We start from the raw sequence: 57,545 nt of genomic DNA, 5'->3' as shown, positions 1-57,545 counted from the left end.
GCTGGGCCACGACTTCGAGATACTCGACCCCCCGGAACTGCGCGAACGCTGCCACGTCCTGGCACGGAGACTATTGTCGGCCGGCACCCCGGGGGAATGATCTAGGATCGGGACATGACCACCACTCCCTTGACATTCGGGGTCTTTCCGCTGGGGATGGCCGGGGGACCTGACGGGCTCGCCGTGGGTCCGCCGGACGACTTCGAGGCGATCGGGCGCGCGCTCGGCGAACTCCAGGGGGACGGCAAGGCCCTGCTACCCCGGATGTACGTGGTCTGGTCCGGACCCGGCTCGACCGATGAGGTGAACGCGCAGGTGGCGCAGTTCGCCGCGATCGGCGTGCCGTTGGACCTGGTGCTGTGCTACCGGGATCCCGGTGGTGACGTGGCGGCCTGGGCCTCGTTCGTGTCGCAGGTGGTGGCCCGGCACGGGCGGCGGTTCGCCGCGCTCCAGGTCACCGGCGAGCCCAACCTGACCTGGGCCGGAGCCGCCGGGGACGGGGCGTTCCCCGGCGCGCGGGACGCTCTGGTGCGCGGGGTGCTGGCGGGCGCGGCGGCGAAGCGGGAGGCGGGGGCGACGGCGGAGATCGGGTTCGCGGTGGTCCCGGACATCGATCCGGCGGCGAGCGGTTTCTGGGCCGAGATCCGCGACTCGGGCGGGGCGGAGTTCGCGGCGTCGCTCGACTACGCGGGGATCGACATCTACCCGGACGTGTTCGGCCCTCGGCTGAGCCTGGACGAGCTTCCGGTCGTTGTGGAAGGGCTGCTGCGCGACTTCCGGGAGCGTGACCTGGCGACGGCGGGCATCCCCGCCTCGGTGCCGATCCGGATCTGCGAGAACGGCTGGCCGACCGGCCCCGACCGTTCCGAGGAACGGCAGGCGGCCGTCCTGGAGAGCATCGTCCGCACCGTGCACGCGCTGCGCGCGGACCTGAACGTCACCCACTGGGAACTGTTCACCCTCCGCGACGCCGACAGCTCCAAGGACGACCTCTTCCACCGGTTCGGCGTTCTCCGCGATGACTACTCCCCCAAACCCGCCTTCCACACCCTGCGCCGCCTGATCGCCGAACTCGGCTGACGGCCATTCCGGCGGCACGGCGCGGGAACGTGAGGCGGCGGATTCCCGGGTTCGGCTAGGGGTTGGCCGGTGGGCGGTGGGGGAGGCGGGGGACGCTGCCGATGAGGCGGCGGGTGTAGGGGTGGCGGGGGGAGCCGAGGACGGCGGCGGTGTCGCCCTGCTCGACGATGCGGCCCTGTTCGAGTACGGCCGTGTGCTGGCACAGGGTGGCGACCACGGCCAGGTCGTGCGAGACCATGACGACGGTGAGACCGCGTGTTTCGCGCAGCTCCGCCAGCAGGTCGACGATGCGCACCCGGGTCGAGACGTCCAGGGCGCTGACGGGCTCGTCCGCGAGCAGGACGCGGGGCTCGCACACGATCGCCCGCGCGATGGCGATGCGCTGACGCTGCCCGCCGGAGAACTCGTGCGGGTAACGGCGAGCGGTCTCCGGCGCCAGCCCGACGGCCTCCAGCGCCGCGGCGACGTGCTCGTCCATGCTCGCCGGGCGGGTGGTGGGGAGGCCGAGGGAGCGCAGGGGTTCGGCGACGATCCTGCCCACGCGTTGCCTCGGGTCGAGTGAGGAGTACGGGTCCTGGAAGACGGTCTGCACGCCGCGCCGGAAGGCCCGCATCTGGGCGCGGTCCCGTGGGGAGAGTTCCGCGCCGTCGAAGACGATCCGGCCGCTGGTGGGCCGTGCCAGGCCGAGCAGCAGGCGCAGGAGGGTGGTCTTGCCGGCGCCCGACTCGCCGACCAGCGCCACGCCGCGCCCCGGGGTGACCTCGACGGAGACGTCGGCGAGCACGGGACCCGAGCCGCGGTACGCGAACCCGACGCCCTGGGCCGCGAGGACGGCGGCGGTCACGGGTGGGTCCGGTCAAGGTCGGGCTGGCGGGTGGTCAAGGCCGATTCCGATCGGGGGCGTGGCGGGGTCACGGGTGGGTCCAGTCGAGGGCGCTGTCGAGGCGGCGGGCGCTGGTGACCAGGTCGCGGGTGTAGGGGTGCCGCGGGCTGGTGACGATGTCGAGGACGTCGCCGGTCTCCACGGCGACGCCGTCCTTGAGGACGATCACGTGGTCGGTGACGCTCGACACGACCGCGAGATCGTGGCTGATGAACAGCAGCGCCATCCCGCGCGCGGTCACCAGGCCGTCCAGGAGCGCCAGCACCTCGGCCTGGACGGTCACGTCGAGCGCGGTGGTGGGCTCGTCGGCGATCAGCAGGGCCGGCTCGCAGGCGAGGGCCATGGCGATGGCCACCCGCTGACGCTGGCCACCGGAGATCTCGTGCGGATACGCCTTCGCGACGCGGCCCGGGGTGGGCAGCCTGACCTCTTCGAGCGCGGTGACGACGGCCCGGCGGAGGGCGGCGCCCCGCAGCCCGCGTACGCGCCGCAGCGGTTCGGCGAGCTGGCGGCCGATCTTCATGAGCGGGTCCAGCGCCGTCAGCGGTTCCTGGAAGACGACGGTCGCGCCCCGGCCGCGCAGGCCCTTCAGGTGACGTTCCGCCGCGCCGATGACGTCGGTCCGTGCGAGCCCGGGCGCGTCCAGCACGATGCTCCCCGAGACGGTCATCCCGGCCGGCAACAGGCCCATGATCGCCAGTGCGGTCAGCGACTTGCCCGAACCGGATTCGCCGATCAGCCCGAGGCGGGCACCGGGCTCGATCGCGAAGGACAGATCAGAGACGAGCGCACGGCCCTCCCCCGACCTCACCGTGAGCCCGATGACCTCCAGCACACCGGCCCCGCCCTTCTTCCCGCCACCGGACGCGCCGGGCGGGTTCATCGGCTTCTCCTGCGGGTGGGGTCGGCGACGTCTCTGAGGCCGTCGGCGACGAGGTTGACGCCGACGACCAGCATGATGAGGAGCAGGCCGGGGGCGACGGCGCCGAGTGGTGCGGTCAGCACGGTGGACTGCGCCTCCTGCAGCATCCGTCCCCAGGAGGCGTTCGGCGGCGGTGCGCCGAGCCCGAGGTACGACAGGCTCGCCTCGGCCAGTACGGCGAGGCCGAGCTGGAGGGCGAGGTTGACCAGCAACGTGGGCCAGATGTTGGGGAGGACGTGCTCGGCGACCACGCGCGGCCACGAGGTCCCTGAGGTGCGGGACGCGGTGATGAAGTCCTGGGCCAGCACCCTTTTGACGAGCACCCGTGTCAGCCGTGCCACGATCGCCGACATCGCCAGCCCGATCGCCAGGACGGCCGAGCCGAGGGACGCCTCCCGCGCCGCGACCAGCAGCATGGCGAGCAGCAGCGTGGGAAAGGCGATGAGGATGTCGAGCAGGGCGGCGATGGTGTCGTCCAGCCACCGGGTGGCGAACCCCGCCGGCAGCCCGGCGGCGACACCCAGCACCCCGCCCAGGGCGACCGATCCGATCCCGGCCGTCAGCGCGATCCTGGCGCCGATCATCAGTTGGGTGAGCAGGTCGCGGCCGAGTTTGTCGGTGCCGAGCAGGTGGGGCGGGCCGGGGGGCGCGAGCCGTCCGCCGGAGGTGTCGTCGGGGGGGAACGGCAGCCAGAACAGTGAGACGACGGCGACGGCGACGATCGCCCCGGCGAGCAGGCATCCGATCACCAGGGTCGGCGACCGGCGCCCGCCCGTCCTGCGCCGGCCGCCGAAGGGCTCGGGCAGGAGCGTGCTCGTCAGGCGCTCCGCAAGAGGTTCGGGCGGGGGCGTGCTCGTCAGGGGTTCCGCGAGAGGTTCGGGCGGGGGCGTGCTCGTCAGGGGCTGCACGGGAGGTTCGGGAGCGTTCATCGTGCGCTCCGCGTGAGGTTCGGGCGGTGTGTGGGCACGGCGAGAGGCAGGGGGATGTTCATCGGGCGCTCCGCGTGGTGGTGCCGCGTAGGCGGGGGTCGATGAGGCGTTGGGCGAGGTCGGCGAGGAAACCGATCACCAGCACGCCGAAGGTGCTGACGAACAGCACCCCTTGGACGATCGGGTAGTCGTGCTGCGCGATCCCCTTGGCGAGCATGCTGCCTAGCCCCGGCAGGGCGAACACGCTTTCCACCACGACCGCGCCGAGGAACGTGGTGGCCAGCTCGATGCCCAGGATGGAGATCACGGGGACGGCCGCGTTGCGCAGGCCGTGGCGCCACATCGCCCCGGTGAACGACGAGCCCAGCGCGCGGAACGTCCGCAGGTAGTCACTGTCGAGCACGTCCAGGGTGGCGGAGCGGACGTACCGGATGAGCGAGGCGGACATCACCAGGGCGATGGTGACGACGGGCAGGAGGAGCGAGGTGAGCGCGTCGGCCGGGTCGGCCCAGTCGTCCTGCGGGAAGCCTCCGGCGGGCAGCAGGTGGAAGTACAGGGCGAACGACGTGATCAGCAGCATGCCCAGCCAGAACACCGGGACCGCGATGCCGAACTGCGACACCCCGTTGAGCAGCGGCCCGTACCAGCGGTTCGCGCGGTGGGCCGCGAGGAACCCGACCGGCACGGCGACGACGACGGCCAGCAGGAAGGCCAGCAGCGTGAGCGGGACGGTCACCACGAGCCGTGCGGCGATCTCCGGGCCGACGGGAAGGGTGCTGATGAACGATTCGCCGAGGTCGAACGTCGCCATCTGCCCGAGCCAGGTGACGAACTGCTGAGGCAACGGGCGGTCCGACCCGATCTGGTGGCGCGCCGCGGCGATCTGGCCGGGGTCGGCGCCGATCGTCAGGAGCGAGTTGGCCGGGTCGCCCGGCAGCAGGCGCAGCAGCAGGAACAGCACCGCTGCGGCCAGCAGGAGCGAGACGACCAGGAAGGCCAGGCGTCGCAGCAGGTAGGTGGTCATCGCAAACCGATCATCGGGGTGGAACGACCCTCGTGCCAAGGCGAGGCCCTGGCACGGGGGGAGGGGAGGCGCCGGTCAGTTCTTCTTGATGGTGTAGGCGTAGAACTGGGAGTTGAGGCCGTTCAGCGGGTAGCCGGACAGTTTGGACGAGGCGACGACGATCTGCGGGTAGAGGTAGAGCCAGTCGCTGGCGGCGTCGGCGGCGATCTTCTCGTTGACCTTCTTCAGCAGGGCGGTCTGCCCCTCGGCCGTGTCGGACCGCTCGGCCTGCTTCACCCAGGCGGTGACCTGCGGCTCGTCGTACCCCCAGTAGAAGTCCGGGTCGCCGTACCAGACGACGTCGCGGTCGTTGACGTGCTCCTGGAGCGTGGCGGCGAAGTCACGGTTCTTGTAGACCTTGGTGTACCACTCGTCGGCCGTGATGACGTTGATCTTCACGGTGATGCCGACCTTGGCGAGCTCCGACTTCACGAACGTGGCCGCTGTGGGGTGGGGGTCGTAGTTCGGGGTGTCCAGCGTGAAGGCGAATCCGTTCGGGTACCCGGCGTCGGCGAGTTCCTTCTTGGCCAGGTTCAGGTCGTACGGGTTGACCTTGGTGAGGTCCTCGTACCAGGGGTCGGTGGGCGGCACCATCGAGCCGATCAGCGTGCCGTACTCGCCCCAGATGGAGTTGAGCAGCTTCTTGTTGTCGATCGCGGAGGTGACGGCCTTGCGGACCAGCGGCTTGTCGAAGGGCGCCTCGCGGTCGTTGAAGGCCAGGAGCAGCTTGGTCGTCGAGTGCCCGTCGTTGACCTTGTAGTCGCCGTTGTTCTTGAACTGCTCCAGGGCGTCAGGGCTCTGCTCGCTGGTCACGACGTCGACCGCGTTGGTCAGCAGCGCGTTGTTGAGCGCGCTGGCGTCGGTGTAGTAGTGGAACACCACCTGCTTGTTGGTGGCGGGTGTGCCCCAGTAGCCCGGGAAGCGGTCCAGGGTCAGCGAGGCGCCGCGCTTCCAGGTCCCGAGCTTGTACGGCCCGGTGCCGGCCTCCGTGGTCGTGAGCCCCGTCGCCTTGTGGTCGATGATCCAGATGTAGCTGAGGTTGTACACGAAGGAGATCGACTTGCTCGACAGCGTCACGGTGACCGTGCGCTCGTCGGGGGTCGCGATCTTCTTGATCACCTCGAAGCTGCTCTTGCGGGCGGACTGGGAGTCCTTCGCGGTGACCTTCTCGATGCTGTACTTCACGTCCGCCGAGGTGAGCGGCTCGCCCGAGTGGAACTTCACGCCGTCGCGCAGGGTGAAGGTGTAGGTCAGGCCGTCCGGCGCGACCTTGTAGTCCTCGGCCAGCAGGTTCTCGACCTTGCCGTCGTCGGTGAGCCGGAACAGGCCCTCGTAGACGTTGCCGTTGAACGCCTCGGTGATGCCCTGCCCGCCGCCGGCGGTGTTGTCGAGGTTCTGCGGCTCGTAGAGCGAACCGATCCCGATCGTCGCGTCCGGGTCGGACGAGGCCGCCGCCGGGGCGCCGCTGTTCGGCCCCGCGTCCGTTCCTGTGCCGCCGGTCCCGCCACCGCCGCAGGCGGTCAGTGCGAGGGCGAGCGCGGCCGCGGCGCCGAAGAGCGACGTCGTCTTCCTGTTCACTGGTTTCTCCTGGTCGACAGCCGTACGGCCGTTGGTACGAGACGGCCGCGGGCTCGCCGGGGGTGCGAGCGGTCGCGGCGCGCGTCGCCGGGCGCGGGGCCCGGTGGTTGCTGCTCTGTGGGGGAGGGATCGGTGCTGGTGGCGGCGTACCGCCCCCATTACCACCTCACTGCGGGAATCCTACATGAATAGTGGGAAATGCCTGATTCGGGGCTGCCTGGCGCGGCGCGGGCACCGGGCATTAGGATGATCGAATTCGGGTATCGGCAGGTCTTCCAGTGCCGGCCCGGTCCCGTTCGTGGCCCGAGGGCACGTCCGGCGCTGTGCTTCCCGAGGAGACCACCGGCACCGGGCAGCGGTCTCCCGGGCCGTGACCCCACGGTTGGGAGCCCGGCCATGACCGCTGCGGCCACGCCCGAGTCCGGCGCCTCACGCCTGATGTCGGTGCCCGCGCTCATCGGGCGCGAGCCCGAGCTCGCGGCCTTCGGGCAGGCGCTGGCCAGGGGACCGGCCATCGTCCTGGTCGAGGGGGAGGCCGGGGTCGGCAAGAGCCGCCTCCTGCGCGAGTTCCTCGGCTCCCCGGTCGCCGGCCGGCACCGCAGCCTGGTCGCCTGGTGTCCCCCCTTCCGCGAGCCGTACACGCTCGGGCCGATCGTGGACGCGCTGCGCCAGGGGACCGACCGGGTCGGCGGGCTGCGGCTGAGCGCGCTCGCCGGGGCGCTGCGGCCGCTGTTCCCCGAGTGGGCGGGCGACCTGCCGCCGGCGCCGGACCAGCTCGACGACGCCCGCGCGGTCCAGCACCGGCTCTTCCGCGCGCTCGCCGAGGTCCTCGACCGGCTCCGGGTGTCGGTCCTCGCGGTCGAGGACGTCCACTGGGCCGACGACGCGACGCTGGAGTTCCTGCTGTTCCTCGTCGCCCGGCACCCGCAGCCCATCAGCCTCGTGGTGACCTACCGCCCCGAGGACGTGCCCCCGGGCTCGCTGCTGCTGCGGCTGTCGTCCCGGCCGCCGGCGGGCACCGCGCGGCTGCGCCTGGCCGTCGGGCCGCTCGACGTGGCCGACACCGGCCGGCTGGTGTCCTCGATGCTGGACGACGAGCCGGTATCGCCGGAGTTCGCCGCGCTGCTGCACCAGCACACCGACGGCATCCCGCTGGCCGTCGAGGAGTCGGTGCGCCTGCTGCACGACCGCGCCGACCTGGCCCGCCGCGACGGCGAATGGGTGCGCCGCAGGCTCAGCGACATCGACGTCCCCCCGACGGTGCGCGACGCGGTGCTCGAACGGGTCGGCCGGCTGAGCGCCCCCGCCAGGGCCGTGCTGCGGGCCGCGGCCGTGCTGGCCGCCCCGGAGGACGCCGCCACGCTGGGCGCCGTGATCGCCGCGCCCGCGCCGGAGGCGGAGGCCGGTGTCGCGGAGGCCGCGGCCTGCGGGCTGCTGCGCGAGGACGGCGGCCTGCTGGAGTTCCGGCACGCGCTCGCCGCGAGGGCGGTGTACGAGGCGACCCCGGGCCCGGACCGCCGCGTGATGCACCTGCGGGCCGGTCACGCCCTGGCGGCCCGCGCGACGGCGCCGGTGTTCCGGCTCGCCCGCCACTTCCGCGAGGCGGGGGAGGTGGCCGCCTGGATGAGGTACGCCGAGCGGGCGGCCGACCTGGCCCTGGCCACCGCGGACGCCGCCGGTGGCGAGACCCTGCTGTACGAGCTCATCACCCACCCAGACGTGCCCGCCACCGGCGTCGCCCGGCTGGCGGCCAAGATGCCCTTCACCACGTTCATGGGCGACGAACGCTTCCGCGTGCTGGCCGCCTCGCTCAGGACCGCGCTGGAGTCCCTGGGGCCGTCGCCCGTCGAGGCGGCCGAGATCCGCTACGAGCTCGGCCGCGTCCTCACCCTCATGGAGGACTTCGAGTCCGGGTGGAGCGAGCTCGCCACGGCCGTGCGCCACCTGCCGGACGGCTCCTACCGGGCCGCCAAGGCCATGACCATCCTCGGCTGGCCGAGGGAGAGCACTGCGCCGGTGTCCCGGCACCTGCGCTGGCTGCGCCGCGCGGTCCCGGCGGCCGAGTCGCTGCCGGAGGCCGAGCGCCAGGACCTCCTGGTGGAACGCGTCGGCGCCCTGGTGCTCCTCGGTGAGGAGTCAGGATGGTCGGAGGGCGCGAGGATCCCCAGCGTCGCGGCCACCGCCGGCGAGGCCAGGCGGCACGGCAAGGGGCACCTGAACCTCGGCGACGCCGGGGTCCGCTGGGGCCGGTACGCCGACGCCGCCCGGCATCTCGCGACGGGCGCGGCGATGGCCGAGCAGTACCAGTTCCCGCGCTACGCGCAGACGATCGCCGTGACCCGGCTCCACCTGGACTGGTTCACCGGCGACTGGCAGGGGCTGGCGGAGCGCGCCGATGCCCTGGCGGGCGACCCGGAGATCCAGCCGGTGACGCGGCTGGAGGCGGTGCTGGTCCGCGCCCTGCTGGGGGAGGCGACCGGCGCGCCCGGCGCGGGCGAGCAGTTCACGCTCGTGTTCACCGACGCGCGCCGGCACCTCGGCTCGGAGGTGGTCGCCGAACCGGCCGCCGCGCTGGCCCGGTCGCTCCTCGCGCGGGGCGACGCCGAGGGGGCCCTGCGCGTCACCGGGGAGCCGATGCGGCTGATCGCGCGCAAGGGGGTCTGGCTCTGGGCCGCCGAGCTCGCGCCCGTCCACGTCCACGCGCTCGTCATGGCCGGGCGCGCGGACGAGGCCGCCGGGATGATCGACGCGTTCGCCGCGTGGACGCACGGCCGGGAGGCGCCGGCACCCGAGGCCGCGGTGGCCCTGAGCCGCGCCGTCCTGGCCGAGGGCCGCGCCGCCGCGGCGGCCACGACTCCGGAAGCGGCGGGCGCGGCCACGACTCCGGAGCAGCCGGTCGCGGGGACGGCGCCGGTCGCGGGGACGGCGCCGGATCGTACGGGCGTGCGCGGGGCGGCGGGCGCGTACGCCCGCGCGGCCGATGCGTACGCGGAGGCGGCGGAGGTCTGGCGGTGGCTGCCGCGCCCGTACGACATGCTGCTCGCGCGGGAGCGGCAGGCCGGCTGCCTGCTGCGCGCGGGGGAGACCGAGGCGGCCACGTCCCTGGCGCGGGCGGTGCTCGAGGCGCTGACCGCCCTGGGCGCGCGTGCGGCGGCCGACCGGGTGGCGCGCATGCTGCGTGACCAGGGCGTCGAGCCGCGCGGGCGCGGGCGGCGCGGCTACGGCGACCAGCTCTCGCCCCGGGAGCTGGAGGTCGTCAGGCTGGTCGCGACCGGCGCGACGAACCGGGAGGTCGCCACCATCCTGTCGCGCTCGCCGAAGACCGTCGCCGCGCAGGTGAACTCGGCGATGCGCAAGCTCGGCGTCACCTCGCGCACGGCGCTCGCGGTGAGCGCGATCGAGTCCGGCGTCGTGTCCTGACCCTGCCTGTCCGGCACCGGGGGACCGGGGGATCGACCCGGTCATTTCGATCGAGCCGCCGGGATCGGCCCTGTCATGACCGAGTCGCCGATTCGACCCTTCACGATCGAGCCGCCGAGTCGGCCCCCGCCAAGATCGAACCCGCCGGGATCGGCCCGGTCATCACCGCGCCCGCGTCAGCGCGGCCGTGTTCCATTCATTAGGTCATCTGCCGCATGACAAGCGATTCCGGGTGACCCGAAACTCTCCCCATGAACATGCCCCCGGAAGAGCTCTCGGACGAGTACTCCGACGAGCCTTCGGGTGAGGAGCAGGGGCGTCCGGGATCCGGGGCCGACGACTACGAACCCCTGTGACCCCGCCGCCGGGCACGGCCCGCTTGCGTCCCCCGCCCGCCCGTGCGACGAGCCCCCTCTGCCCGTGCGACGGCCGGCATGACCTTTCCCGCTCCCAGGAGACCCGATGAAGATCCCGAAAGGCCCGCTGAGGCGCGGGCCGGCCGCGGCCGCGATGGTGATCGCCATGGCGGTGGCGTCGCCCGCGCCGCCCGCCACGGCGAACGACGGCGACCGGTCCCCGGCGACCCCCCTCGCGCCGATATCGCTCGACGGCGTCAAGCCGGGCAGGCACGTCGTCACCCTGATCACCGGCGACCAGGTGACGCTCACCGACGCCGGCGGCGGCCACTACGGCTTCCAGGCCAAGGCCGCCCCGAGGCCCGGCCACCGCCTGCCGGTCTTCCGGGGCATGGCCGGCCCCGGCGGCTTCTACGTCTACCCCGACGACGCGCTGCCGCTCATCGCGGCGGGCCGGCTCGACCGGGAGCTGTTCGACGTGAAGTACCTGGCCGAGAACGGCTACGCCGACGACCAGGCGTCCGGGACACCGGTGATCGTGCAGTACCCCGGCACCGGCAGGGCGGCGATCCAAGGCGCGGCCGACGCGCTCCCCGCCAGCACGCCGACCCGGACGCTCGACAGCGTCCACGGCGCCGCCCTCTCGGTCCCGCACGCCGGCACCGCCGCCTTCTGGTCGGCCGTGCACGGCCAGGACGCGACGGCCCGCACGCTCGGCGCGGGGCTCGCGCACCTGTGGCTGGACAGGAAGGTCAAGGCCGACCTCGACCAGAGCGTGCCGCTGATCGGCGCCCCGCAGGCGTGGGCCGCCGGGTACGACGGCACCGGCGTCAAGGTCGCCATCCTGGACACCGGCATCGACGAGACCCACCCGGACCTGGCCGGCAAGGTCGTCGAGGAGAGGTCGTTCGTCCCGGGCGTGCCGGTGGCCGACGGCAACGGGCACGGCACGCACGTGGCCTCCATCATCACCGGCAGCGGCGCCGCCTCCGGCGGCAGGTACAAGGGCGTCGCCCCCGGCGTGAAACTCGTCATCGGGAAGGTCCTCGACGACTCCGGGTCCGGCGACTGGAGCTCGGTGATCGACGGCATGCAGTGGGCCGCCTCCAGCGGCGCGCGGGTCGTCAGCATCAGCATCGGCGGCCAGGCGACCGACGGCGGCGACCCCCTCACCCAGGCGGTCGACGACCTGACCGCCTCCACGGGCACGCTGTTCGTCATCGCCGCAGGCAACAGCGGCGCCGACGAGACGATCGAGACGCCGGGCGTCGCCGCGTCGGCGCTGACGGTCGCCTCCACCGACAAGAGCGACAAGCTCTCGTCGTACTCCAGTCGCGGCCCCCTGCTCGACGGGGCGCTCAAGCCGGACATCGCGGCGCCGGGTCAGAACATCGTCGCCGCCCGCGCGGCGGGCACCGGTCTCGGCACCCCGGTCGACGACTCCTACACCACGCTGTCGGGCACCTCGATGGCCACCCCGCACGTCTCCGGCGCCGCGGCGATCCTGGCGCAGCGGCACCCCGGCTGGACGGGGCCGCAACTCAAGGCCGCGCTGATGAGCACCGCCAAGGACGTCGGCCTGACCGTCTACGAGCGTGGCGCGGGACGCCTGGACGTCGGGACCGCGGTCGCCCAGCAGGTCCACGCCGCCACGCCGAGCGCCGACTACGGCCTGGTGCCCGAGGGCAGCGCCCCGATCGCCAAGCGCCTCACCTACGGCAACCTGGCCGACCAGCCGGTGACCCTCACCCTGACCCCCACGCTGGCGACCCTCGACGGGCGGGCCGCGCCCCCGGGCGCGCTCACCGCGGACGCGACCGTGACGATCCCGGCGGGCGGGACCGCGACGGCCACCCTCACTCTGGACGTGGCCGCGCTCGCGGCCGGCACCTACACGGGCGCCGTGACCGCGACCGACGGCCACGGGGTCCACCTGACCACGCCCGTCGGCCTGCTCCGCGAGCCGCCCAAGGTGGCGCTGACCATCCGCACCCTCGGCCGCGACGGCGCCCCCGCCGACGCGAGCCTGCTCGACGTGCTCGACGTGTCCGGCGGCCGAGGCTCGATGTCCTCGCGGGCCCAGCACGTGTCGACGGGCGTGAGCAAGGTGCTGGTGCCGAAGGGCACCTACAGCGTCACCGAGTCGTACATGTGGATCGACCCCTCGGCGTACACCCAGAACGACGCGTGGATGATCGCGCCGGAGGTCACGGTCGACGGGGACACCGAGGTCACCCTCGACGCGCGCGACCTCCGCCAGATCACCTTCGACACGCCCCGGCCGTCGGCCGTCACCCCGGCGCTGGGCGCGTACACCTTCTACCAGCGGACCACGACGGACGGCGACATCTGGGGCGGCTACGAGGTGGCGGCCACGTTCATCCGGCAGTGGGTGAACCCCACCAGGCCGGTGCGGAAGGGCGGGTTCCTCTACACCTCGAGCTGGGCGCTGACCGCCCCGGAGGTGACCATGGAGGTGGGCGGGCGCCACCCGCTGACGCTGCACCCGGAGATCTGGCCGCACGACGGGACCACCCCCAACGGGGGCCTCATGGACGGCCAGATCCCCTTCGACGGCACGCTGACGGCCCGGCTCGTCGACGCCGGGACCGGCACCCCGCAGGACCTCGCCGGGCTCGACCTCAAGGGCAGACTCGCGCTGCTCGACGACGGCCAGGAGTGCGCCGGCCGGATCGACCGGTTCCACGACCTCAAGGACGCGGGCGCGGCCGGCGTCCTGCTGTGGCCGTCCGGGGCGCTCGGCTCCTGCTTCGGCGGGCCGACCATCCCCGAGGGCGTGTACCCCACCGACGCCGACCCCTCGACGACCATCGGCATCCCGTACGTGACGCTTCCCCCCGCCGAGGCCCGGGCGCTGCTCAAGCGGCTGGCGGCCGAGCCGGTCACGGTCACCGTGAAGGGCACGCCGGACTCGTCCTACGCCTACGCGCTGCACCCCATCGAGGAGGGGCGCGTGCCCGCCTCGCTGCACTACAGGCTCACCGACCGGCGGCTGGCGACGGTGGACGCGTACTACCACTCCGGCACGCCCGCCGACGTCTACGCCAGCTCGGTGCCGATGAGGATGAAGCAGATGTTGTACTTCCCCTCCTTCCTGCCGGTGCTGAAGGGGCCGGGAACCCGCCGCGAGTACATCGGCCCGCTCGACGCCGAGGCGCTCGACATCGGCAACGCGAGCGCCGCCGGCACCGAGAACCCCCTGACGCTCGACGTGTGGGACCGTCCGGCGCACCTCACCCGGCACTGGAACGCCGGGCCGTTCATGCCGGGCACGGTGACCGTGCCGGACCGGGTCGCCAAGCTGCCCGACCCGAAGGCCCCGCCCGGCACGCAGAACATCATCTCGCTGTGCTCGGTCTGCCGGCAGGGCGACACCCTGTGGCCCAACTTCACCCACATCGGCGGGCACGACCAGTTCGGCGGGTCGTGGATCGGCGGCGTGCACCTGTACAAGGACGGCGTGGAGGTCCCCGCCGGCACGTCGGGGTTCCCCTCGTTCACGCTGCCGGAGGCGGCCGGTTCCTACCGGCTGGCGCTCGACGACACCTCCTTGCGGACGCACACCGAGTGGAGTTTCGGTTCCGCGGCGGTGGCCAAGGACACCGTGCTCCCCGGCGTCGTCTGCGCGGGCACCCTGTACGGCGCCACCGCGCCGTGCCGGCCGGAACCGGTGGTGTTCGTGTCCTACGACATGACCGCGAGCGTCGCGCTGGACAACACGGTGCCCGCCGGGAGCCGGCACACCTTCACGGTGAGCGCCTACCACTCGCAGAGCACCGGGCGCATGCCCGCCATCGCCGGCCTGAAGCTGTGGGCCAGCACCGACGACGGCGCGAACTGGCGGCCGGTCGACATCCGCCGCGACCACGACGGCACGTTCACCGCCTCGCTGACCTACCCCAGGCTCGCTCTCACCAAGGGCGCGGTCAGCCTCAGGGCCGAGGCCTGGGACACCGCGGGCGACCGCGTCGTCCAGACCACGACCAGGGCGTTCGACCTGCGCTAGCACGCCGGATGAGCCCGCATGAACCAGAACGAACCTAAGGAAGTGCCCGATCTTGAAAAGACGTTCGTGGGCGAGGGGACAGACCATGGCCGGGGGTACGGCACGGGGCCGGCGGGTGGCCGCCGCCGTGGCCGTGGCGGGGGCGTTGCTGACGGCGGGGGTCCCCGCCGCCTCGGCGGACGGTCCCGCCGTCGCGACGGCGGACGGCGTGAGGCGGGCCGCTCCCGATGGTGCCGCCGGGCGGCTCACCGAGGCGCGGCGGGCGTCGGGCCGGGCCGCCGAGACCGGGGAGCCGGTCGAGGTGACCTCGGCCAGGACCGAGTTCACCACCACCTACGCCAACCCTGACGGCGGCTCGTTCCGCCTGGAACAGTCCAGCGTGCCCGTCCGGGTCAAGGGAACGGACGGCGCGTGGGTGCCGCCCGACGACACGCTCGAACGGCACGCCGACGGAAGCGTCGGGCCACGCGCCGCCGCCGTGCGGATCGCCTTCTCCGGGGGCGGCGACGGCGCCCGGCTCGTCACGATGACGCGTGACGGCCGGACCCTGTCGCTCGGCTGGCCGGGCACCCTCCCGGCGCCGGTGCTGGACGGGCCGAACGCCACCTACCCGGGCGTGCTGCCCGGCGTCGACCTCAGGATGACCGCGACGACCGAGGGTTTCCGCCAGGTCCTGGTGGTCACGACCGCGGCGGCCGCGGCCAACCCCGCGCTCAGGCGGATCCAGTACGCGGTCACGTCCTCCGGGCTGAAGGTGGAGCAGACCGAGGACGGCGGCATGTCCGCGAGCGACGGGAACGCCACCGAGGTGTTCACCTCGCCGCCCGCCGCCATGTGGGACTCCACCGGCGACGCCGCCGCGGGCCAGGCCGGCGCGGCGAAGCGGCCCGCCGGGCGCGCGCTCGCCGCCACCACGGACGCCACCACGGAGGCGGACGCCGCCGACGGCCCGGCCCCCGGCGCCGGGCACGCCGAACTGCCCATCCAGGTCGGTGAGGACACCCTCACCCTGGTCCCCGACGTCACGCTGCTCCAGCAGCAAGACCAGGCCGCCTACCCCGTCTACATCGACCCGAGCGTCACCTGGGGCGAGACCGACAGGACGTTGCTGCGCTCGGACGGCTACACGTCCTACAACTGGGGCAACGGCTCCGGCAACCAGGGGGAGGGCGCCGGCCACTGCGGCACCTGGCAGGGCTACTACTGCGGGCCCGGCTACACCCAGCGGCTGTACTTCCAGTTCTCGCCGGCCAGTCTCAAGGGCAAGCGGGTGCTGAGCGCGACGTTCCGCGTTACCGAGCCGTGGGCGTTCCAGTGCTCACCCCGGTGGGTCGACCTCGTCCGCACCAACAACGTCTCGTCGTCCACGACCTGGGCGGGCCGGCCCAAGGAGCTGGACTGGATGGTCGACCGCGACGTGTCGGCGGGCCGGGGCTCGGCGTGCGACCCGGACCAGCCGGCCGCGCCGATCGACTTCGCCGACAACTCCGCCGAACCCAACGAGAACCTGACCCCGACCGTGCAGGACTTCGCGGCGGGCAAGTTCTCCAAGCTGACGCTGGAGGTGCGCGCGCACGACGAGAGCGACACCTCCGCCTGGAAGCGGTTCAGGAACGACGCCGTGCTCGTCGTGGACTACGTGGGGGTGCCGGCGGCGGCGACCGGGATCGGCCTGGTGACCGGCTCCGGCACGATCTGCGAGACCAAGGAGACCGCGCCCGCGGTCGTCTCCGACCCCACGCCCCTGCTGGCGGCGGTCCCGCAGACCGCCCCGGGCGGCGAGCCGGGGGCGATGCTGCGGGCCGGGATGCACATCGCCAAGAAGAGCGGCACCACCTGGGCAGACGCCATGGCCATCACCGAGCAGCCGACGACCGGGCACGTCGGCGACAACGTGAAGGTCACTAGGTCGGCGCCCATGCTGACCGAAGGGGTGCTGTACCGCTACCGGGCGTGGACGCGCTCCTACTACAGCAACTACACCAAGTTCGTGTCCGGCCCCTCCAACGACACCACCGTCGGATGGTGCTACTTCAAGGTCGACCCGACCGCGCCGAAGGCGCCCGTGGTCACGCCCGGCGCCCCGTACACCGCGTGCACCACCACGGCCTGCGCGCCGGCCGGCGGCCCCGGGCAGGGTTCGGCGTTCACGTTCGCGCCTGCGGCCGGCGACGCCGGCAACGTGTCGTACCAGTACCGCCTGTCCACCAGCCCGGCCTGGTCGGCGCCGATCACGGGGTCCACGGTCAAGCCCGTGATCACCCCGCCGGCGTCCGGCACGATCAGCCTGTACGTCCGCGCCAGGGACAACGTCGGCAGGGACGGCGCCACCACCGTCGTGGACTTCCTGGTCGCCGCGGGCTCCGGGCCCGTCGGCCGCTGGCACTTCGACGAGGACGGCGGGGCCGCCGTCGACGCCACCGGCGTGGCGGGCCACAACGCCACGCCGTCCGCCGGCGCCGTACGGGACGGGCGGGGCCGCCGCGGCGAGCTGCCGGCCACCGGGCCGGACAAGGGGCTGAGCCTGAACGGCACCACGGGGTACGCGGCCACCCCCGGACCGGTGCTGGAGACGCGCTCGGCCTACACGGTCGCGGCCTGGGCGCGGATCGACAAGACCACCTCCCACGGCATCGTGCTGTCGCAGGACGGCGCCGGAGGCTACACGCCCTTCAACCTGTACTACGACAAGGACCGCGTGTCCTACTGCTTCGGGGTCAAGGAGAAGGACGAGGCGAACGGCAAGGCGTACTCCGGGGTGTGCGCGAAGGACAACGCGGCCCAGGTGAACGCCTGGACCCACCTGGCCGGCACCTACGACCCGGCCACGCAGCGCCTGAGCCTCTACCTCAACGGCCTGCTCCAGGGCACCACCACCGCGGCCGGCTCGTGGTCGGCCACCGGCCCGCTGGAGATCGGCCGGTACAAGTGGGCCGGCACCTTCCAGTACTACTTCCCGGGCTCCATCGACGAGGTCGCCGCCTGGCAGCGCGTCCTGACCCCTGAGGAGATCGCGAAGGAGGCGCGGTCGGAGTCGGCGGCCACGGGCGACAACGACGTGGAACTGGTCGCGGACTGGGATCCCGCGGGCGCCACCGGGGCCACGCTGCCCGACACGCTCTCCGGATACGGCCGCCCGCTGACGCTGGCCGACGGCGCGTCGCTGGACGGCGAGAGCCTGGCCCTGGACGGCGTGGACGACGCGGCCACCACCCCCGGTTCGGTCGTCGACGACACCGGCTCCTTCACGGTGACCACCAAGGTCGAACTCGACCGGGACAAGGTCCTCGCGATGCCGATCGGGTCCATCGGCCAGGTGGCCGGGCAGCGCACCGCGGACGGCACCTCGTGGGGGATCTGGTTCGAGCTGACCGGCAAGGAGACCCGGCTCGACGACGACGGTGACGAGATCAGCGTCCCGGTCGGCTTCTGGCGGTTCGGCCGGGTCGCCAAGGACGGCACCAGGACCTGGGTGAGCTCCGACGAGGAGGCGAGCCTGGACAGCCCCGTCCGGCTGACCGGCGTGTACGACGCCCTGGCCCCCACCGGGACGGTCGTGCGGCTCTACGTCGGCCACGAACAGAACGACCTCGACATGGTGTACACCGCGACCCCGGGTTCGGGTGAGTTCGCCGCCGGCAAGGGCTTCGGCGGGACCTCCTGGAAGTACTTCCTTCCGGCGCGGATCAGCGACCTGCGGCTCTGGGCGGGCGCCATGTCCGATTCCGACCAGATGGACGCCGTCATCGGCGACTGACGGTGGCGCGGGGACCGGCGACCCCGGTCCCCGCCCTCCGGCACATCTGCTTTCTTCCGGTCTGTCGGCCGGCCTTAATGTTCGTCCTCTTGAGGAGGTTGCGTCATGAGCGCGCCTGGAATACGTGCTGCCCTGGTGGCCGCGATGGCGGTGGCGATGTCATTACCCGTGGGAGTGACGCCGGTGGCGTACGCGGCCGGTCCACCCGGCGCCCCCGCCGTGCCGAGGCAACGGGTCAGCGAGGTCAGGGCCATGGACGCGACCGGGGCCAAGAAGTCCCGCGAGCACGCCGCCGCGTCCAGGGCACGCGACGACGCCTCGGCCGGCCGGGCGGCCAGGGAACGCGCGGCCACCCGGTGGCCGGACGCCGGCGCGGCACAGGTCCCCGCCGGCGCGGCGGGCGTCACCGTGGGCGGGCTGCCCGTCACCCTGGCACCGAAGGCCGGCGCCGCCCCCGGCCCGGCCCGCGTCCAGGTGCTCGGCCGCGCGGCCACCGAGGCCGCCGGAGTGGACGGCGTGCTGCTGACCGTGTCGGCCCCGGCCCCGGGCCAGGCGGACCTGAGCGTCGGCTACGCCTCCTTCGCCTCCACCTACGGCGGCGGCTGGAGCGGCCGGCTCCGGCTCGCGCTGCTCCCCGCCTGCGCGCTGACCACCCCTGAGCTGGCGGAGTGCCGCACGCGGACCCCCCTGGACTCGGTGAACGCCTACACCGCGCAGACCCTCTCCGCGCCGGTCACCCTCGGCGCGTCACCGGCCGTGCTGGCCGTGGCCGCCGACGCCGCAGGCGTGGGCGGCGAGGCCCCCGACGGATCGGGGAACTTCGCGGCCACACCGCTGGCCGCGTCGTCCACCTGGGAGGCGGGCGGCGGCGCCGGCTCCTTCACCTGGTCCTATCCGATGACCCCGGTCGAGCCCGCCGCCGGACCCGCGCCCTCCCTCGACCTGTCCTACGACTCGGGCGGCGTCGACGGGCACACGGCGACCAGCAACAACCAGGGCACCTCGGTCGGCGAGGGCTTCGACCTGGCGGCCACCTCCTACATCGACCGCCAGTACGCCTCCTGCGACGAGGACGGCCACGACAAGCAGTACGACGAGTGCTGGAAGTACGACAACGCCTCACTGGTGCTCGACGGCAGGTCGAGCGAGCTCGTCAAGGACGACACAACCGGCAGGTGGCGGCTGAGGAACGACGACGCCTCCACCGTCACCCGCTCCCCGGGCGCCGACAACGGCGACGACGACGGGGAGTACTGGACCGTCGTCACCGGGGACGGCACCAAGTACGTGTTCGGCCTCAACAAGCTGAGCGGCGCGGGCACGCAGCGCACCAACTCGGTGTGGACGGTCCCGGTGTACGGCGACGACTCCGGCGAGCCCGGGTACACCAAGGGCGACGCCTTCGCCGACCGCGCCGTCACCCAGGCGTGGCGGTGGAACCTCGACTACGTCGAGGACACCCACGGCAACGCCATGTCGTACTGGTACACGCCCGAGACGAACTACTACCGCAAGAACAAGTCCGACACCGCGAGCGCGGTCTACACGCGCGGCGGCCACCTCGACAAGATCCTCTACGGGCAGCGATCGGACACCCTGTTCACCGCAGACGCCCCCGACAGGGTGACGTTCTCCTACAGCGAGCGCTGCACGGCCGCCGACTGCTCCAGCCTGACCAAGGCCACCGCGCAGAACTGGCCCGACGTCCCCTTCGACAGCATCTGCTCGAAAGACGAGGCCAAGGCCGACTGCCTTCCCGAGGGCCCCGCCTTCTTCTCCCGCGAACGGCTGGTGAAGATCGAGTCATCGGTCCTGTCGGGGACCGCGTACAAGCCGGTCGACTCCTGGGCGTTCACCCAGAAGTACCTGGACGGCGGCGACATCGGCAACTCCTCCGACCAGACGCTGACCCTGGTCTCGATCGTGCGCACCGGCTCCACCGCCGGCTCGGGCGCGCCCCTGCCGCTCGACCCGGTCTCGTTCACCTACCTGACCCGGCCCAACCGGGTCGCCGGCGGCACCCAGCCGGGCGGCGGCAACATCCTGCCGCTGACCAGGCCGCGCGTCGAGACGGTCACCTCGGAGACCGGCGCGATCACCACGGTCTCCTACAACGAACCCGAGTGCGTGCGCGGCTCGCAGATGCCGAAGGCGGAGGACGACAACGCCTCGCTGTCCTGCTACCCGCAGTTCTGGCACGTCAACGGCGCCACCGACGCGTCCGTCGACTGGTTCAACAAGTACCGCGTGATCGCGGTGAACACCGCCGACCCGGCGGGGGACAACCCGCCGGCCGAGTACTCCTACGACTACCAGAAGCCGGCCTGGCACTACGACGACAGCCCGTTCACCCCGGCCGACGAGCGCACCTGGTCGACGTGGCGCGGCTACCAGCAGGTCACCACGTACACCGGCGCCCTCGGCGAGACCCGGGGCAAGAGCGTCTCGGTCTACATGCAGGGCATGAACGGCGACCGGCTGCTCAAAGCCGGCAGCCCGAGGACGGTCGACCCCGACAGGCGGCGCGCCGTCTCGGTGCCCGGGACCGACCTCACCGGGCTCGACGTCCCCGACCTCACCGACGCCGGGCAGTACGCGGGCGTCCCCCGCGAGGTGATCACCTACGACGGTTCCGCCCCGGTCGACGTCACGGTCGACGACCCCTGGTCGGCCAGGACCGCGACCCAGCACAAGTCGTACGCCGACACCGAGGCGTACTACGTGCGCACCGGCAGGACGTCGCGGCACACCTACCTCACCGTCCCCAAGACCTGGCGCACCACCACCACCTCCACGACGTACGACGGCTACGGCATGGCGGTCAGGCAGGACGCCACGGGCGACACCGCCAAGAGCGGCGACGAGACCTGCACCCGGACCTGGTACGCGCGCGACGACGGCAAGGGCATCACCTCGCTCGTCTCCCGCACGCGCGAGGTCGGGCGCGCCTGCTCGGTGAGTGAGGCCGGCCTGTCGCTGCCCGCCGACGGCACCGCCCCGGGCGACGTGCTGTCCGACGTCGCCACCGTCTACGACAACGCCGCCGCCACCGGCTGGTCGGCGAGCCAGAAGCCCACCAAGGGCGAGGAGTCCTGGACGGGGCGGGCCACCGGCTACCCGGCGGCCGTCACCGGCGACGACCGCCCGCCGACCGGCTGGCAGCGCACGGACAAGACCACCTTCGACACGCTGGGCAGGCCGCTGGTCGTCACCGACGCGGGCGGCCACCCCACCACCACCGCCTACACGCCGGCCGGCGCGGGCGTCCCCGCCAAGACCGTGGTCACCAACGTCAAGCAGCAGAAGGTCACCACCTTCCTCGACGGGACGCGCGGCCTGCCGGTGCGCACCTACGACCCGGGCGACGCCAAGACCGAGCAGACCTACGACGGCCTCGGCAGGCTGACCGGGGTGTGGCTGCCCGACCGGAGCAAGGACGGCGGCCAGAGCGCCAGCCTCACCTACTCCTACGTGTTCCAGCGCGGCAAGGCGCCGTCGATCGGGACCGGGACCGTCAAGTCGTCCACCACCGCGACCTGGTCGTACCAGATCTTCGACTCGCTGCTGCGGCCCATGCAGACGCAGGCGCCCACGCCGAACGGCGGCCGGCTGCTCTCCGACACCCGCTACGACGCGCGCGGCCTGGCCTACGAGACCTACACCGACATCTTCGACTCCAAGCAGACGCCGAACGCCGTCTACACCCGGGAGGAGTACGGCCAGGCGCCCAAGCAGACGAGCGTCGTCTTCGACGGCGCGGGACGTCAGACCACCAGCACGTTCTCCACGTTCGGGGTGCGCAAGTGGTCGACCACGGCCACCTACACCGGTGACTCCACCGCCACCACCGCGGTCACCGGCGGCAAGGCCTCCCGCACCATCACCGACGCGCTGGGGCGCACCGTCGAGAGCCGCGAGTACAACTCGCCCTCGCCCGCCGACACCGGGTACGGCTCCCAGTCGTCCAGCGGCTACGTCTCCACCGCTTTCACCTACACGCCCGGCGGCGACCAGCGTGCCGTCACCGGCCCCGACGGCGCCGTCTGGTCCTACACCTACGACCTGTTCGGGCGGCGGACCGGCATCACCGACCCCGACAAGGGCGCGAGCACCGTCAAGTACGACGCGCTCGACCAGACCGACACGGTCACCGGCGCCAACGGCTCGGTGCTGCTGTACGGCTACGACGATCTCGGCCGCAAGACCGGGCTGTGGTCCGGGGCCCGCACCGACGCGGGCAAGCTCGCCGCCTGGACCTACGACACGGTGGCGCCGGGCCAGCTGACCTCCGCGACAAGCTACGACGGCGGGGTCGCGGGCAAGGCGTACACCAGGAAGGTCCTCGCCTACGACCCGCAGTACCGCGCGACCAGCACCGAGATCGACATCGCACCGGACGACCCGCTGGTCACCTCGGGGGCGGTGAAGTCCTCCTACACCTTCGGCAGCGACTACAACCTCGACGGCACCCTGAAGAACTCCACCCAGCCCGCCGCCGGGGGCCTGGCCGGCGAGACCGTCGGCCTGACCTACACGCCGACGGGGCAGGTCGCCGGGATCACCGGCACCAGCGACTACCTCCAGACGGCCTCCTACGACGCGCTCGGGCAGGCCCAGCAGTTCACCCTCGGCCTGTCGGGGGCCACCGACGCCAAGAAGACCTACATCAACAACACCTTCGAGGAGGGGACCGACCGGCTGACCAGGTCCTTCGTGACCATGCCCCAGTCGGCGCCGGTCAAGCCGCAGGACCTGACCTACCACTACGACGACGCGGGCAACGTCACCGAGATCGCCGACACCCCGACCCAGGACGGCGGGGGCGGGACCGACTTCCAGTGCTTCGGCTACGACGGCCAGCGCCGCCTGACCGAGGCGTGGACGCCGGCCACCGACGACTGCACCGGCACGACCCTGGGCGGCGCGGCCCCGTATCGCACCGGGTACACCTACACCAGCGCGGGCCTCCGGGCCACGGAGACGCGGTACAACGGGTCCACCGCCACCACCTCGACCTACTGTTACGGCGACGCCGCCAAGCGGCACGCCCTCACCGCGGTCACGGCCGGCTCCTGCGCCACGGCGCCCGCCACCTACTCCTACGACAAGTCAGGGAACACGCACACGCGCGACGGCCAGGTGCTGACCTGGGACGCGCAGGGCCGCATCGCCACCCTCACCCAAGGGGCCCGAACGACCGCCTACCTGTACGACGCCGACGGGTCCCTGCTGATCCGCCGGGCCGTGGGCGACGGGGAGAGCGTGCTGTACCTCGGCGCCACCGAGATCCACTCCAAGAAGACGGGAAGCGCCGTCACCACCTGGGGCACCCGCTTCTACGCGGCGGACTCCCAGGTGCTCGCGGTGCGCACCACGCAGGGCGGGACGAACAAGGTCTCCTTCCTCGCGGGCGACGCGCACGGCACGTCGTCGCTGGCGGTCGAGGCGAGCGGCCAGGCCGTCAGCAAGCGCTACACCACCCCGTTCGGCGGGCCGCGCGGCACCGCGACCGGCGGCGGCTGGCCCGACGACAAGGGGTTCCTCGGCAAACCCGCCGATCCCGACACCGGGCTGACCTACGTCGGGGCCCGCATGTACGACCCGGTGATCGGCAGGTTCCTGAGCGTCGACCCCGTCCTGTCCACCGACCAGAGCCAGTCGCTCAACGGCTACTCGTACGGGAACGACAACCCGGCCACCTTCAGCGACCCGACGGGCGAGGAGATCGGGTCCAAGCCCAACTCCTGCCAGTACGACCTGAAGTACTGCACGAAGAAGGTGCAGGAGGATGTCGGCTACGACCCGAAGACGGGCAGGGCCACCCCGCCCAAGCACAAGAAGCCCAGGCCCCGGCCGTCCCCGACGCCGAACCGGGCACCGAAGCCGCCGCCCGGCGGGTGCTTCTGCCACGGGACCGGCAAGGTCAACCTGCTGACCGCCCTGCTGTGGCACCCGTTCCACTGGGGCAACAACGCCAACGGCGCGAACGCGCTGGCCCTGACGTTCACCGTGCTGCCGGGCTTCGGCCACATGGGCTGCGAGCGGCATTCCCGGCAGTACGTCTGTTACGGCGGCTCGCCGGGGTTGGACCAGCCGATGACGGTCGGGGACGTCCTGTTCTACCCGTACTCCAAGAAGGACTACCAGCAGAGGCTCCACGACGAGAAGCAGCGCCGGGACGACATCGCCCAGGTCGCCGGCCGCGAGGTGGCGGACGAGTTCGGGCCGGACCTGGAACGGCACGAGGCCGTGCACTCCAGGCAGTGGGCGAACTCCGTCTCGGCGACCGACTTCATCGCCAGGTACACGACGGCCGCCGGGGTCTCGAAGCGCAAGTACGGTAACTCCGCGGCCGCCAACAAGTTCGAAGTGGACGCCAACCTGTTCTGGGGCGACTACACACAATGGGCGCCCGTGCACTTCGGGCCGATCCCGTAGGAAACACTTTCCAGCCGGTCTCGCAGGCTTCGGGTCGGCTCCGTAAGAGAAGGGGAACGATGACGCGCGGGAGAAGACGAGGGCTCGGGTACGCGGCCGTGGCCCTGCTCGCCCTGGCCTTCTCCGGCGCGGGCTGCACGCCCGCACCGAAGGGCGTCCTCGCCGTCGAACGCCTCGAAGGCGGCGGCGCGCGGCTGCTGCTGGCCGGGTGCCCCGGCTACCTGGCGCGGGACTTCTCCGTCATCGCCGACACCGGCGATGACGGGGAGGCCGCCGCGTGGAGCGTGCACAACGGCGGCTGGACCGCGGGGGTGCGCGACATCCGGGTCTTCCAGGACCCGCCCGAGGGCTGGGTGTCCACGGGCGGCACCCTCACCGAGCTGCGAAAAGGCGTCCCCTACGTCGCCGGCGTCAACGGCGGCGTCCGGAACAGGGGCCTGAACGGACGGGTGCCCTTCACGGCCGAGGACCTCGCGGCCCTTGAGCCCGGGGAGGTGCTGACCTGGGCCGGAGGCGAGAAGAACACCACGACCGCCCGGGACGTCTTCCTCCACGGCGACCTGGTCCGCTGCGAACCATGACGACGCGCCCGGCCGATTGGACGAGGTCACCGGGGGTGGAAGTGCGTGTCCAGGAGGTCGGTGAAGGTGGGCAGGAAGTCGTTCCAGTCGCCGTTCAGGTTGCTCACCAGGGTGCGGGTGCCCTGCCGGTCGCCCATCGCGTACGTCATCGAGCCCTTGATGAAACCGCCGCCGCCCCAGAGCGTGATCCCGCAGGGGAGCGTCTGGGAGTAGACGCCGAGGCCGTACCCGGTGTCGGGGACCCAGTCCGAGCCCTCCGTCGAGACGGTGGTGAACATCTCCTCCTGCTGCGCGGGCGGGAGGAGGTCGCCGCCGAGCAGGGCGACCAGGAAACGGTGCAGGTCCGAGGTCGTCGAGACCATGCCGCCTGCGGCCCAGGCCCAGCTCAGATCCGCCTCGGTCACGTCGTGGATCTTCACGTCGTGACCGGGTTCCTCCTCCCGGCTGTAGTGGCGGGCGTGCGGCTCGCGGAGGGTGTTGCCGGCGCCGGGAAGGTAGGTCCCGGTCAGGCCCAGCGGCACGGCGACGCGGCTCTCGATCTGGTCCGCGAGCGTCGAGCCGGTCACGTGCTCGACGATCATTCCCGCGAGGTTGTAGTTGACCTTGGAGTAGATGAAGCGTGTGCCGGGTGCCTCGGCAGGCGGGGTCTCCTGGTCGAGGATGGCGTCGGGAAGCCCACTGGTGTGGTTGAGCAGCCGTCTGACGGTGATCGTGGTGCCGTCCGCGCCGAGGTGCTCCTCCACGACGCCGGGCAGCCACCTGGCCACCGTGTCGTCCAGGGTCAGGGCGCCGTCGGCCACCAGCCCCAGGACCACCGTGCCGGTGAACGCCTTGGTGAAGCTGCCGATGCGGAAGTGCTCGCCCGGCCGGCGCTCGCGACCGGTCGCCAGGTCGGCCACCCCCGCCGCGCCGAACCACGGCGTCGAGGTGCCCGATCTGATCTCGGCGACGATGCCGGGCCCGCCGCCGCCGGCCACGGCCTGGTCGAGCAGGCGCTGGATCTCGGGATGGCCACGGTCGGCCTCGGAGACACCGGGGGCGGCCGGCGCGCCGGAGGGGACTGGTAAGTCGTTCGTGTGCATGTAAGCAACCCTAGTTGACTAATCCGAAGTTAGTCAACGCAAGTTGCTTAAGGGGGTGACGGCCTCCACCGGCCGGAGGCCGTCACCTGGCGGCCCACGGAATGATCACGGATTCCTCGCTACCCCCTGGACAGCGGCAGCCGGACGGCCGGCGGAAGCGGGGCCGGGACAGGCTCGGCCTGGAACGACTGGATCATCAGGGCCGCGAAGCGGCGCGACGCCGCCACCCGCATCTCGGGCGGCTCGACGCGGATGCCCTCGTTCGCCATCAACGCCAGGCTGATGTCCTCCAGCACGAAATCCCCCCGAAGGGAGCCCGCCTCCTTCGCGCGCCGCACCAGTTCGAGCAGCAGGCGCAGCGTGCGGTCGCGGTCCTCGGCGAGGCCGGCGGCCGGGGAGGGCTGGGAGGTGAACGCGCGGGCGAAGCCCCGGTCGAGGGCGTGCATCTCCATGAGCCTCTCGATCACCAGGCGGAACCCGCTCCACGGGTCGCCCGCGGCCAGGCCCTCCTCCACGACCGCCGAGCACGAGGCCATCTGCTCGGCGAAGGCCTCGGCCAGCAGCGCCTCCTTGGTCTGGAAGTGCCGGTAGACCGTCGCGACGCCGACCTCGGCCCGCCGGGCGATCTCCCGGATCGGCACCTCGAGGCCCTCGGCGGCGAAGGCCGCGCGGGCGACCGCGAGGATGCGCTCGCGGTTGTCGCGGGCGTCCGAGCGGAGCTTCGTTACCACTTGGGGCGTCACCGCTCTCACTTTAGCCAAACGGACGGGGTGCTCCGTTAACGTCGGCGCATGAGAGCGATCCAGTTCACCGAATACGGCCCGCCCGGCGTCCTGCACGTCGCCGAGGTGGCGGCGCCGCACGCCGGACCAGGCGAGATCCGCATCGCCGTACGTGCCTCCGGGATCTCGCCCGGGGAGACCTACATCCGCTCAGGGACCATGCGCGACGTGATACCCACGACGTTCCCGTACCGGACCGGGTTCGACGCCGCGGGAGTGGTGGACGAGGTCGGCGACGGCGTCACGGATGTGGGCGTCGGCGACGAGGTGTTCGGCATGGCCGACTCGGCCGTGCGCGGCGCCAACGCCGACTTCGCGGTCCTGGCCTACTGGGCGCCCAAACCGGCCGCGTGGAGCTGGGCGGAGGCGGGCGGCGCCGCGGGCAACGTCGAGACCGGCACCCGGGTCCTCGACCGGCTCGCGGTCGGCGCCGGGGACACCGTGCTCGTACAGGGCGCGGCCGGCGGGGCCGGCACCGTCGCCGTCCAGCTCGCGCTCGCGCGAGGCGCCACCGTCATCGGCACCGCGAGCGAGCGCAACCACGACTTCCTGCGTTCCCTCGGCGCCGAGCCGGCGACGTACGGGCCGGGGCTCGTCGAACGGATCCGCGCGCTGGCCCCCGGCGGCGTGGACGCGGTGTTCGACTGCGCGGGAGGGGCGCTCCCCGACCTGGTCGCCATCGCCGGCGACCCCGCGCGCGTGGTCACGATCGCCCCCGACTTCACCGCGGCCGCCCACGGCGTCCACCTGTCGCACGGAGCCCCCGCCGGCGAAACGGACACGATCATCGGAGCCGCCGACCCCCTGGCGTCCCACGGCCTCGCGATCGCCACCACCCTCGCCGAAGAGGGCCGCCTCCACATCCCGATCGCCGCCACCTTCCCCCTCACCGAAGCCCCCGCCGCCCACGAACTAAGCGAAACCCACCACGCCCGCGGCAAAATCGTCCTACTGACCTGACCTGACCGGCCTGGCTAGCGCAGCGCTTCCAACCTCGGCAGTAACCCTGAATTGAATTCGGCCGACTTCAGTACGCCGCTGACGAGGTCGGTGCGGGTGGTGCCTGCTTTGAGGGCGGTCAGGACGCCGGTCATGCCGTCGGAGCCTGGGGTGCGGAACAGGATGCAGCCGTAGAGTTTGCGGGCGAACTGTTCGTTGGAGATGGTGGTCTTCTGGTAGCCGAAGAATGCCGTGTACGTTTGCGGCACGGTGAGGACGCCGGTGCGGAGTTGCTTGACCCAGAGGTTGAAGCCCGGGTCGTCCGGCTCCTCGACGTCCAGCACGCAGCTGTAGAGCATGTCGACGAACGCGGGCACGGACGCCGGAAGCGGGGGCGTGTCAGGGGACGGCGGCAGGGGGGTGCCGGCGCATTCGGTTCGCAGGTCCGGCTCGACCAGGGGGTCGGCCGAATAGCGGTTGAACGTCGAGGAGTGGACCACCTTGTCGTCCTGGTACTCCTCCCACTTCACCAGGCCCAGGCCCTTGGCGTAGTACATCTTCTCGTAGATGTCGGCTCCGCCGGGGTAGCCGTAGTCGTACCTCAGCACGATGACGTCCTGAACGCCGACGGTGCCGCCCAGGTCGTATTTGGGCAGCCGCGCTTCCAGCACATTGGTGTACGGGTAGAAACCGCGCGTGGTCGGGGTGCAGCCGCCGGTGCCGAACGAGAACGACTGGATGTAGTTGTTCTTCACCGAGATGCGTTCACCGACGGCCATCGAGCGCTTCATCCACCGGCCGTTGGTGAACGTGTAGCTGCCCGGTACGGGGGAGCCGCTGTGGTCCTCTCTCAGGTAGATGTATTTGGCGTCGTAGGTGTAGGTCTCGTAGGCGTCGGCCGCCCACTTCACCAAATAGGCCCGCGGGCCGTCGTACGTCTGGCTGATCGCGTGGCCGCCGGTCAACGCCCGCTTACGCGTGTTGAGAAAGTACGACAGGGTGTCCACGACCTTGGCGTGCCGGACCGCCGTGGCCGGTGCGGGGATCGTCCGGGCCGAGTCCGCCACGGTGGCGGCCGACGCGACGGCGGCCGGATTCGACACCGCTACCCACCCCGCCGCCATGACGCCGACCAGCGTGGTGATGGTGAATGGTCTTCTCGCGGTCAAGCTACCTGTTCCTCTTTCTGGGGTTCGGTCCGCAGAAGTGATCTTCGCGGCTCGCGGAGAAGGTAGCCGGTCCCGCTGTCGTGCGTCTGTCGTGCGTCTGTCGTCCGGCCGGGCGCGCTGGCGGGTGTCAGTGGGCCACGGTGACCACGATCTTGCCGAAGCGGTCGCCGGACTCCATGTGCCGGTGGGCCCGCACGATCTCCTCCAGGGGGAACAGGCGGTCCACCACCGGCCGGAAGGCCCCGGTACGCAGGCCCGAGGCGACGAACGCCGCCGCGCGACGCAGCCGCCGGGGGTCCTTGGTGGTCTCCAGCACCGTGTAGGTGCGCACGTTGAGCGCGGGCATGCCCAAGGTGAATCCCGGATACGGCGTCGGCTCCCCGCTCAGCGCCCCGTACAGGAACAGCGTGCCGCCCGGGGCCACCGCGCGCGCCAGGCCGGTCACGCCCGGCCCGGCGACGGCGTCGAGAACGTGCTCGACGCCCCTGCCGCCCGTCAGGGACAGCAGCCTGGCCGGCACGTCCTCCTCGCCGGAGACGATCACTTCGGCCGCGCCCTCCTTGAGCAGCCGTTCCTTCTTCTCGCCGGTGCGGGTGACGGCGATCGGCATGGCCCCGACCCGGTTGGCGGTGTGGATGGCGGCCAGGCCGACGCCGCTGGAGGCGGCGTTCAGCGCCACCACGTCGCCCGCGCGCATCGACCCCACCTCCACCAGGGCGCCGTACGCGGTGAGGTAGGGCATCCACACCGAGGCACCGGCCACCGCGTCCACCCCGTCGGGGCGGGGCAGGAGCGCGGCGGCGGGGACGATCGCGCGCTCGGCGTAGACGCCGTAGTCGTTCTGCGAGAAGGCCGGCACGCTGCTGACCGCCTGCCCCTCCGCGAACCCGGTCACGCCGGGGCCGACCGCCTCGACCACACCGGCGGCCTCGGCGCCGAGCCGTGCGGGCAGCCGCTCGACCGGCTCGATGTACCGGCCGCTCCGGAACAGCGCCTCGGCCCTGTTGATCCCGATGGCGTCCACCCGGATCCGCACCTCGCCCGGTCCCGGTTCGCCCGGCTCCAGATCCTCCAGCCGCATGACCTCCGGCCCGCCGACCTCGTGGAACCGCACCGTCCGCGCCATCACATCGTCCTTCCGCCCGCTGGTGAACGTGATCCAATGTCGCGCGGAAGTACGACCGCTGTCAAACTTGATGAGTATCGTACTATTGGCCCATGGGACGTACGCCGCCGCACCCAGAGGTGTCGCAGTTCGACCTCCAGCAGGTGCTGGAGGCCCTCGTCGATCCGGTTCGCCGGAGCATCGTCACGCAGCTCGACGCCGCGGCCGAGGACGTCAAGTGCGGCGCGTTCGACATGCCGGTCAGCAAGTCCACCGCCACCCACCACTTCAAGACGCTGCGCGAGGCGGGCCTGATCCGGCAGTACTACGTCGGGACCTCGCGGATGAACGCCCTGCGCCGCGCCGAGATGGACGAGGCGTTCCCCGGCCTGCTCGACGCCCTCACCACCCGCCAGGCGAGGGGCGGCCTGGCAGGTCACACCGGATAGCGCGGCGGCGTCCTGGACGTCCAGCGGATCGAGCGCCCTACCCCGCCTCGAAGCGGGCGCGATCGGCATGGGCCCATTCACCGAACGTACGGCCGGGGTGGCCGGTGATCCGTTCGACGGTGTTGGTGAGGGGAGCAGGTACGCCGACGGCCGCGGCGGCGACGTCCAGCAGCACCTCCAGGACCGGTTCGGGCATCCAGGGGGCGCGCCGGGCCAGGGCCTGCTCGCGGGTCAGCTCCTCGACCGGGATGGGGGTGCCGAGGACGTCGCCGAGGATGCCGGCGACGTCGCGCAGGCGCAGTGACTCCGGACCGGTGAGCACGTGCATCCTGCCGCGATGCGTGTCCCGGGTGAGCAGCTCCGCGGCCACCTCGGCGACGTCGTCGAGGTGGATGGGCGAGACCTGCGCGTCGGGGTAGGCGATGCCGACGCTCTCCCGGGCGCGGATCCGCTCGCCCCAGTCGCGGAACGCGTTCGTGGCCAGCCAGCTCGGATACACCACGGTGTGGCGCAGGCCCGACTCCTCCAGCGACCGTTCCGCCGCGCGGTGGACGAGCCCGATGGGCCGGTCGTACTCGCCCGCCTCGTAGGCCGCGGGTGAGGACAGCAGCACGACGTGGCGCACGCCCGCCTCGCGCGCGGCCGTGAGGAAGGCGCCGGCGTCACCGCGCGTGGGGTAGAGGAAGACCGCGTCGACGTCCCGTAACGCCTCCTTCGCGTTGTGCGGGCGGGTGATGTCCAGTTCGACGGCGACAGCACCCGAAGGCGGCCGCACCGCCGCCGCGTCCCGGGCCGAGCCGCGCACGCGGTGCCCGCCTTCGGCCAGCTTGGCGATGACGCGGCCGCCGATGTTGCCCCGGGCCCCGGTTACGAGGATGGTCATGTCGCCCCTGTTCGGCCGCCGGGCTGCCCGCAACCCGGTGAGCGGCGGACGAGCGACGCTCGGCGAGAGGGGTCCTCGGCTACGATGAGCTCAAAGCTGATTTGCTTTGGCAGCAAAATATGTTTGGTAGCAAATGTATATGGGAGGGAGCCGGAAGATGTCAACCGAACGCCGGCCGGACGGTGCCGGTCCGAGCGTCGACGACGCGATCCGGGCGCTGCTGCTGCTCATGCCGCGCATGATCGGGCGGGTGAAACGGGTTCCCGTCCCCGACGAACTCCAGTCCCTGGCGCTGGGGCCGAGGCACCTGTCGCTGCTGTCGTACCTGCTGTTCGACGGGCCGATGACGGTGAACGAGCTGGCCGCCCGCCTGGAGGTCGCGCCGACGACGGCGAGCCTGATGGTCGGCGAGCTCAGCCGTAAGGGCATCCTGCGACGGCAGGAGGACGACGACGACCGGCGCCGCAGGATCGTCAGCATCGCCGACGCCGAACGGCCGGCCATCGACGCCTGGCTGGCACGCGGTGCCGTCGCCTGGCGCCAGGCGCTCGAACCGCTGACACCCGCCCAGCGGCGGATGTTCATCGACACACTGCTCGCGTACGAGAACGCGGTCGAAGGCCGGTCGTGAACACCGTCCCCGCCTGAGGTGGCTCGGTGGCGACGGGGCCGTGCCCGTGTTCCCCGGCTCGCGTGGTCAGGCGACGACCTTGCCCAGGAAGGAGTACAGGTGGGCCCGGGTGCGGGCGATCTTCTGCTCCAGGGTGAGGGTCTCGTCGACGACACCGGCCCCCGCGGCCTCTTTCTTCCCGCGCGTGTAGAGGGAGCAGGCCAGGTCGGTGCACAGGTACTGCCCGACCGAGTTGCCCTGGCGACCGGCCTCGCCGGTCCGGCGCGCGGTCATCAGGGCCACGCCGCCGCCGGTGTGCGTGGTCAGGCACAGCGAGCACATGCTGCGCGCGGTGAAGCCGCGCGAGCCCCCGGAGGTCGCCCGCAGCGCGATGCCGACGAGCGGGCCGTCGCGCTCGGCCACCAGGTAGGCGCGGTCGGGCGCGCCCGGATCCCGCCAACCGAGGAAGTCGAGGTCCTCCCATGGATGGTCCGCGAGGTCCCTCGGGAGGTTGAGGCGCTGGGTCTCCCCCTTGGAGCAGTTGACGAATGACGAGCGGATGTCGCGCTCGGTGACGGGTCTCATGAGCGGCGACGCTAGCCTCCCTACGAGTAGTATGCAAATACTTAAAAGCTGTAAGCGGGCGAGAAGGGCGGCGGATGGCACGCGCGGGAGTGACGGCGGAGCGCCTGACCCAGGCGGCGGCGGACCTGGCCGACGAGATCGGCTTCCAGAACGTGACCGTCTCGGCGCTCGCGCGCGGTTTCGGCGTCAAGCCCGCGGCGCTGTACTTCCACATCAGGGACGCGCGGGACCTGAGGGTCCGGTTGGCCGCGCTGGCCCTGACCGAGCTCGCCGACAGGGCCGCCGCCGCCCTGGCCGGCCGGGCGGGCAAGGACGCGCTGGTGGCCTTCGCGAACGCCTACAGGGAGTACGCCAAGGAGCATCCGGGGCGGTACGCCGCGGCGCAGGTCGAGATCGACCCCGGCGGCCCGGCGGCCGTCCCCGCGCGCCGGCACGCGGAGATGACCCGGGCGATCCTGCGCGGTTACGACCTGCCGGAGCCCGACCAGACGGACGCGGTGCGGATGCTCCACAGCACCTTTCACGGGTACGTGAGCCTGGAGACGGCGGGCGGGTTCTCCCACCACCCCCGCGAGGCGGACGCCTCGTGGCGCAGGACCCTGGACGCACTCGACTCCGTCCTCAGGAACTGGCCGCCGGCCTGATCCCTGGCGCGGTTCACCAGGAATGGCGTGCCGGGTGGCTTTCCGAAAGGTTTCGGAACCATTCATTGCACTGTGTGGGCTTTGACATGGGCTAAACCGGTTAACCTGCCCGAAATCTTTCATGCGTTTCTTGACACATTTCACACCCCTATCCAGAATGAGGCAGCAGACAGGGCTCTGCTCGCCTCACCCGGGTGACCAGCGAAGGAACCGCGCGACCAGCCGTGGTTCCGCGCGTTTCCGTACGTCTACGCCGCGGCCGTACGTGTGCCCCACCGTTCAGCTCGATGTTCCAGTGGAGGAACAAGAATGATCGACAATGCGGCCATCGCCGGCACCGGCCGAGCACGCCGCTCGCGCATCCGGATCTCATTCGTGGTGGGCCTTCTCGCGATTCTCGGCGCGGCGTTGGCTGTGACCTCCTCACCCGCGGCCCAGGCCGCCGCCTGCAGCGCCGGATATGTCGGACTCACTTACGACGACGGACCGAACCCCAGCAACACCAGCAATCTGCTGAACGCGCTACGGCAGAACGGCTTACGGGCCACCATGTTCAACATCGGGCAGAACGCCCAGAACAACCAGGCCCTGGTCCGGGCCCAGCGAGACGCCGGCATGTGGATCGGCAACCACAGCTGGACCCACCCTCACCTCGTCAACATGAGCAGCTCCCAGATCCAGTCGGAGCTCCAGCAGACCCAGGCGACCATCCAGCAGGCCACCGGAACCGCGCCCCGGCTGTTCCGCCCGCCCTACGGCGAGACCAACGCGACGCTCCGGTCGGTCGAACAGCAGCTCGGCCTCACCGAGATCATCTGGGACGTCGACTCCCAGGACTGGAACGGCGCCAGCACCTCCGCGATCGTGCAGGCCGCCGGGCGGCTGCAGAACGGCCAGATCATCCTGATGCACGACCAGTACGCGACCACGCTCCAGGCGATCCCGCAGATCGCGGCGAACCTGAGCAGCCGCAACCTGTGCGCCGGCATGATCTCGCCCTCCACCGGCAGGGCCGTGGCGCCCGACGGCGGCACCCAGCCGACCAGCACTCCGACGCCCACGTCGGGTGGCGGCAGTTGCACGGCCACCGTCACCGCGGGTCAGCAGTGGAGCGACCGGTTCAACCTGTCGGTGAGCGTCTCGGGCAGCAGCAGCTGGATCGTCACGGTGACGCTGCGCAGCGCGCAGCAGGTCATCGCCACCTGGAACGGCACCCCGAGCTGGGACGGCACCGGGAAGATCATGACAATGCGGCCGAACGGCAGCGGCAACACCTTCGGCTTCACCGTCCGGCACGGCGGCGACTGGACCTGGCCTACGGTCTCCTGCCGGACCGGCTGAGCCCGGCCCCGGTCCACCAGGTATCCGACGCGGCCCCCGCACATCGCGGGGGCCGCTTCATTGTCTTTTCCCGAGGTCACCATCGGGGGGCGAACCTCGCCGGTACGGCAGCCAGCCTTGCACGATTCGTTGTCTTGAATCATTCGCGTTTGTGGCGCTAGGGTGTGACGCCATGACCGCCTCCCGGACTCCGACCACCGCCGAGGAACTGCGCGGTGCCGGCCTGCGGGTGACGGCCGCCCGCGTCGCACTGCTCGAGACCGTCCGGGACGGTGACCACCTCGACGTCGAGGCGCTCGCCTCCGGGGTGCGCGCCCGCGTCGGCCACGTCTCCCTGCAGGCCGTGTACGAGGCCCTGCACGCGCTCACCGCGGCGGGACTCGTCCGCCGCATCGAACCGGCCGGCAGCCCGGCCCGTTTCGAGGGGCGTGTCGGCGACAACCACCACCACGTCGTGTGCCGGTCCTGCGGTGTCGTCGCCGACGTCGACTGCGCGGCCGGCGAGACGCCCTGCCTCACCGCGTCCGACGGTCACGGTTTCGCGATCGACGAGGCCGAGGTCATCTACTGGGGCCTGTGCCCCGACTGCTCCACCCGCACTCCCTGAAACCCCGTGATCCGCCTGCTCCGGAAGGATTCCCATGTCCGAGAACCATGACGCCATCGTCACCGACTCCAAGACGGACGGCGGAGGTGAGTGCCCGGTCGCGCATGGGCGCGCGCCGCACCCGACGCAGGGCGGCGGCAACCGCCAGTGGTGGCCGGAGCGGCTCAACCTGAGGATCCTCGCCAATAACCCCGCCGTGGCCAACCCGCTCGGCGAGGGGTTCGACTACGCCGAGGCGTTCACGTCCCTGGACCTCGCGGCGGTGAAGCGGGACATCGCGGAGACGCTGTCGACCTCGCAGGACTGGTGGCCGGCCGACTACGGCAACTACGGCCCGTTCATCATCCGGATGGCGTGGCACAGTGCGGGCACCTACCGGATCAGCGACGGCCGTGGCGGCGCCGGGGCCGGTCAGCAGCGGTTCGCCCCCCTCAACAGCTGGCCGGACAACGCCAACCTCGACAAGGCCCGCCGCCTGCTGTGGCCGGTCAAGAAGAAGTACGGCCAGAAGCTCTCCTGGGCCGACCTGATGATCCTGGCCGGCAACGTCGCCCTGGAGTCGATGGGCTTCACGACCTTCGGGTACGCCGGCGGCCGCGAGGACGTGTGGGAGCCCGACGAGGACGTCTACTGGGGCCCCGAGTCCACCTGGCTCGACGACCAGCGCTACACCGGTGACCGCGAGCTCGAGAACCCCCTGGCCGCGGTCCAGATGGGCCTCATCTACGTCAACCCCGAGGGCCCGAACGGCAACCCCGACCCGCTGGCCTCGGCCCGCGACATCCGTGAGACGTTCCGCCGGATGGCGATGAACGACGAGGAGACGGTCGCCCTGATCGCGGGCGGGCACACCTTCGGCAAGACCCACGGCGCCGGCCCGGCCGACCACGTCGGCCTCGACCCCGAGGCCGCCTCGCTGGAGGAGCAGGGCTTCGGCTGGAACAACACCTACCGCACCGGCAAGGGGGGCGACACGATCACCAGCGGTCTGGAGGGTGCGTGGACGAACACCCCGGTGACGTGGGACAACAGCTTCTTCGACATCCTCTTCGGCTACGAGTGGGAGCTGAGCAAGAGCCCCGCGGGCGCGCACCAGTGGAAGCCGAAGGGCGGCGCCGGCGCGGGCACCGTCCCCGACGCCCACGACCCGTCCAAGTCCCACGCCCCGACGATGCTGACGACCGACCTCGCGCTCCGCGTGGACCCGGTCTACGAGCCGATCTCGCGGCGCTTCGCCGAGGACCCGGCCGCGTTCGCGGACGCCTTCGCCCGCGCGTGGTTCAAGCTGACCCATCGCGACATGGGCCCGGTCGTGCGCTACCTCGGCCCGGAGGTCCCGGCCGAGACGCTGCTGTGGCAGGACCCCCTGCCCGTGGTGAGGCACGAGCTCATCGGCGCCGAGGACGTCGCCTCCCTCAAGGACCGAATCCTCGCCTCCGGCCTGCCGGTGTCCCGGCTGGTGTCCACCGCCTGGGCGTCGGCGTCGTCCTTCCGAGGCGGTGACAAGCGCGGCGGCGCCAACGGCGCGCGTGTCCGCCTGGAGCCGCAGAACGGCTGGGAGGTCAACGACCCCGACCTGCTGGCGACGGTGCTGCGCGCCCTGGAAGGGATCCAGGCGGACTTCAACGCCGCCCAGACCGGCGGAAAGCGGGTCTCGCTCGCCGACCTGATCGTGCTCGCCGGCGGCGTGGCCGTCGAACGGGCCGCCAAGGACGCGGGCTTCGACGTCGAGGTCCCCTTCACGCCGGGCCGCGTGGACGCCTCGCAGGAGCAGACCGACGTGGAGTCGTTCGCCGCGATGGAGCCCGCCGCCGACGGGTTCCGCAACCACCTCGGGAAGGGCGGCCTGTTGCCGGCCGAGTACCTGCTGATCGACCGGGCGAACCTGCTGACCCTCAGCGCCCCCGAGATGACGGTCCTCGTCGGTGGTCTCCGCGTCCTGGGCGCGAACTCCCAGCAGTCGCCGCTCGGCGTCCTCACCACGACCCCCGGGGTGCTGACCAACGACTTCTTCGTCAACCTGCTCGACCAGGGCACGAAGTGGAAGGAGACCTCCGGGGACGCGAACACCTTCGAGGGCCGCGACTCCGCCACCGGTGAGCTCAGGTGGACCGGCAGCCGCGCCGACCTCGTCTTCGGGTCGAACTCCGAGCTGCGCGCCCTCGCGGAGGTGTACGCGAGCGACGACGCCAAGGAGAAGTTCGTGCGCGACTTCGTCGCGGCATGGGTCAAGGTCATGAACCTCGACCGGTTCGACCTCGTCTGACCGTTCCGGCCACGACGGCCAGGCGGGCCCGGACGGGCCCGCCTGGCCGTTTCTCGTTCGCGGCGGCCGTTCGCGGCGGCGGCGCGCCCGGCGGGCGGGGGAGTACGCGTCGCCGGTGGGGTGGCCGATGAAAGTTTCCTTTTTCACCGGCGGGCGGCCAGGGCGGTGAGGTGCGGGATCAGGGCGCGGATCGGAGGGGGACGAGGGGTGGGTTGACGGGAGGAAAAGGGCTCCTTACCGTGTGGATCGTTCACGCTTTTGGACATCATCCACATATGTGAACTCACCCCAGGGGAAGACCCGCGAAGGGAGTCCTGACCATGACAGGAACGATGAGGGTGGGTGTGCGGCCCGGTGCGTTGCTGGCCGCCGGCGCCCTGCTGGTCTCCGGGGTGGTGGCGATGTCCTCGGCGGCCTCCGCCGCCGCCCCGGTGGCCGGGGGGAGCTACCGGCTGGTCAACGCGGGCAGCGGCCTGTGCGCAGAAGTGCCGGGCGGGAGCACCGGGGACGGTGTCCAGCTCACGCAGAACGCCTGCGCCGGCGCCGGGCAGACCTTCACGCTCACCTCGGTGAGCGGCGGCTACCGGCTGGTGGCCGCGCACAGCGGCAAGTGCCTCGGCGTCAGGGACGCCAGCACCTCGGCGGGCAAGGCCGTGCAGCAGGAGACCTGCACCGGCGCCGCGTCCCAGACCTGGAGCGTCACGGTGTCCGGCTCCCAGTACCGGGTGGTCAACGCCAACGGCGGCAAGTGCCTGAACGTCAAGGACAACGCCACCTCGGCCGGCGCCCTGTTACAGCAGAACTCCTGCGACTCGGTGTCCACAAAACTGTGGGGGTTCGAGACGGGGAGCGGCGGCCCGACGACGTCCCCCACCCCGTCGGCCACCCCGACCGGTCCGACGCCGACCCCGACGCCCACGACGAGCAGCCCTCCAGGCAACGCGAGCGGCCTGGTGGGGTTCGCGGCCACGACCGGGTACGGGCGCACCGGCACCAACGGCGGGTCGGGCGGCCCGACGGTGACCGTCGGCACCTACGCGCAGCTCGCGGCGGCCGTCGCCGACGACGCGCCGAGGATCGTCCGGGTGTCCGGCACGATCAGCGGCGGCGGCGCGGACATGCTGGACGTCGGGTCGAACAAGACCATCATCGGCGTCGGGACCACCGCCACGATCGACGGGTTCGGGTTCGACGTGAACGGCTGGGGCCCCGACGAGGTGGCGTGGGGCGGCGACCTCTGCGACCCCGCCGAGAAGGACAGGTTCACCCACGTGCAGAACGTGATCATCCGGAACCTGAGCTTCAGGAACTCGGCCGACGACTCGGTCAACGTGCAGTGCTACTCCCACCACGTGTGGGTCGACCACAACACCTTCTACCCGGCCTACGACGGCTCGGTGGACATCAAACGCGGGTCCGACCTGGCCACGGTCTCGTACAACCGGTTCGCTGGCACCGACAAGTCGATGCTGCTCGGCCACAGCGACGGCAACGGCGCCCAGGACACCGGCTACCTGAACGTCACCTACCACCACAACTGGTTCGACGGGTCGGCCACCCGGCACCCCCGGGTGCGGTTCGGGTACGCCCACGTGTTCGCCAACTACGTGAGCGTCAGCGACTACTTCCTCGGCCTCGGCGTGAGCGGCCGGATCTACGCCGAGAGCAACTACGTCAAGGGCGCCAAGACCATCACCCAGGACTTCGGCGACACCCGGCTGACCTGGACCGCCAGCAACCACTACGACATCGCCACCATCACGCGGGCCAACTCCAGCGGCAGCACCATGAGCGACTGGCTCCGCGCCGACGGCAGCGTCTCGCCGCCGCCGTACTCCTACTCGGCCGGCTCGGCCTCCGCCACCCCGCCCTCGGCCGGCGCCGGCGTCAGCGGCGCGGACACCATCCCGTAACGTCCGGGACCGCCAGGGCGGCGGACGCCAGGAAGGTCGGCGGACGCCAAGGAAGGGCCCGCGAACGCCAAGGAAGGGCGCCGAGATCCTCGGCGCCCTTCGTCGTGAGGTCAGGCGGTGTGGCAGAGCGTGCCGTTGAGGGTGAACACGGACGGCAGGATGTTGGGGCCGCTGTACCCGGCGACGAAGCCGATGTTCACGGTGCCCCCTCCCGCGGCGAGCCCGCCGTTGGTGGCGAGGCTGGTGACCTTGACGGTGCGGCCGTTCTGCTGCCAGTCGCCGTTCCAGCCGCCGTTCATCTGCTGCCGGCCGGTCGGCCAGGTGAACGTGAGCGTCCAGCCGTCGATGGCGTGCGGGCCGGTGTTGGTGACGTCCACCCCGGCGACGTAGCCGCTGCCCCAGTCGTCGTTGTCGGTGTACCGGACCGTGCAGGTGCTGGTCGCCGGGCTGCCGGTGGCGAAGGTGAGCGGGGGAGAGGCCCACGACACCTTGCCCGCGGTGTCGCGGGCCAGCACGTTCACGGTGTACCGGGTGCCGGGGTCGAGGTTCCCGGCGGTCAGCGAGGTGCCCGGGGTCTCGCCGAGCTGCTCGCTGATCGCGCCGTTCTGCCGGTACACCTCGTACTTGGCGATCGGCCGGTCGCCCGGGGTGGCGGCGGGCCAGGAGAGGGTGGCGGTCCGGTCGGTGACCGCGGCGGCGGCGGGCTGGCCCGGCGCCCCGGGCGCCCCGGTGCTCTGGGCGGCCGGATGCAGCACGATCGTGGTCAGCGAGTACGGCGGGAGCGTCTGGCCGGTCGCGCTACCGGTCTGGGCGGAGGTGACCGAGGTGCCGCCGTTGAGGTAGGAGTACACCTTGGGCGGGCCCGCGGCCGGAATGTACCCGGCGTAGCCGATGCCGGCCTGGTAGGAGTTGACCGGGTCCTTGTTCACCAGCAGGACGGCGAGGTCGCCGTCGCGGCGGCGGACGGCGTGCGCGGTGACCAGCGGCTGGTCGGTGCCCGCCCGCAGGAACTGGTCGCCCGGCCGGGCGAAGGCGTTCATCATCGCCAGCCCGTGGTACGGCGCGAAGGGCGTGTTGAGCGCCGGTTCGCACGTCGTCCCGTCGGCCGTGCAGCCGGCGCTGGAGAGCAGGCCGAAGTCGCCGTAGTCAGTCTGACCGGCGACGGTGGACACCGTCCCGATGCCGTTGTGCACGTTCCACCAGTTGACGGTGAAGACGCCGTTCTCCAGCAGCCCGCTGTAGACGTCGGCGAGGAACAGGGCGGCCGGCTGGGTGTTCTGGCCCACGCCCACGTTCAGCTCGGTGAGGCTGATGCCGATGCGTGAGGCGCCCGCGCCGGCGTACTGGGCGATCTGCCGGCGCAGCAGGTAGACGGCGTCGTCGATCTGCTCCGGTTTGGCCAGCGCCTCCGCCGCCGTGCCGCCGCCCGGATACCAGTGCACGTCCACGAAATCGATCTTGGATCCGGCGACGGAGAGCACCGTCTGGTTCCAGGTGGCCGAGTCGCCCTCGCCGACCAGCCCGTCCGGCCAGTTCGCGGGCGTGGTGAGCACCGCGCCCACCTTGACGGACGGGTCGACCGCCTTCATCGCGTCGGCGAACGCGACGACGGCGTTGGCGTAGGCGACCGGCCGCTTGTCGGCGTGCTCGTCGGCCTCCCAGGCGGAGCCGTAGTGGCCGTTGCCGTAGTTCTCGTTGCCGATCGTCCAGTACTTGGCGCTGTAGGACTTGGTCACGTTGGCGTACCGGACCCAGTCGGCGGCCTCCTCGGGCGTGCCGGTGCCGTAGTTCGCGATGATCATCGGCTGGGCGCCGGTCCGCCGTACGGCGGCCATGAACGTGTCGAAGTCGGTGTTCGGGGCGACGTACCCGCCCGGCGCGGTGTGGGTCTTCCAGTGGTAGATGTCAGCGTAGGAGCCGCCCGGGTACCGGATCATCCGTACCCCGGCGGTCTTCAGCAGATCGGACACGGCCGTGGTGCCGAGCTCGGTGTCCCAGATCGCGTCATTGACCCCCAGGCCGGTGGCAGGAGCGGTGGCCAGCCCGGCCCGTGCGTTCACCGTGACCGTCACGGGCGGGGGCGCCGCGCCCGCCGCCGGCAGGCCGGGCCCCATGGACATGACGGCCCCGGTGAGCACCGTCGCGGCCACGACGGGAAGTCGGCGAATCCTCATCAGGAATCCCATCGACGGGTGTTGATCGAAGTGGCCTCATGCTGGGTTCGCCCTCTCGGCCTGTCAACGACGCGCCCCGGCACCGCCTTCTCGGCGCTTCGGCGGTGGCGGGCCCGCGACGGGTCCGATCTGGTGCAACCCGCCTGGTACGGCACCGAACCCGGCTCTACTGGGCGGCCCCGCCGGCGTGCGGTCCGGCACCGTACCGGCGTGAAAATTTCAGCCGTGACCACCGCAGTCATGGTCATTTAGTTTGTTTAGTTGACATACAAAACAGAGGTGCGTCTTCCTCGGTGCCTGTGGGCCGGCCGCGGTATGGCCACGGGGATGTGCGTGAGCGACAAGGACGGCTCGACCGCGGGCGGCAACCCGATCGTCCAGGAGACCTGCTCCGACGTCGCCCGCATGCAGTTCGCCTTCACCTTCGTCTCCGGCCCCACCGCCACCCCCGGCCCGACGCCCACCGGGCGGGTCTGGCCGGCCGACGCGGACGGGTTCGCCTCCACCAGCGGCATGGGCGACACCACGACGACCGGCGGCGCGGCCGGCCCCACGGTCACCGTCACGACGTACGCCGACCTGGTGAGGTACGCCACCGCCTCGGCCGCGTACGTCATCCGGGTCGACGGCGCGATCACCGTCACCCCCTACGGCACCGAGATCAGGGTGGCCTCCGACAAGACGATCGTCGGCGCCGGGACCAGGGGGCACATCGTCAACGGCGGCTTCTTCCTGGGCGGTGGCGTGCACAACGTGATCATCCGGAACCTCACGATCCGCGACACCCGGGTGGCCTCCGACGACCCCGACGACAAGGACTTCGACTACGACGGCATCCAGATGGACACCGCGCACCACGTCTGGATCGACCACAACACCATCACCCGCATGAACGACGGCCTGATCGACAGCCGCCTGGACACCACCTACCTGACCGTGTCCTGGAACGTGCTGTCGGAGAACAACAAGGCCTTCGGCATCGGGTGGACCACGAACGTCACCTCGCGGATGACGATCCACCACAACTGGATCCACGACGACAACCAGCGCAACCCGAGCACCGACAACGTCGCCTACGCCCACCTGTACGACAACTACCTGCAGAACATCAGCTCGTACGGGAACTACGCCCGGGGCGCGACCAAGATGGTGCTGGAGAACGGCTACTTCGACAACGTCAAGGATCCCTACTACCGGGACGACGCCGCGCAACTGCGCCAGTCCGGCAGCATCGTGGTCAACTCCACCGGCCGGCAGGAGACCGGCGGTTCGGCGTTCACCCCGAGCTCGTTCTACCCCTACACCCTCGACCCCGCCTCCCAGGTCCCCACGCTGCTGCGCACCTACGCGGGCCCCCAGGCCGGCATCGGCACGTGACCGGCCTCTCGCACCCTCGGCGACCGGGCCGGTTCTCCTCGGCGACCGGCCGATTCTCCTCGGCGACCGGCCGATTCCTCTCGGCGATCGGCCGGTTCAGCGCCCCGGCCAAGGGTCGCACGCGGCCGATCGGCTACGGTGACCGGCCATGAGGGTCGTCATCGTCGGTGGCAGCGGTCTGCTCGGCCGCGAACTCGTCCGCCGGTGTTCGGCGGCCGGGGAGGAGGTGGCCGCGACCTACCTGACCCGGCCAGGAGCGGCGACCGCCGGAGTCGAGTGGGTCCCGCTCGACGTGCGCCGGCCAGATGACGTCGACGCGCGGATCAGCGCGTTCAAGCCCGATGTGGTCATCAACGCCGCCTACCGGCAGGCGGACTGGGCGACCACGGCGACCGGGGCCGTCAACGTCGCCCTCGCCGCCTCCGCGTCGGGCGGGCGCCTGGTCCACGTGTCCAGCGACGCGGTCTTCTCCGGCGCCGCGATCCACTACGACGAGACGTGCGCCCCCGACCCGATCACCCCGTACGGCGCGGCCAAGGCCGCCGCCGAGACGGCGGTGAGCGCGATCGCGCCGGGCGCGGTGATAGCCCGGACCTCCCTGATCATCGGTGCCGGCGACTCCGCGCACGAGACGCTGGTGCACGCCCTGGCCACCGGCCGGAAGCAGGGAACGCTGTTCACCGACGACGTGCGCTGCCCCGTACACGTCACCGACCTCGCCGCCGCACTCCTCGAACTCGCCGCCTCCGACCACCACGGCATCCACCACGTCGCCGGCCCCGACGCCCTGAGCCGCTACGAACTCGGCCTCCTCATAGCCCACCGCGACGGCCTCGACCCGTCCCGCCTCCCAAAAGGCCGCCGAGCCGACACCACCTCCCCCGCCCCCTTGGACGTACGCCTGACCTGCCACACAACCCAACAACACCTCCACACCAAACTCCGCGGCGCGCGACGGTTTCTGGGTGAGGTTCACCCTGGCCGCCGGGGCTGAAACAGCGGACCTTCGCGAGGAGAGGCGGCGAGCGGACCGCCGAGCTTGAGCACCATCACGTCAGCGACATCAGCGTCCGGTGTCGGCTGGTTGGTCCCGGTGGCATGCCACCCCAAGTGCTCGTACATGTCATGCGCCGGGGCTCTCGGCAGGCTTAGCAGTGTCGCCCAAGGCTCCGGCCGGGCCCCCAGCAGTTCGTCCAGCAGCCGCCTGCCGTGCCCGTGGCCGCGGCGCTCTGCGATCACGTTGAGTTCGATGACCGCGAACTTCTCGCTTTCGACCACATCCTCAGGCGCGGGAGTGGTGTTCCCGCCCCACCACCGGCCGGCAGCGAACGGAAGCCCGAATGCCCACCCGATCAGCCTGCCGTCGTCACGGGCCGACACCAGGTGAAACCCCGGGCTGCCGACCTGCCGGCGAGTCCGCTCCAAGTACCGCTCCCTGGAGGCGTTCGGGTTGCTGTTGTACGGCGGCTCCGCCTGAATCTCCAGGTAGGGGATCACGTATTCGTCGTCCAGAACCTCTACGGCATCCCCATCATGCTTGTGCTCGAAAACGATCCCCATCAATTTCTCCCGGCCGGGAGCGCGAGTAGGTCGCGGTACTCGACTACAGAGGATCGCGTATTAGCCACCTCCGGCACCGCGTTGGCTACCCCGAGAGCCATATGGTGGACGAACCGGGTGACGTTGTCCCCGAGTCCGGTCAGGACCCTACGGGCATGGCCGAGCCCATCGTCGATATGGCCGCGCCGCACCTCGGAGTAGGCGCAGTGCAGTTCGACCTGGGCGCGCTGTCGCGGTCGGCCTACCGGGTAGGACGCCAGCGCCTCTTCCTGGGCACGGTCGGCGCTCGGGTGCCCAGCCAGGGTGAACACCAGGGACCTGGAGTAGAGCAGCCGAAACGTCGGCCACCCCTCGGCCGACAGCAGATCCGAAGTGACAGCGCTGGGAAGACGCTCGAACACCCGTACCTGCTCATCCAACGTGGCGCACGCCTGCGCGACATCGCCGGCCAGGGTTAGCGCATGAGATCGAGCACCGAGAGCCTCCACCGTAGCCACACAGGCCCGCCCCCCAGACAGCGCCAAGGCCTTGTCGGCGCGGTCCAGCACCAACACTGCCGGCCGGTCCTCGTGCAACGCCTGCACAGCTTCCGAGGCATACGCCGCCGCTTGCACGTCCTGGTCGCCGGTTCGTTCAGCCGCTCGGCGGGCAGTCGTCCACCAGTGGCGCGACTCACGGGCATATCCGGTCGACCCGAGTGTGTGAGCCAGCAGGTTCGTCATACGTGCGTTGACCCGCAACCACCGAGAGGTTTCTCGGGGCGGCACACAGTTCATGGTCTTCTGGAGCGCGAGCACATCAGCGGCCAAGTCACCGAGCACTTCCACCTGAGAGCGTGCCACGATCGCGTGGGAGTACTCCCACACCAATTCTTCGAAGTCGTCGATGCCGGGATCGCCGACAGTCTGGTCAACGACGGACCTCAGCCGCTCCAGCCCGTCCTGGAACGGCGCGGAGGCGGCGCTGCCCGCTGCGGCGAAGCCACCGAGAAGGAGTTGCCGGCGGAGTGCGTCCATGGTTTCAGCATCCCACCGCTCCGCGATTGCGGGGGATGGTCGTGGCGTCTCGTTGGCCAACGCGAACCCGTACATCGTGAACAGAATGCCGCCGGCGTTGAGGGCTTGATCAAGCCGTCGCATGGCGTCCTCGGCGGGCCGTCGTGTCCCTCGCTCCCACTTGGCCAGCAGCGACGGATCTATCGGAACCTTCGGCGCCGTCTCAGTGAGCGTCAAACCGGCCAGCTCCCGCCACTGCCGCAGGGCTGCGCCCAGTAAGTGCCAAGGCGAGATCGATCCATCGACCGCGTCAGGACCACGTGGCATACCGGCTCCTCGTTTTGGACACCGTTGGCCAATCCGAACTGGCCAAAACGCTGACCTAGGAATCGTGCCTGATCGCCACCAGCATGGCACAGAGGTCTACACACCGCGCTGCCCCGATAGCGCAACGTCACCTGAAAGCGGAGCCCGACGAGGCAGGGTTGATCACCTGGTGGGTTCCTTGATCGGACGTGGAGGTCCGGCTCATGCAGGAGTCCAGATCCATCTCGCATCGCGCGACGACCCCAACCGGCTGGCGAGTGTTCCGCAGCAGCGCGGGCCGTTTCTGGGCAACCCGAGAGCGCGCGTACGACGAGGCGGGCGAGGCTTCCGGCGCTTGGCGTACGGTCGACGCCGATGACGAGATCGCGTTGTGCCGGGCCATCGCCGAGCAGGAGGCCCGGGCAGAACTGGCGCGCTTCTCGTGACCACGGCAGCGGTTGCGGGGTCGCGCGCGGATGCCCAGTTCGCCGTGCTGGAGCAGACCTACCCCGGGTGGCACATCACCCGCTTCACCCGCTCCGACGGAACCTTCGGCGGCTGGTGGGCCACCCGGCGCGTCTCGCTACTCCCGTCCCACCGCTCGGCCGGCCTGGTACCGTCCATCGCCCGATGGGACGCGTTGTCCCTGTCCAGCGAACTGGCCGCGCAGGACGCCCTCGGCCAGAGAATCGGCTACACCGTGGCATCGCCATGAGCCGACTCACCGATTCGCTGATCTCCGCCGCCCGAGACCGATGATCTTGTTCTGAATGGCGAGATCCGTTGATTCCGCAGCCGAAATGGCTCGTGGCGCTCTGCGCCCACATCCTCACCATGGGTCACAATCTGGTATCTACATCACCGCTGCGGTAACCCGTCAGGGTGCGTTGCCCGTCCACGGAGACGACACGGTCAGCCACTCGCTGGAATCAGACGATGCCCTGGCCGGCAAGGACCTCACCGATCTCCTTCCCGGCAAAGAATTCGTGCTCGGTCGTACCGGCCGCCTGACTCCTACGACAGCATGCAGAAAGCAGTCAGATGACCCACCAGTACAACCCTCAGCAGGTCACACATTTCCAACAGCCGCAGCGGCCACCGAAGAAGGGTTTCAGCGGCATGGTCCTCGCCCTTGCTCTGGTAGGTGGGCTTGCGGTCGGGTGTATCGGCGGAGTCGGTATTGGCTTAGCCGGATCATCGGGCAAGCCCATAGCGACCACGGCCAATGTTCCTGCGGCCGATAACGAGCCCGCTTCCGAGCAGGCGAGCGCGGAGCCCTCAGCGGATCACACACCCAAGCCCAGCGAATTCAGGGTCACCATAAAGGTGATCAAGAGTGAGTGTTTCAGTTCGGCTGGAGCCATAGTCACATATCGTGCCCAACTTGCCTATTCGGGCAACTCGCTGCCCGAAGACAAGACATTCACCGTGTCCTACAAGATTTCCGGTGGGCAGGACCCCGCGACGGGAGCGATAGACGTCACTGGCGATGAGATAAGCAGGCCGGCCCAGGAGACCATTCAGACTCCGACCTGCACGTCGGCGCTGAGGGCCAAGGTCACTCAGGTTCTCTGAGAAGAACGGGAAAGCCCTGCCGTCTCAGAACGGCAGGGCTCCTTGCCATGAGCGCTCCGAGCCAGCCGACATCGTCCCGGAAGAGAAGAGCCAAACCCACTGGTCACCCGAGCCCACCGTCACCCAGAGCCCTTCACGAACCTCATGATCCACTAAAGTGCGGATGAGGTGCTCCTTGGCGAATTTGCCGCCGTGGGCGCGTAACGCCTGAAGATCACCGGAAGCTAGGTGGACGAAGCCCCATCGGCCGTCGCCTAGATCAGTGAGGGCCGTCGAAGAGCTGCGGGCCCTGTGCGAACACTTATCCAGCATCAGGGGCATTTGCGCACCACAAACCAGGTCGAATCAACCTTCGCCACAGTGCGGACCGGACAAAGGCAATCAAGGGAACTGGCTGCCGAACTGCTGGCCTGGCGATGGCACTCCAGCTCATCCAGACCGCTCAGGACCGCTGGGGCGCGGTCGATCGCCCCCACTTGTCGCGCTCGTCCGCGCGAGTGGATGTGGGGCTACGCTGCTGGGTCATGGGGGAGACGCGTCTTGATATTGCTCGGATTCGGGGGGCTCGTGGGGTTATCGATCCGGTTTTTCTTGGTAGTCCGTTGTATCGGTGTGAGGGGCTGGGGGCCCGTCTCGGGTGTGTGGTGAGTGTCAAGCTGGAGACGGCGAATCCGGTGCGGAGTTTCAAGGCTCGTGGTACCGAGGTGGTCGCCAGCCTGCTCGCGGACAGTGGGGCGCGGGCCGTGGTGTGTGCGAGTGCGGGGAATCTTGGGCAGGCGCTCGCCTGGTCCGGTCGTGGGCGGGGGATCGAGGTCACCGTCGTGGCATCGCGCTTCGCGCCCTCGGTCAAGCTTGATCGGATCCGTGCGTTGGGTGCCAGGTTGGAGCTGGTGGACGGCGACTTCGACATGGCCCGCGAGCGGGCGGCGGCGATCGCGTCGTACGACGGCATCCGGCTGGTCGAGGACAGCCTGGACATCGAGACCTGTGAGGGCGCGGCCACCATCGGCCTGGAACTGGTGGACGCCGTGCCGTCGTTCGACGCCGTTCTGATCGCTCTCGGCGGCGGGGCGCTGGCCACTGGTGTGGGTCACGTGGTCAAGGCCCTGGCGCCCGGCGTCGAGGTGATCTGCGTCCAGCCGCTGGGCGCGCCGGCGATGACCCGCTCGTGGCGCCGGCGACGTGTCGTCACCACCGACTCGACCCACACCATCGCCGACGGCGTCGCCGGCCGGCGGCCCATCCCGGCCGTACTGGACGACCTCCTCCTGGTCGCCGACGACGCCGTCCTGGTCCAGGAGACGTCGATCATCACCGGCATGCGGATGCTCCTCGACCACGCCGGCCTTGTCGTCGAACCGTCGGCCGCGCTCGGCGTCGCCGCGATCCTCGAAGACCGCGAACGCTTCGCCGGCCGGCACGTGGTCACGATCGTGTGCGGCGGCAACGTCGACATGGACGCCTACCACCGCTGGGTCGGGCCGACTCCCGGCCGACCGTCTTGATATCGAACCTGGGAGAGGAGCGTCAGCGCTCGCAGACGACTCCGTCGCCGTCGCGGTCCTGGTACCAGTTGTACTCGGGGTCGACGTTCCGGCGGTACGGGCCGTAACCGTGCTTGTTGGCCTCGGCGCAGGTGGGGTAGCGGGGGTCGTCGCCCGGTGGCGGGGGAGGGGTCGTGGGCTTCGTGGTCGGCTTCGGTTTCGGCGTGGGCTTCGGCTTCGGGGTCGGTTTGGGCGTGGGCTTGGGATTGGGATTGGTCCCGGTGTCGCATCGGCCCGACCACACCCGTAACCGGGCCGCCTTCGCCTTGGACTGGTCGCCGCGGACCACCTTGATGAACCGGTCGTTCGGCGCCACCAGGACCGCCTTGCCGTACCCGTAGCGGACCAGGCTGCGGTTCACGAACGTCCCGCCGCTCTTCCACACGTAGAACAAATAACGACCCGAGAATGCGCTGGGCGTGGTCAGGTGGGGTCGTCCAGTAGCTGGGTCAGGCGTTCCAGGCCGTCTTTGATGAGTCGCCCGTAGTCGTCGTCGGCGAGTGCGTCGATTTGGGTGCGTGCCTGGTGGAGGTGTTCGCGGGCGTGGGGGAGGTCGCCCAGTTTGCGGTAGCAATCGCTCAGATTGAGGTGCAACGACGGGTACAGGCCGGCCACCGAAAGCGTCACCCCGGCTTCGCCCACCCGTTCGTCGGTGACCAGATCGGCGGCGGCGAGCGCTCGCAGATCCCACATCAGCTCCTGGTGCGCGTCGTCCTGCACGTCGGCCATCGAGTGGGCGAGGACGCACACATGCAGCGGGTCGCCTTGCTCGCCGCCGATGTCATCCCAGATCTGCGCGAACAGGTCGCGAGCGGCGTCGCGCTGACCTTGGTGGTGGTGCAACTCCACCCCCTGGCCGATCCGGGTCATCGTGGGGTCGGTGGTCATCGGCGGCTCCTTCACCGTCGCGGGCGACGGCGGCCAGCTTACCCGCCCGGCGTGACTTAACGATCTTCGAGTTTCCGACCGGCCGGGGGCGTTTTCGCAGGGCCGGCGGGGGTGCCGTGCGGGCGGGCGTCAGGCGTGGCAGGAAGTGGTCAGGGGCGGGCAGCTTGCTGCCGTCCATTCGTCTGGTTCGAGGCCGGGAATTGCCGGAGAGTTGTACTCACAAGGACGAACACAAAGCCTCCCAGAAAAGAGAACGAAAATGACGAACTCCACTTTCTCCCCGGTCACCTCCACCCGCACCGCCGGCACCACCTGGGACTCCCGCGCTGCGGGCACCACCTGGGACTCCTTCTCCAAGACCCCCGGCACCACCTGGGACTGAGGATAGGAAATGCCTCGAACTGAATGGTAAGCCGGAAGATTGATCCCCCGTAAATTCAAAGAATTCATAATTCAAGCAGCGTGACCGGCGAACACAAGCTTCGGATGACTTTTCGAAAAGCCCGGCAGGCCGACTAAGACCCTCTTGATCCGCGTACGGGATCGACGGCATCGGCGCACATCGAGACCACGGGCAGACAGACGATCACCTCATAGTCAGTGACACACTTCTTCCCTCGCGTCGAGTGACGTCCATGCGTCGAGTGACGTCCATGCGCCCAGCTGAGGCGCGGTCGTCATGAGGTCATGGTGAGGACGATTCGGCCGGTGGTGGTGCCCCGGGACTGGCGGGTCCATGCGTGTTCGGCGTCCGCGAGCGGGACGGTCTCGTGGGCGACGGTCAGTCGCCCCTGTGCGACCAGTCCGGCGATCATGGTGATGGCGGTCGCGCGCTGCTCGGCGCTCAGCTCGTTGTTCGTGTACCCGAGCAGCCGCAGCGACCTGCCGCGCAGGGTGGCGGAGTCGAGCGGGCAGGTCTCGGCGGCGGAACTGCCGAGGTTCACCATCCGGCCGCCGGGGCGCAGGGTACGGGCCGCGGCCGCCGCCGGGGGCCCGAAAAGCGGGTCGAGGACCAGGTCGACCGGTCCGTCGGCGGCGGCCGAGAAGCGGGCCGCCAGCTCGGTCACGTCGTCGGTGTCGAGCGCGACGACCGCGTCTGCGCCGGCCCGTTCCGCGCGTTCCCGCGCGGACGCCGAGCGCGCGCCCGCGACGATCCGGCGCGCCCCGGCGAGCCTGGCGAGCTGGACGGCGGCCTGCCCGACCACCCCGCCGGCGCCGAGCACCAGCACCTGCTCGCCCGCCACGAGCTCGCCGCGCATGCTCAGCGCCATGTGAGCGGCGACGGCGGAGAGCCCGAGGGCCGCGACGGCGACGGGGTCGGCGCCCTCCGGCAGCTCGACGAGGTCCGCCACGGGCACGACGGCGTACTCGGCCATGCTCCCGTCGCCCGGGGCCATCCCCGCCGTCGTCGGGAACCACACCGGCCGCCCGCCTGCCGTCCCCACCCCCTGCACGCCCGGCACGTACGGCGTGGCGGGCCTGCCGAAGTAGGACGTGCCGGTCGCGCAGAGCAGGTCGAGCGGGGTGACGGGAGCGGCGTGGACCTCGACGAGCTTCTCGCCGGGGCCGGGCACGGGGACGGGGACACCGGCCACCGCCGGTGGCCGGCCGGGCTCGTGGATCTGTGCGGCGCGCATAGGTGCCGTGCTCTCCGTCATCCGCTCCACCGTTCGTCCGCTGTGCGGACAGTCGTCCGCAGAGAATATGGGAGGGATCGTACTACCGAGGGCAAGGCCCCCGACGTCGGACCGGGAACGGGCGGGCCGTCACCCTTGAAAGGGGTCGCGTTGCCGGAGCGGCTTCGGGAAGGGCCGGGCCGAGTTCGCGCCATGAAGGCGGGCAACGCGACGGCGCCCGCCCTTCGGGGTGAAGGGCGGGCGCCGGGTGGTGCCGTGGGGGTCTACTTCAGGACGGGGTAGCGCCTGACCAGGTCGGTGCGGCCCCACCACTCGCCGATGCCCAGGGTGTTCCCGGCGCCGGCCAGGGCCAGGCCGACCAGCACGATGGCGTAGATGATGTGCTCGTCGAGGAACGGGTTGGAGGCCAGCGGCAGCTCGGCGGCCCACATGAACACCAGGAGCAGGGTGCCCGCGGCGGCGGCGATCCGCATTCCGGCGCCCAGGATGAGGGCGGTGCCGATGCCGAGCAGGCCGAGCATGAACAGCCAGTCGACCCAGGGCTGCCCGGCCAGGCCGCCGAAGAATCCGCCGAGCGCGTGGCCGTCGGTGCCCTTGAGGAATCCGGTGGTGGGGCTGCCCCCGTTGATCCAGGAGCGGGCGGCGGGAGTGGCGAAGCCCCAGCCGAACATCTTGTCGAGGAAGGCCCACAGGAAGATCCAGCCGAGGGCGATACGGGCGACGGACCAGGCATAGGCGGCCGACGGCCTGGTCACCGGCGAGGACTCGGCCTTCACGACGGGGGTGCGGGGAGCGGCGTCACTCTGGTGGCGCCCTTCGGCGAGTGCCATGACTGGCCCTTTCAGTGCGGAGGTCACTGTTCTTGTACGTCTTCATCACACCGTTTCGCCGCGTCGGCGTGCAGTGCCGTACGACCGCGGCGGTCCCGCCGGATTGCCCGGTGAAGACGGGACCTTCGGCACTGCCGGTCGCCGCGGCGCCGGAAGAAGGGTGGACCATGAGCATGCGCAAGAGTGAGGTCGCCCTCGCGATGAACGGGGCGGTCGAGGCGGCGGTCTGGGCGCCGTCGGTGCACAACACCCAGCCGTGGTCGTTCGCCCTGTCCGGCGAGGAGATCAGCCTGCGCGGCGATCCCGACCGCAGGCTTCGCCTCGCCGACGAGTCCGGGCGCCAGATGACGATCAGCTGCGGCGCGGCCCTGTTCAACCTGCGTACGGCGCTCGGCGAGCTGGGCTTCGAGCCGGTCGTGCGGACGCTGCCCGATCCCGCCCGCCCGCTCCTGCTGGCGACCGTCCGGCCGGGTGCGGTCGCGCGGGCCGACGAGCACCGCCACGCCCTGTACGAGGAGATCATGCGGCGCCGGACCCATCGTGCCGGGTTCAGCGGCACGCCCGTCCCCGGCGAGCTGGTCCAGGAACTGACCGCCCAGGCCGCCATGGAGGGGGCGCGCCTGACGCCGGTGCGGTCGGAGGCCGCCGTGCGCGTGCTGGCCGCGCTCACCAACGCGGCCCAGGACGTACAAGCCGAGGACCGCGGGCTGAGCCTGGAGCTGATCCGCTGGAGCGGCCCTCCCGGCAGCGCACGGCGGGACGGCGTCCCGGCGCATGGCTACCCGAGCGAGCCGAGGCGTACCCATCCGCAGCACTTCGCCCAGCGCGGCTACGGCTGGAGCCGCTGGAGCGGCAGCGAGGACGATCAGCGCATGTCCACGTCGACCGGGCTGGTGGCGGTGCTGACCACGCCGGCCGACCGGCCTGAGGACTGGCTGGCCGCCGGGCAGGCGCTCCAGCACGTCCTGCTGCACGCGTCGGCGCACGGGGTCCAGGCCGCCTTCCACACGCAGGCGCTGGAGATGTGTGAGCTCCGGGAATTCCTGCGCGGGCACCTGCTGTCGGGAGAGCACCCGCAAATGATCATGAGGCTGGGCATGGCCCTCACCGAAACCTCCAGTGTCCGCCGTCCCGCCTCGGAGGTCGTCGACAGGGACTGACCCCGCCGGCGGCGCCCGCCGGACGCGGGACCAGCGCCGGACGCGGGACCAGCGCCGGACGCGGGGGCCGGCGTCGGATGCGGGACCAGCGCTGGGCGCGGGGACCAGCGCCGGACGCGGGCACTAGCGCCGGATGCGGCGGCCGGAGATCTGTTCGGGGAGCACCACGATGAAGTGCTCGCGACCGCCCGGGGCCCACGGGGTCAGGGGGAGCCGCGACAGGCGGGCGATCTCTTCGGGGTCGTCGGTGGCACGAGCGCGGCCGACCGCGGTGACCGACCACCCGGTCAGGGTTCCGGCGTCGTACTCGTCCGCCTCGAACGCGACGATCGTGTCCCTGGCGGCGGTGGCCAGCCTGGAGCCGGCGGCCGTCCGGAGCACGATCCGCTGCCCGTCCAGCAGGAAGTTCACCGGCTGGACGGCGGGGAGCGCGCGATCGGTGTACACGATCCGCCCGATCGGCACCGAAGCGAGCAGCGCGAGGCATTCCTCGCGGGAGAGGACCTGCAGGCCGGCCGAGTCTACTTTCACCCCGCCAGCTTGACGAGGGCCGACCATGGCGGGAAGGGACCAAGGTCCCGTCATGGCGGGAACTTCCGCCGGAACCGGACCGCCGGAACCGGTCCGCCGGAACCGGTCCGCCGGAACCGGTCCGCCGGAACCGGTCCGCCGGAACCGGTCCGCCGGAACCGGTCCGCCGGAACCGGTCCGCCGGAACCGGTCCGCCGGAACCGGTCGCCAGGAGGACGGTCCTCCCCGCCCCTCGGAAGGACGTTCCTCACTGCCCCAGGACAGGCGGTGCTCCCGCCCCGGGAAGGCCAGTGCCCCCGCCCCAGGACGGGCGGTGCTCGCGCCCCCGGGAAGGCCAGTGCTCCCGCCCGGGAAGGGCGGTGCTCCCTGGCTCAGGGGAAGGTCAGTTCTCCGTGTCCCTGGGTGCCGGATGGTCGGCCTTCAGGCGGGCGGACAGTGCCGCCACCTGGGTGCGGCGTTGCAGGTTGAGCTTGCTCAGCACGTTGGACACGTAGTTCTTGATGGTCTTCTCGGCAAGGAACAGCCGCTCGCCGATCTGGCGGTTGGTCATCCCCTCGCCGATCAGGTCGAGGATGTTCCGCTCCTGGTCGGTGAGCACGGCCAGCGGGTCCTTGTGACCGGCCTGGTCGCGCAGGCGCCGCAGCATCGTGGCGGTGGTGGCCGGGTCCAGCAGCGACTGACCGGCCGCGACCGTGCGCACCGCCCCCACCAGGTCCGACCCGTGGATCTGCTTGAGCACGTACCCGGAGGCGCCGGCCATCACCGCCGTGAACAGGGCCTCCTCGTCGGCGTAGGAGGTGAGCATGAGGCAGGCCAGTCCCGGCACGCGGGAGCGCACCTCCCGGCACACGTCCACCCCGCTGCCGTCGGGCAGCCGGACGTCCAGGACCGCCACGTCCGGCTTGAGTGCGGGGATGCGCGCCACCGCCGACTCCGCCGTGCCGGCCTCGCCCACGACCTCGATATCGTCCTCGACGCTCAGCAGCGCCGCCACGCCCCGCCGTACCACTTCATGGTCATCCACCAGGAACACCCGAATCATGTCTTGGACGGTATTCCCCCTCGGCCCTCCGGCGATAGGGGACCGAAGTCCTCCGCGACACGACCGAAGTCCTCCACGGCACGGCCGGAGGTCCCGGCCGCCCGGGCCGCGGCGAAGGCCCCTGACCTGCGCGCGATCTCGCGGGCCGCGTGCGGTGCCTGTCAGCGGCGGATGCGGCGGCCGGTCAGCCGTACGGGGTCGACGCGGATGTAGAGCCGCCGCTCACCGCCGGCCCAGGGTTCCACCGCGGCGGAGCTCACGGTGGCGAGCTCCTCCTCGGAGGAGACGCGGTGCGCCGCCCCCTGGATCAGCACGCTCCACCCCTTCCTGGCCGCGGCGTCGATGTGGTCCACCTCGAAGGCGATCTTGAATTCGACGCCCCTGACGCCGGTGCTCAGATCCTCGTCCATCGGCCCGCCGAAGGCGGTGCGGAACAGCACCGACGAGCCGAGCATCGTGTAGTTGACCGGGATCACCACCGGCCCGGCGGAGCCGGTGAACGCCACTCTGCCGACGCCTCCCGGGGAGATGAGCCGCAGGCACTCCTCGGCGTCGAGCTCTTCCAGGACCGGTGCGGAAACGCGCTCGTTCATGGTCATTCTCCTTCTGAGTGATCTTGTAAAAGCGCGCCGGTCAGCGGAGACGGCGCAGGAACGGGGACGGACGAGGCCCGGCGGGCGCGAGGCGGACGCGGACGTCCACCGCGACCGCGCCGGCCGGTGTGACGATCACCGGGTTGAGGTCCAGCTCGGCCACCTCGGGAATGTCGTCCATGAGGCGGCCCACCCCGGCGATCTGCGCCCGCAGCTCCTCGGTGTTCACGACGGGACGGCCCCGGTAGCCCCGCAGCAGCGGCTCGCACCGCAGTTCGCCCAGCATCCGCCCGGCGTCCGCGTCGCTGATCGGCGGGACCCGGAAGGCGCGGTCGGCCAGCAGCTCGGCCGTCACCCCGCCCATTCCGGCCATCACCAGCGGCCCGAAGGTCTCGTGCGCCACCCCGCCGACGATCATCTCCACGCCGTCGGCGGCCATGCGCTGGACCAGCGCGCCGGTCATCGCGGTCCCGAGCCGGTCGGCCATCTCCTGGTAGGCCCGCCCCACCTCCTCGACGCCGTCCAGGTTCACCCGCACCCCGCCGACGTCGCTCTTGTGCACCAGGTCCGGGCCGGTGGCCTTGAGCGCGACGGGCGGGCCGAGCCGGGCGGCGGCCGCGCAGGCGGCTTCGCGCCCGCCGACCGGGACGGCCTCGGCCACCCGGATCCCGTACGCGCCGAGCAGGCGGGCCGCGGCCGGATAGTCGAGCCACCCGCCCTGGGTGTGGTCCCGCAGTTCGCTCTCGACGATCTCCCGCGCCGCCAGGGCGTGCACGGGAGGGACCTCGACGACGACGTCGGCGGGGCGCGAGCGCCACGCGGCGTACTCCACGGCGCGGCCGAGCGCGTGGACGGCCTGCTCGGGGAAGGCGTAGCTCGGCACGCGGGAGCCGATCAGCCCGTCGTCCCCGAGCACGCAGGCCAGCACGGTCTTGCCCGAGCCACGCGAGGCCGCGTCGATCGCCTCCTTGGTCGCCACAGGCCCCGAGCCGAACGGCGGGGTGTAGACGACCAGCACGGCGTCCACGTCCGGGTCGGCCAGCACGGTGCGTATCGCGTGCGCGAGCTCGGCGGCCTCGCCGTCGGCGGTCACGTCCACCGGATTGCCGACGGCCGCGGCCGCGCGAAGCCCGGCGCTCAGCGCGTCACGGGTGGCGGGGGACAGCTCGGGGACCGACAGGCCCCGCTGCTCGCAGGCGTCGGCGGTCATGGCCTGCGGGCCGCCGGAGTTGCCCACGATCGCGACCCGCCCGCCCTTGGGAAGCGGCTGGTGGACCAGCAGCCTGGCGGTGTCCAGCAGGTCGCGGACGCTGTCCTCCCTGATGACGCCGGAGGCCCGCAGCAGCGCGTCGACGGCCGCGTCCGGGGTCGCCGCCGCGGCGGTGTGCGACCGTACGGCGCGGTCGCCGGCGCCGCCGCGCCCGCTCTTGACCACCAGGACCGGCTTCTTGCCGCTCACCCGGCGGGCGATGCGGCCGAACCGGCGCGGGTTGCCGAACGACTCCAGGTACAGGGCGATGACCTCGGTCGCCGGGTCGTCCTCCCAGAACTCCAGCATGTCGTTGCCGCTGACGTCGGCCTTGTTGCCGACCGAGGCGAACGAGGAGATGCCCAGCCCGACCCCCTCGGCGCGGTCGATCACCGCGGCGGCGACGGCGCCGGACTGCGACATCAGGCCCAGCCGTCCCGCCGAGGGCGTCCCGGGCAGGAAGCTCGCGTTGAGCGACGCGGCGGTGTTGACGATGCCGAGGCAGTTCGGCCCGACCAGGCGCATGCCCGCGTCGCGGCAGATCCGCACTAGGAGCTGTTCGGAGTTCGGATCTAGGTGAGGCCCGGTGGCTGGTAGAACTCGGATGTGGCGCGTTTTGATGTGACCGATGCCGAGTGGGCGTTGATCGAGCCGTGTCTGCCGGTGGCGGCTACC

The 57,545-nt window shown here is 71.3% G+C and carries 45 protein-coding genes and 1 pseudogene (1 of these 46 running past the window's edge); 24 read left to right on the top strand and 22 right to left on the bottom strand.

The features are described from left to right. A protein-coding gene (locus NYZ98_RS15895; RefSeq protein WP_262843552.1) for a helix-turn-helix transcriptional regulator crosses the window boundary here: on the top strand, positions 1 to 100 show its 3' end. The gene continues 869 nt to the left of window position 1, outside the view; the window shows 100 of its 969 coding nt (coding positions 870-969); its start codon lies off the left edge, out of view; it ends in the stop codon at positions 98 to 100. Between the two features lie 14 nt (positions 101 to 114). Further along, entirely contained in the window at positions 115 to 1,080 is a 966-nt protein-coding gene (locus tag NYZ98_RS15890; protein WP_262843551.1) for a hypothetical protein, read from the top strand. Positions 1,081 to 1,135: 55 nt separating this feature from the next. Here the strand turns inward: NYZ98_RS15890 and NYZ98_RS15885 are convergent, their stop codons facing one another. The 5 genes from NYZ98_RS15885 to NYZ98_RS15865 form a co-directional block, all read right to left on the bottom strand. After that, entirely contained in the window at positions 1,136 to 1,924 is a 789-nt protein-coding gene (locus NYZ98_RS15885; RefSeq protein ID WP_262843550.1) for an ABC transporter ATP-binding protein, read from the bottom strand. A 67-nt stretch (positions 1,925 to 1,991) separates the two neighbouring features. After that, entirely contained in the window at positions 1,992 to 2,846 is an 855-nt protein-coding gene (locus NYZ98_RS15880) for an ATP-binding cassette domain-containing protein (RefSeq protein ID WP_262843549.1), read from the bottom strand. After that, positions 2,843 to 3,814, bottom strand: coding sequence for an ABC transporter permease (locus NYZ98_RS15875; protein ID WP_262843548.1), 972 nt, complete (start codon positions 3,812 to 3,814; stop codon positions 2,843 to 2,845). Before NYZ98_RS15875 ends, NYZ98_RS15880 begins: the two co-directional genes overlap by 4 nt. Before the next feature lie 58 nt (positions 3,815 to 3,872). Continuing rightward, on the bottom strand, positions 3,873 to 4,838 hold the full coding sequence (locus NYZ98_RS15870) for an ABC transporter permease (protein WP_262843547.1): 966 nt from the start codon (positions 4,836 to 4,838) through the stop codon (positions 3,873 to 3,875). Positions 4,839 to 4,913: 75 nt separating this feature from the next. After that, positions 4,914 to 6,455, bottom strand: a complete 1,542-nt coding sequence (locus tag NYZ98_RS15865; protein WP_262843546.1) for an ABC transporter substrate-binding protein — start codon at positions 6,453 to 6,455, stop codon at positions 4,914 to 4,916. Positions 6,456 to 6,851: 396 nt separating this feature from the next. Between NYZ98_RS15865 and NYZ98_RS15860 the strand changes: the two genes are divergently transcribed. From NYZ98_RS15860 to NYZ98_RS15840, 5 genes are all read left to right on the top strand, one after another. Continuing rightward, on the top strand, positions 6,852 to 9,875 hold the full coding sequence (locus NYZ98_RS15860) for a helix-turn-helix transcriptional regulator (protein ID WP_262843545.1): 3,024 nt from the start codon (positions 6,852 to 6,854) through the stop codon (positions 9,873 to 9,875). 462 nt (positions 9,876 to 10,337) lie between these two features. Next, positions 10,338 to 14,258 carry a S8 family peptidase gene (locus NYZ98_RS15855; protein ID WP_262843544.1) on the top strand — a complete coding sequence of 1,307 codons (3,921 nt, stop codon included), beginning with the start codon at positions 10,338 to 10,340 and terminating at the stop codon, positions 14,256 to 14,258. An 85-nt stretch (positions 14,259 to 14,343) separates the two neighbouring features. Next, a complete protein-coding gene (locus NYZ98_RS15850) occupies positions 14,344 to 18,015 on the top strand; it encodes a LamG domain-containing protein (RefSeq protein ID WP_262843543.1) in 3,672 nt (1,223 codons plus the stop codon). 105 nt (positions 18,016 to 18,120) lie between these two features. After that, complete coding sequence (locus NYZ98_RS15845) at positions 18,121 to 24,453, top strand: RHS repeat domain-containing protein (RefSeq protein WP_262843542.1); 6,333 nt, start codon at positions 18,121 to 18,123, stop codon at positions 24,451 to 24,453. 59 nt (positions 24,454 to 24,512) lie between these two features. Further along, positions 24,513 to 25,034, top strand: coding sequence for a hypothetical protein (locus tag NYZ98_RS15840; protein ID WP_262843541.1), 522 nt, complete (start codon positions 24,513 to 24,515; stop codon positions 25,032 to 25,034). 26 nt (positions 25,035 to 25,060) lie between these two features. Here the strand turns inward: NYZ98_RS15840 and NYZ98_RS15835 are convergent, their stop codons facing one another. Continuing rightward, positions 25,061 to 26,116, bottom strand: coding sequence for a serine hydrolase domain-containing protein (locus NYZ98_RS15835; RefSeq protein WP_262843540.1), 1,056 nt, complete (start codon positions 26,114 to 26,116; stop codon positions 25,061 to 25,063). A gap of 119 nt (positions 26,117 to 26,235) precedes the next feature. Next, entirely contained in the window at positions 26,236 to 26,859 is a 624-nt protein-coding gene (locus tag NYZ98_RS15830) for a TetR/AcrR family transcriptional regulator (protein ID WP_262843539.1), read from the bottom strand. 48 nt (positions 26,860 to 26,907) lie between these two features. On the opposite strand from NYZ98_RS15830, the gene NYZ98_RS15825 reads away from it, so the two are divergent. Further along, entirely contained in the window at positions 26,908 to 27,858 is a 951-nt protein-coding gene (locus NYZ98_RS15825; RefSeq protein ID WP_262843538.1) for an NADP-dependent oxidoreductase, read from the top strand. Between the two features lie 14 nt (positions 27,859 to 27,872). Here NYZ98_RS15825 and NYZ98_RS15820 read toward each other — a convergent pair whose 3' ends face one another. Next, positions 27,873 to 29,006, bottom strand: coding sequence for a DUF4214 domain-containing protein (locus NYZ98_RS15820; RefSeq protein ID WP_262843537.1), 1,134 nt, complete (start codon positions 29,004 to 29,006; stop codon positions 27,873 to 27,875). A 127-nt stretch (positions 29,007 to 29,133) separates the two neighbouring features. Further along, a complete protein-coding gene (locus NYZ98_RS15815) occupies positions 29,134 to 30,132 on the bottom strand; it encodes a zinc-dependent alcohol dehydrogenase family protein (protein WP_262843536.1) in 999 nt (332 codons plus the stop codon). Between the two features lie 92 nt (positions 30,133 to 30,224). Here NYZ98_RS15815 and NYZ98_RS15810 point away from each other — a divergent pair, with 92 nt between their 5' ends. Further along, positions 30,225 to 30,560 carry an ArsR/SmtB family transcription factor gene (locus tag NYZ98_RS15810; RefSeq protein WP_262843535.1) on the top strand — a complete coding sequence of 112 codons (336 nt, stop codon included), beginning with the start codon at positions 30,225 to 30,227 and terminating at the stop codon, positions 30,558 to 30,560. A gap of 37 nt (positions 30,561 to 30,597) precedes the next feature. On the opposite strand, the gene NYZ98_RS15805 is transcribed toward NYZ98_RS15810, so the two are convergent. Next, complete coding sequence (locus NYZ98_RS15805; protein ID WP_262843534.1) at positions 30,598 to 31,443, bottom strand: NAD(P)H-binding protein; 846 nt, start codon at positions 31,441 to 31,443, stop codon at positions 30,598 to 30,600. Positions 31,444 to 31,600: 157 nt separating this feature from the next. On the opposite strand from NYZ98_RS15805, the gene NYZ98_RS15800 reads away from it, so the two are divergent. Then, positions 31,601 to 32,074, top strand: a complete 474-nt coding sequence (locus NYZ98_RS15800; protein WP_262843533.1) for a MarR family winged helix-turn-helix transcriptional regulator — start codon at positions 31,601 to 31,603, stop codon at positions 32,072 to 32,074. Between the two features lie 66 nt (positions 32,075 to 32,140). Here NYZ98_RS15800 and NYZ98_RS15795 read toward each other — a convergent pair whose 3' ends face one another. Further along, a complete protein-coding gene (locus NYZ98_RS15795) occupies positions 32,141 to 32,638 on the bottom strand; it encodes an FBP domain-containing protein (RefSeq protein ID WP_262843532.1) in 498 nt (165 codons plus the stop codon). Between the two features lie 74 nt (positions 32,639 to 32,712). Here NYZ98_RS15795 and NYZ98_RS15790 point away from each other — a divergent pair, with 74 nt between their 5' ends. From NYZ98_RS15790 to NYZ98_RS15770, 5 genes are all read left to right on the top strand, one after another. Continuing rightward, on the top strand, positions 32,713 to 33,282 hold the full coding sequence (locus NYZ98_RS15790; protein ID WP_262843531.1) for a TetR/AcrR family transcriptional regulator: 570 nt from the start codon (positions 32,713 to 32,715) through the stop codon (positions 33,280 to 33,282). A gap of 309 nt (positions 33,283 to 33,591) precedes the next feature. Beyond that, positions 33,592 to 34,623 carry a polysaccharide deacetylase family protein gene (locus tag NYZ98_RS15785; RefSeq protein WP_262843530.1) on the top strand — a complete coding sequence of 344 codons (1,032 nt, stop codon included), beginning with the start codon at positions 33,592 to 33,594 and terminating at the stop codon, positions 34,621 to 34,623. A 172-nt stretch (positions 34,624 to 34,795) separates the two neighbouring features. Next, positions 34,796 to 35,230 (top strand): Fur family transcriptional regulator, encoded by a 435-nt coding sequence (locus NYZ98_RS15780; RefSeq protein ID WP_262843529.1) that lies wholly within the window; start codon positions 34,796 to 34,798, stop codon positions 35,228 to 35,230. A 34-nt stretch (positions 35,231 to 35,264) separates the two neighbouring features. Then, positions 35,265 to 37,496 (top strand): catalase/peroxidase HPI, encoded by a 2,232-nt coding sequence (gene katG, locus NYZ98_RS15775; protein WP_262843528.1) that lies wholly within the window; start codon positions 35,265 to 35,267, stop codon positions 37,494 to 37,496. Positions 37,497 to 37,816: 320 nt separating this feature from the next. Then, positions 37,817 to 39,409: an RICIN domain-containing protein gene (locus NYZ98_RS15770; protein WP_262843527.1), complete on the top strand. Its 1,593-nt coding sequence runs from the start codon at positions 37,817 to 37,819 to the stop codon at positions 39,407 to 39,409. A 110-nt stretch (positions 39,410 to 39,519) separates the two neighbouring features. Here NYZ98_RS15770 and NYZ98_RS15765 read toward each other — a convergent pair whose 3' ends face one another. Continuing rightward, on the bottom strand, positions 39,520 to 41,583 hold the full coding sequence (locus NYZ98_RS15765) for a cellulose binding domain-containing protein (RefSeq protein ID WP_262843526.1): 2,064 nt from the start codon (positions 41,581 to 41,583) through the stop codon (positions 39,520 to 39,522). Between the two features lie 333 nt (positions 41,584 to 41,916). On the opposite strand from NYZ98_RS15765, the gene NYZ98_RS15760 reads away from it, so the two are divergent. Together NYZ98_RS15760 and NYZ98_RS15755 are read left to right on the top strand one after the other, a co-directional pair. Continuing rightward, positions 41,917 to 42,960 carry a pectate lyase family protein gene (locus NYZ98_RS15760; protein ID WP_262843525.1) on the top strand — a complete coding sequence of 348 codons (1,044 nt, stop codon included), beginning with the start codon at positions 41,917 to 41,919 and terminating at the stop codon, positions 42,958 to 42,960. Between the two features lie 148 nt (positions 42,961 to 43,108). Then, entirely contained in the window at positions 43,109 to 43,954 is an 846-nt protein-coding gene (locus tag NYZ98_RS15755) for an SDR family oxidoreductase (protein WP_262843524.1), read from the top strand. On the opposite strand, the gene NYZ98_RS15750 is transcribed toward NYZ98_RS15755, so the two are convergent. After that, on the bottom strand, positions 43,933 to 44,520 hold the full coding sequence (locus NYZ98_RS15750; protein WP_262843523.1) for a GNAT family N-acetyltransferase: 588 nt from the start codon (positions 44,518 to 44,520) through the stop codon (positions 43,933 to 43,935). The two genes, NYZ98_RS15755 and NYZ98_RS15750, sit on opposite strands and share 22 nt — an antisense overlap. Continuing rightward, a complete protein-coding gene (locus NYZ98_RS15745) occupies positions 44,520 to 45,842 on the bottom strand; it encodes a helix-turn-helix domain-containing protein (protein WP_262843522.1) in 1,323 nt (440 codons plus the stop codon). Before NYZ98_RS15745 ends, NYZ98_RS15750 begins: the two co-directional genes overlap by 1 nt. A gap of 203 nt (positions 45,843 to 46,045) precedes the next feature. Here NYZ98_RS15745 and NYZ98_RS15740 point away from each other — a divergent pair, with 203 nt between their 5' ends. From NYZ98_RS15740 to NYZ98_RS15720, 5 genes and pseudogenes are all read left to right on the top strand, one after another. Then, complete coding sequence (locus NYZ98_RS15740; RefSeq protein WP_262843521.1) at positions 46,046 to 46,267, top strand: hypothetical protein; 222 nt, start codon at positions 46,046 to 46,048, stop codon at positions 46,265 to 46,267. Beyond that, positions 46,264 to 46,536 (top strand): hypothetical protein, encoded by a 273-nt coding sequence (locus NYZ98_RS15735; RefSeq protein ID WP_262843520.1) that lies wholly within the window; start codon positions 46,264 to 46,266, stop codon positions 46,534 to 46,536. Before NYZ98_RS15740 ends, NYZ98_RS15735 begins: the two co-directional genes overlap by 4 nt. A gap of 326 nt (positions 46,537 to 46,862) precedes the next feature. After that, positions 46,863 to 47,396 carry a hypothetical protein gene (locus tag NYZ98_RS15730; protein WP_262843519.1) on the top strand — a complete coding sequence of 178 codons (534 nt, stop codon included), beginning with the start codon at positions 46,863 to 46,865 and terminating at the stop codon, positions 47,394 to 47,396. Between the two features lie 306 nt (positions 47,397 to 47,702). Then, positions 47,703 to 47,875 (top strand): annotated as a pseudogene (locus tag NYZ98_RS15725) (IS256 family transposase); the annotation flags it as partial. Between the two features lie 45 nt (positions 47,876 to 47,920). Beyond that, positions 47,921 to 48,901, top strand: a complete 981-nt coding sequence (locus NYZ98_RS15720) for a threonine ammonia-lyase (RefSeq protein ID WP_262843605.1) — start codon at positions 47,921 to 47,923, stop codon at positions 48,899 to 48,901. Positions 48,902 to 48,923: 22 nt separating this feature from the next. Here NYZ98_RS15720 and NYZ98_RS15715 read toward each other — a convergent pair whose 3' ends face one another. Further along, the gene (locus NYZ98_RS15715) at positions 48,924 to 49,325 is read right to left on the bottom strand and encodes an excalibur calcium-binding domain-containing protein (RefSeq protein ID WP_262843604.1); all 402 of its coding nucleotides are present in this window, start codon (positions 49,323 to 49,325) and stop codon (positions 48,924 to 48,926) included. Positions 49,326 to 49,363: 38 nt separating this feature from the next. Continuing rightward, positions 49,364 to 49,828 carry a hypothetical protein gene (locus tag NYZ98_RS15710; RefSeq protein ID WP_262843518.1) on the bottom strand — a complete coding sequence of 155 codons (465 nt, stop codon included), beginning with the start codon at positions 49,826 to 49,828 and terminating at the stop codon, positions 49,364 to 49,366. Positions 49,829 to 50,087: 259 nt separating this feature from the next. Between NYZ98_RS15710 and NYZ98_RS15705 the strand changes: the two genes are divergently transcribed. Continuing rightward, positions 50,088 to 50,210, top strand: a complete 123-nt coding sequence (locus NYZ98_RS15705) for a hypothetical protein (protein ID WP_262843517.1) — start codon at positions 50,088 to 50,090, stop codon at positions 50,208 to 50,210. A 295-nt stretch (positions 50,211 to 50,505) separates the two neighbouring features. Here NYZ98_RS15705 and NYZ98_RS15700 read toward each other — a convergent pair whose 3' ends face one another. Together NYZ98_RS15700 and NYZ98_RS15695 are read right to left on the bottom strand one after the other, a co-directional pair. Next, positions 50,506 to 51,465: a quinone oxidoreductase family protein gene (locus NYZ98_RS15700; protein WP_262843516.1), complete on the bottom strand. Its 960-nt coding sequence runs from the start codon at positions 51,463 to 51,465 to the stop codon at positions 50,506 to 50,508. A gap of 263 nt (positions 51,466 to 51,728) precedes the next feature. Next, on the bottom strand, positions 51,729 to 52,295 hold the full coding sequence (locus NYZ98_RS15695) for a hypothetical protein (protein ID WP_262843515.1): 567 nt from the start codon (positions 52,293 to 52,295) through the stop codon (positions 51,729 to 51,731). A 167-nt stretch (positions 52,296 to 52,462) separates the two neighbouring features. On the opposite strand from NYZ98_RS15695, the gene NYZ98_RS15690 reads away from it, so the two are divergent. Beyond that, positions 52,463 to 53,455, top strand: a complete 993-nt coding sequence (locus tag NYZ98_RS15690) for an Acg family FMN-binding oxidoreductase (protein ID WP_262843514.1) — start codon at positions 52,463 to 52,465, stop codon at positions 53,453 to 53,455. A 123-nt stretch (positions 53,456 to 53,578) separates the two neighbouring features. Here NYZ98_RS15690 and NYZ98_RS15685 read toward each other — a convergent pair whose 3' ends face one another. The 4 genes from NYZ98_RS15685 to NYZ98_RS15670 form a co-directional block, all read right to left on the bottom strand. Continuing rightward, positions 53,579 to 53,986 (bottom strand): pyridoxamine 5'-phosphate oxidase family protein, encoded by a 408-nt coding sequence (locus NYZ98_RS15685; protein ID WP_262843513.1) that lies wholly within the window; start codon positions 53,984 to 53,986, stop codon positions 53,579 to 53,581. Between the two features lie 382 nt (positions 53,987 to 54,368). After that, on the bottom strand, positions 54,369 to 55,028 hold the full coding sequence (locus NYZ98_RS15680; RefSeq protein ID WP_262843512.1) for a response regulator: 660 nt from the start codon (positions 55,026 to 55,028) through the stop codon (positions 54,369 to 54,371). Between the two features lie 161 nt (positions 55,029 to 55,189). After that, on the bottom strand, positions 55,190 to 55,621 hold the full coding sequence (locus NYZ98_RS15675) for a pyridoxamine 5'-phosphate oxidase family protein (RefSeq protein ID WP_262843511.1): 432 nt from the start codon (positions 55,619 to 55,621) through the stop codon (positions 55,190 to 55,192). Between the two features lie 40 nt (positions 55,622 to 55,661). Further along, positions 55,662 to 57,419, bottom strand: a complete 1,758-nt coding sequence (locus tag NYZ98_RS15670) for an acetate--CoA ligase family protein (protein WP_262843510.1) — start codon at positions 57,417 to 57,419, stop codon at positions 55,662 to 55,664. Positions 57,420 to 57,545: the final 126 nt, after the last annotated feature.

It is taken from the genome of Sphaerisporangium corydalis, assembly GCF_025506355.1.
GTDB classification, from domain to species: domain Bacteria; phylum Actinomycetota; class Actinomycetes; order Streptosporangiales; family Streptosporangiaceae; genus Sphaerisporangium; species Sphaerisporangium corydalis.
Note: the sequence above shows the minus strand (reverse complement) of the source record. Positions and strands in the feature narration are given on the sequence as shown.

What these genes read in the sequence shown, in the direction of transcription:
- NYZ98_RS15890 (WP_262843551.1), top strand. Translation starts at nt 115, where the DNA reads ATGACCACCACTCCCTTGACATTCGGGGTCTTTCCGCTGGGGATGGCC.
- NYZ98_RS15880 (WP_262843549.1), bottom strand. Translation starts at nt 2,846, where the DNA reads ATGAACCCGCCCGGCGCGTCCGGTGGCGGGAAGAAGGGCGGGGCCGGT.
- NYZ98_RS15875 (WP_262843548.1), bottom strand. Translation starts at nt 3,814, where the DNA reads ATGAACGCTCCCGAACCTCCCGTGCAGCCCCTGACGAGCACGCCCCCG.
- NYZ98_RS15870 (WP_262843547.1), bottom strand. Translation starts at nt 4,838, where the DNA reads ATGACCACCTACCTGCTGCGACGCCTGGCCTTCCTGGTCGTCTCGCTC.
- NYZ98_RS15860 (WP_262843545.1), top strand. Translation starts at nt 6,852, where the DNA reads ATGACCGCTGCGGCCACGCCCGAGTCCGGCGCCTCACGCCTGATGTCG.
- NYZ98_RS15855 (WP_262843544.1), top strand. Translation starts at nt 10,338, where the DNA reads ATGAAGATCCCGAAAGGCCCGCTGAGGCGCGGGCCGGCCGCGGCCGCG.
- NYZ98_RS15850 (WP_262843543.1), top strand. Translation starts at nt 14,344, where the DNA reads ATGGCCGGGGGTACGGCACGGGGCCGGCGGGTGGCCGCCGCCGTGGCC.
- NYZ98_RS15845 (WP_262843542.1), top strand. Translation starts at nt 18,121, where the DNA reads ATGAGCGCGCCTGGAATACGTGCTGCCCTGGTGGCCGCGATGGCGGTG.
- NYZ98_RS15840 (WP_262843541.1), top strand. Translation starts at nt 24,513, where the DNA reads ATGACGCGCGGGAGAAGACGAGGGCTCGGGTACGCGGCCGTGGCCCTG.
- NYZ98_RS15835 (WP_262843540.1), bottom strand. Translation starts at nt 26,116, where the DNA reads ATGCACACGAACGACTTACCAGTCCCCTCCGGCGCGCCGGCCGCCCCC.
- NYZ98_RS15825 (WP_262843538.1), top strand. Translation starts at nt 26,908, where the DNA reads ATGAGAGCGATCCAGTTCACCGAATACGGCCCGCCCGGCGTCCTGCAC.
- NYZ98_RS15815 (WP_262843536.1), bottom strand. Translation starts at nt 30,132, where the DNA reads ATGGCGCGGACGGTGCGGTTCCACGAGGTCGGCGGGCCGGAGGTCATG.
- NYZ98_RS15810 (WP_262843535.1), top strand. Translation starts at nt 30,225, where the DNA reads ATGGGACGTACGCCGCCGCACCCAGAGGTGTCGCAGTTCGACCTCCAG.
- NYZ98_RS15805 (WP_262843534.1), bottom strand. Translation starts at nt 31,443, where the DNA reads ATGACCATCCTCGTAACCGGGGCCCGGGGCAACATCGGCGGCCGCGTC.
- NYZ98_RS15800 (WP_262843533.1), top strand. Translation starts at nt 31,601, where the DNA reads ATGTCAACCGAACGCCGGCCGGACGGTGCCGGTCCGAGCGTCGACGAC.
- NYZ98_RS15795 (WP_262843532.1), bottom strand. Translation starts at nt 32,638, where the DNA reads ATGAGACCCGTCACCGAGCGCGACATCCGCTCGTCATTCGTCAACTGC.
- NYZ98_RS15790 (WP_262843531.1), top strand. Translation starts at nt 32,713, where the DNA reads ATGGCACGCGCGGGAGTGACGGCGGAGCGCCTGACCCAGGCGGCGGCG.
- NYZ98_RS15785 (WP_262843530.1), top strand. Translation starts at nt 33,592, where the DNA reads ATGATCGACAATGCGGCCATCGCCGGCACCGGCCGAGCACGCCGCTCG.
- NYZ98_RS15780 (WP_262843529.1), top strand. Translation starts at nt 34,796, where the DNA reads ATGACCGCCTCCCGGACTCCGACCACCGCCGAGGAACTGCGCGGTGCC.
- katG (WP_262843528.1), top strand. Translation starts at nt 35,265, where the DNA reads ATGTCCGAGAACCATGACGCCATCGTCACCGACTCCAAGACGGACGGC.
- NYZ98_RS15770 (WP_262843527.1), top strand. Translation starts at nt 37,817, where the DNA reads ATGACAGGAACGATGAGGGTGGGTGTGCGGCCCGGTGCGTTGCTGGCC.
- NYZ98_RS15765 (WP_262843526.1), bottom strand. Translation starts at nt 41,583, where the DNA reads ATGAGGATTCGCCGACTTCCCGTCGTGGCCGCGACGGTGCTCACCGGG.
- NYZ98_RS15755 (WP_262843524.1), top strand. Translation starts at nt 43,109, where the DNA reads ATGAGGGTCGTCATCGTCGGTGGCAGCGGTCTGCTCGGCCGCGAACTC.
- NYZ98_RS15750 (WP_262843523.1), bottom strand. Translation starts at nt 44,520, where the DNA reads ATGGGGATCGTTTTCGAGCACAAGCATGATGGGGATGCCGTAGAGGTT.
- NYZ98_RS15745 (WP_262843522.1), bottom strand. Translation starts at nt 45,842, where the DNA reads ATGCCACGTGGTCCTGACGCGGTCGATGGATCGATCTCGCCTTGGCAC.
- NYZ98_RS15740 (WP_262843521.1), top strand. Translation starts at nt 46,046, where the DNA reads ATGCAGGAGTCCAGATCCATCTCGCATCGCGCGACGACCCCAACCGGC.
- NYZ98_RS15730 (WP_262843519.1), top strand. Translation starts at nt 46,863, where the DNA reads ATGACCCACCAGTACAACCCTCAGCAGGTCACACATTTCCAACAGCCG.
- NYZ98_RS15720 (WP_262843605.1), top strand. Translation starts at nt 47,921, where the DNA reads ATGGGGGAGACGCGTCTTGATATTGCTCGGATTCGGGGGGCTCGTGGG.
- NYZ98_RS15710 (WP_262843518.1), bottom strand. Translation starts at nt 49,828, where the DNA reads ATGACCACCGACCCCACGATGACCCGGATCGGCCAGGGGGTGGAGTTG.
- NYZ98_RS15705 (WP_262843517.1), top strand. Translation starts at nt 50,088, where the DNA reads ATGACGAACTCCACTTTCTCCCCGGTCACCTCCACCCGCACCGCCGGC.
- NYZ98_RS15700 (WP_262843516.1), bottom strand. Translation starts at nt 51,465, where the DNA reads ATGCGCGCCGCACAGATCCACGAGCCCGGCCGGCCACCGGCGGTGGCC.
- NYZ98_RS15695 (WP_262843515.1), bottom strand. Translation starts at nt 52,295, where the DNA reads ATGGCACTCGCCGAAGGGCGCCACCAGAGTGACGCCGCTCCCCGCACC.
- NYZ98_RS15690 (WP_262843514.1), top strand. Translation starts at nt 52,463, where the DNA reads ATGAGCATGCGCAAGAGTGAGGTCGCCCTCGCGATGAACGGGGCGGTC.
- NYZ98_RS15680 (WP_262843512.1), bottom strand. Translation starts at nt 55,028, where the DNA reads ATGATTCGGGTGTTCCTGGTGGATGACCATGAAGTGGTACGGCGGGGC.
- NYZ98_RS15675 (WP_262843511.1), bottom strand. Translation starts at nt 55,621, where the DNA reads ATGAACGAGCGCGTTTCCGCACCGGTCCTGGAAGAGCTCGACGCCGAG.